Genomic DNA, 53,658 nt, shown 5'->3' with positions numbered 1-53,658 from the left:
GGCCAGCAGCTGCTTGCCGTACCCGTGACCCCGGTGAGAGGGGCGGACGTAGAGGTCTTCGAGGTATATCCCGTGCTTGCCCAGCCAGGTGGAGTAGGTGACGAACCAGAGCGCGAACCCCGCCGCCTGCTCTCCGTCGGTGGCGATGTGGCAGAACGCGGCGGGGGCGGGGCCGAAGAGCGCGTCGTGGAGCTGCTCCGCGGTGGTCTCGACCTCGTCGAGCGCCCGCTCGTACTCCGCCAGCTCACGGATCATGTCGATGATCGCCGGAACGTCATCCGGTGTCGCGGGACGAATCATGGTGGGAAGTCTAGGCTCGCGGGGTAGGTGCTCCGGCGCGGCGGAGCGCCCGCCCGCCGCGGGAAGGCCCTGCGTAAGGCCCTGCGGAAGGGGTCGGCGGGAAGGGGCCGGTGGGCCCGGCGGGGGCCGGAGTGGCCGGGTGGGCGGGGGCTCCCGTAAGTTGTCGGCTGATCGGACGCGGGGCGTTCACAGGTCGTCGAGGAAGGCGGAGCAGCATGTCGGCAGAGCCCACCGGTGAGCGGTTGACGGAGCTGAGGCAGGCGTTCGCCGCCATCGACGGCGACGGCGACGGCTTCATCACGGAGAAGGAGTTCGGCGAGCACTTCCCCGACCTGCCCGCCGAGGCCATCGGGTCGCTGAACCGTGACGCCGACGCCGACGGCGACGGGCGCCTCTCCTTCGAGGAGTTCGTCCGGATCGTGTCGCGGGACTGACCTGGATCATGTCGCAGGACTGATCCGGACCGTGCCGCGGGACCGATCCGGACCGTGCCGCGGGACCGGACCCGGCAACGCTCAGGCGAGGGCGAAGCCGAGCAGGGCCACGTCGTCGCGGTTGTCCTCGCGGTCGATCAGGTTGAGCAGCGACTCCAACTGGGCGTCGAGGCCGAGACCGGCCGCCCTCGCCATCTCGGAGCGGAGCCTGGCCATGCCGGCGAAGATGTCCGCCGACCGCTTCTCGACGATGCCGTCGGTGTAGAGGAGCAGCCGGTCGCCCCGGTCCAGGCGGGCCTCGGCCGTGGAGAAGACCACGGACGGCACGGCCCCGATCAGCGGGGCCGTCGCGCCGTCGAGATAGCCGGCCTCCCCGTCCGCCCGGCAGACCAGGACGGGTGGGTGGCCCGCGCTGGAGTAGTGCAGGCGCCCGGTCGGCAGCGACAGCCGTACGCACAGGACGGTTCCGTGCATGCGGTCGTGGCGGCCGGCCGTCATCCGGTTGAGCCGGCTGAGGGTCCGGCCGGGGTCGGGATCCTCCAGGGCGTAGGCCCGCAGCGCGTTGCGCATCCGGCCCATGGTGGCGGCGGCCTTCACCCCCTTGCCGACGATGTCGCCGATCACCAGCACCACCTCGTCGTCGGAGACGCGGATGACGTCGTACCAGTCGCCGCCGACGCCGGCCTCGTCGTTGCCCGGCAGGTAGCGGCCGACGATCTCCACGCCGGTGATGTCGGGGACCTCGGGCAGCAGGGCGAGCTGCAGCGTGGTCGCGATCCGGTGCTCCAGCTCAAGCTGCTCCAGGTTCTCCAGACGCGCGACGGTGAGCTGGGCGAGCTGCCGGAGCACCGTGTCGTCGGCGCCGTCGCCGGAGGCGGTGCCGCTCGGCGGCTCGATCCGGAGGTCGCCGCCGGAGGTGAGCGCCACCTCCGCGGCCGGGGAGTCGGCCAGCAGCCGGCCGTATCTCTCGGTGAGCGCCAGCACCTCGCGCGCCGACGGCGCCTCGTTGATCGCGAGCGCGGCCTCGGTCAGCTCGCGCAGCTGGCGGTTGTGCCGCGACCGGATGGCGGCCAGCCGCAGCACGCCGCGCACCCGGGTGAGCAGCTCCCGGGCGGAGAACGGCTTCACCAGGTATTCGTCGGCCCCCGCGGTGAGCCCCGTCAGGGACTCCTCCTTGCCGGCCCGCGCCGACAGCAGCATGATCGACACACTCCGGGTGTCGGGGTCGCCGCGTAGCCTGCGCACCAGCTCCAGCCCGTCCATGCCGGGCATCATCACATCGGCGATGACCAGGTCGGGAGGCTGCTCCCGGGCGGCGTTCAGCGCGGCGGCGCCGTCGGCGACCGCCGTCACCACCCAGTGCGGGCTGAGCAGGCGGACGAGATAGTCGCGCAGGTCGGCGTTGTCGTCGGCGACGAGGATCCGCTCCAGAGCGGGATGGTCCGCGGCGGGCTCCGGCACGGCCCCGGCCGCCGGGACGGGGTCCGCGGTCTCGCCCGCCGTGCCCCGAGCTGCGGCCTGGCCCGTCGCGCCCTGGCCCGCCGTACCCCGGGCCGTGGCCTCGCCGGAGCCCGTCGCGCCCTGGCCCGCCGTGCCCCGAGCTGCGGCCTCGCCCGCGGTGCCCCGGGCCGCGGTCCCGGCCGCCGGGCCACGGACCGGCGGCTCGTCCGGGATCGGCAGCCACGGTGTCTCGCCCGGTGCCGGTCCGTACGGTGCGCTCGCCTCGACGAGCTGGTCCTGGGGCAGGTGCGCCGAGCCGTACGGCAGGGTGATCGTGAAGGTCGTTCCCTCGCCGACACGGCTGTCGGCCCCGATCCGGCCGCCGTGGAGGGTGACCAGCTCGCGCACGAGGGCCAGGCCGATGCCCGTCCCCTCGTGGCTGCGCGACGGCGACCCGCTGACCCGGTGGAAGCGTTCGAAGAGGCTGACCATCTCGTGGCCGGGTATGCCGACGCCGGTGTCGGAGACCGTGACCACGGCATGGCCCTCGCCGTCCCGGACAGCGACGGTGACGCCGCCGGTGAAGGTGTGCTTCAACGCGTTGGAGAGCAGGTTGAAGACGATCCGCTCCCACATGCGCCGGTCGAGGTGGACCGGCTCCGGCGGCGGGTCGCCCTCCACGCGGAGGGTCAGCCCGACGCTCTCCATCGACGAGCGGAACACCCCGGCCAGCTCGGCGGTCTGCGCGGCCAGGTCGGTCGGCTGGTAGCGGGCGCGGGTCCAGCCGGAGTCGACGCTGGTGAAGTCGAGCACGTCGTTGACCAGCGTGAGCAGCCGCATCGCGTTGCGGTGGGCCGCGTGGAGGGCGACCCGCTGCTCGGAGCCGAGGGAGGGGCCGTCGAGCAGCTCCTGCAGGGGGCCGAGGATCAGGGTCAGCGGGGTGCGCAGCTCGTGGCTGATGTTGGCGAAGAACGCGGACTTGGCGTTGTCGAGCTCCGTGAGCGCCCGCGTCTGGTCGCGCTCCCGCTCGTGGGCCTCGGCGGCGGACAGCGCCCGCGACACACTCGCCGCGAGCACCTCGAAGAACTCCTGGTACGGCCCGCGCAGTTGCAACATCGGGTTGACCCCGCACACGAGCACGCCCAGCAGGTCGGCTCCCGAGGTGAGGGGCAGCGCGACCACCGGGCCGCAGGAGCCGAAACGCCCGCCGGGCAGCTCCGTGACGGCGTCCCCGCCGGCCACGGAGCGCAGCAGGTCGTCGTCGGCGGCGATCCGTGCCGGAGCCGCGCCGTGTGGCCCGGCGAGCCGCAGGTCCCCGTCGTCGCCGGGGAGATACAGCAGGGCCGACGGCACGTCGTCGCGTGCCTCGGCGAGGGCGGAGACGACGGCCTGCGCCACCTCCTGCCGCGTGCCCATCCCGCTCGTCGCCGCGCCGACCTGGCTCAGCGTGCGCAGCCTGCGCTCGCCCAGCACCCGGCCGGTCGTCTCGCTGACCAGGCACAGCACCCCGCCGGAGGACCCGTCGGCCAGCCGTATCGGGCCGTAGGAGACGTCGAAGTAGGTCTGTTCGAGAAAGCCGTGCCGGATCAGCCGGAAGGGGTGGTCCGGGGCCCAGAAGGGTTCGCCCGTCTCGCGCACCCGGTCGAGCAGCGGGCGCAGGACGTCCCAGGTCTCCGCCCAGTTCTCCACGGCCGGTCGGCCAAGGGCCGCCGGGTGCTTGGCGCCGATGGTGGGGATGTAGGGGTCGTTGTAGAGGGCGATGTATTCCGGCCCCCAGAACAGGACGATCTGCATACCGGAGGAGAGTGCGATGTCGACGGCGCCTCTGAGGGGGGCCGGCCACTGATCCATCGGCCCCAGGGGAGTCGCCCCCCAGTCGTGCCCTCGGATCCGCTCGCCCATCTCTCCGCCACCGAAGGGGGGTTCCTGCCGCATCTCACTCCTGGCTTTTCAGGTAATCTGACGATACCTGGTGCACAACTGACCCTGTGGTGAGGACATGGCCATTCGGCTGGAGAAGCGGGCGGATACCGACGGCTCGTTCTTGCTCATCCCGGTCGGCGACCTCGATCGCGACGCGGCGGAGGCGCTGTCCACCGCGGTGGGGGAATGTCTCGCCCACCCGCCCGGCAGACTGGTGATCCAGATGACACACGTGCAGTTCTGCGACTCGTCGGGGATCGTCGCCCTGCTCGACGCCCACGCCGAAGCGGCGGGGCGGGGCACCGAGCTGGTCCTCGCCGACGTCAGCGAGCACCTGCGGGCGCTCTTCCGGATCTCCGCCCTCGACCAGGTCGTCCGGATTGTCGAAGAATCTCGTGGCTGAGGCGGCCCAGGAGGGCGTACGGGCGGCCCCGGAGGGCACGCAGGCGGCGGAGGAGGGCCCCCGAGCCGCCGCGGAGGGCGCGCAGGTGACCCTGGACGGCGCGCGGGCGGCCTCGGACGGCGTGCACATGACCCTGGACGGCACGCAGGTCGCACCGGATGCCGCGCGGGCGGCCGTGGACGGGGTCCGGAAGGTGTCCTTCCCGATCGTCGGCGATCTCGCCGGGCTCCGGCGGCTGGCCCGCCGGTTCCTGGAGCCGGAGGCGTTCGACGAGCTGCGGGAGATGAACTTCATCCTCGCCATCAGCGAGGCCGCCAACAACGTGCTCGACCACGCCGGCACCGCGGGCACCGTCACCCTGCTGCGCGCCGCCGACCGGATCGTGGCGGAGATCAGTGACCGGGCGGGGCTGCTCACCGACGCCGAGGCCGGCACGACCGCGCCCCCGGTCGGGTCCCGTCGCGGCTACGGGCTCTGGCTGATGCGCCAGCTGTGCGACAAGGTGGAGATCCTGCACGGTCCGGCCGGATCCACCGTCCGGCTCACCGTCCTGCGCGCCTGAGGTCCGGCTACGGCTCGGCCAGCGGATCCTGCCGCAGGCTGATGCGCCTGGCCCACCTGCCGATCTGCGCTCCGTCGAACTGCTGGACCCCGGGGAGCTGCAGCAGGGCCGTCCGCAGGGCCTCCTCCACCTCCTCGACCGGCCTGCCGCCGTGCCCGGCGCCGATCCGCACCACCACCTGGGTGGTCCGGGCGTCGAGACGCGGCTCCCTGCCCGCGGCGGTGTGCGCGGCCACCTCGCGCAGGGCGGCGTTGTCCATGGTGATACGGACGCGAGACATCCTCGGTTCCCCCCGGAGACCATAGGTTCCACGGGACCGGTCCCGATGCCCGTTTCTCGCTGGATCAGCAGTGGCATACGTCCTGGCCTGCCAGAACGTGACTCCGGTCCCGGAGGGAGTGTCCCACGGCCCCGCATGATCCGGTGGCAGGACGCGCCGGCGGAGCTCATCGGGCCGGACGCGAGGTGAAGGCGTGGGCCCCTTCCGCCCAGGTCCGGTCGAGGTCGGAGCCGTCGGGGTAGCGGCCGTCGAGCTCCAGGATCACCATCCCGTGGGCGAAGGACCACAGCGCCTGGGCCAGGTACGGCTCGCCGGCGGCCAGGAAGAAGGGGGTGCCCGCCCACTCCTCCAGGCCGGGGGCGAGCCGCTGCCGGGGGAGCGGTCCCGAGGTCGCCAGGCGGTAGAGGTTGGGATGGGCCAGGGCGGTGCGCCGGTAGGCGCGGAGCACCGCGTCGACCGGCTCCCCCCGGGGCGCCGAGCCGAGGGCCGCCTGGAGCGCCGCGTAGAGGGCCGTCCCTATCTCGGCGAACCCTCGCTCCATGAGCGCGGCCTCGACGGCGGCCTTGTCGGGCAGATGCTTGTAGAGCGACGGGGCCCGGATACCGAGCCGGTCGGCCAGGGCGCGCATGGTGAGGGCGTCGCGTCCCTCCTCCTCCAGCAGCTCTCGGGCGACCGTGACGATCTCCGCCGCCCGGGGGGTGAGGGGGGTCAGTTCCGGCTGGGTGCTCATCAGGGCATCTTCTCAGCGCGGGCCTTCAGCGCCGTGTTCATCGCCGCGAAGTTGTCGGCCACCTCCAGGGCGCCGCCGGCCAGCGGCACGAGCGCGCCGGTGAACGTCTCGCCCTGCGTCAGCCGGCTGCGTCCGGCGCCGAGGTCCTCGATGCGGAAGTAGTGCTCGCCGTCCACGATCCCCGGCACCCCGAACCGGCCGATCCAGCGCAGCTCCCGCCCGGGGGTGGCGGCCAGGACCGTGGGGCTGAAAGTGGTGATCTCGCCCTGGTCGGAGAGCTGGTTGGTGAGCACCGCGCCGACACGTGCCTGTCCCTCCGCGCTCACGATGAACGGGTTCCACTGCGGATAGGAGCCGAAGTCGGTCAGCACCTGCCACACCCGCTCCGGTGAAGCGTTGATCTCGATCTCGGTGCGGATCTTGTGGGGGGCCGCGAGCGTCCAGGCGTACAGGCCCGCGGGGACGGCGACGAGCAGGGCGACGGCGATGAGCACGATCTTCTTGAGCACTTGTTCCTCCATGGCTAACTTTGTTAGCCATGACTTTAGGCTAACACTGTTAGCCATGCAAGTGCCGGTGAGGGGAATCCGCAGCGCCCGCCTCGTCCCTCGGTCCGACGCTTGGTCCGATCGCTCGCCGGAGCGTGCGCCGTCACGGGTCCGGATGCCCGCGAGGACGACGGGATCGCCATCTAGGTTGTATTCCTAACTAGCTTGTTCTACCGTCTAGGTAGCACAGCACCGATGGAGGTCCCCCGTGTCGTTCACCCCTTTGTCGCTCGTCCTGACGGCCGTCCTGATCGGCTATCTGGCCGTCGTCAGTCCCCTGCTCGGCAAGCGCACCTACGACAGGCTGGCCCGGACCCGCGACCAGGACCCCACGGCCTACCGCCGGATGTTCACGCTCTGGAGTGCCGAGCTGTGGGCGCTGGCCGCCGTGGCGCTGCTCATCGTCGCCGTGGAGCCGGGTCTCGACGCCGCGGGCGTCGGCCTGGCGATCAAGGAGCCGCTGGACGACACCCTCGGCACGGTCGCCGGCTTCCTGGTCGCCGCCACGGCCGGGGTGCTCGTCCTCAGGGGGCTGGCCGCCAAGGGCAGGCCCGTCCCCGGTCAGCAGGCCTTCCACCACCTGCTGCCGCACACCCCGGCCGAGCGCTGGTACGCCGCCGGCCTGTCGGTGACCGCCGGCGTCACCGAGGAGATCGTCTACCGGGGCCTGCTCATCGCGGTCGGCACGCACGCGTTCGGCCTGAGCGAGGGGGTCGCGGCCTTCGGCGCGCTGGCGGTGTTCGTCCTCGGCCACCTCTACCAGGGCTGGCGCGGCATGCTCATGGTCACCCTGATCGGATTTGGCCTGACCTCGCTCTACCTGAGGACCGACAGCCTGCTCCTGCCGATCCTGCTGCACGCGCTGATCGACCTCCGCGGCCTGGTGCTCACCCCGCAGCCGCGACGCGAGCTAGTCGGGCATGCGGTCTAGGTAGGATCGCTACCATGACGAGCGATCGACGAGCGAGCTGGCTCAAAGGCGTGCTCGACCTGCTGGTGCTCGCCAGCCTGACGGCCGGCGAGAACTATGGCTACGAGATCGCCAAAGACCTCGCCGAGTCGGGCCTCGGTCAGATCAAGGGCGGCACCCTCTATCCGGTGCTCAACCGGTTGGAGGAGGCGGGGCTGGTCACCGCCGAGTTCCGGGTGACCGAGCGCGGGCCCGGCCGCCGCTACTACCGGCTCACCGACCAGGGCAGGCAGACGCTTGCCGAGCAGGGCGGGCTCTGGCTGGGCTTCGACGAGTCGGTGCGCGCCGTACTGGCCAGGGGCCGCGTCGAGGCGCTTCAGCCCGCGGGTTCACAGGGGGAGGAGCCCCGATGAGCGGCCATGCCGACGAGGCCACCGGGAGCGGCCGTCCCGGGGAGGCGGGCGGCGGCTACTTCGGCGAGCTCGCCGTGCTGCTGGCCGAGGCGGGCACACCGGCCGACCGGGTCAGGGCCACGCTCGACGACCTCGCCGGCTACCTCGCCGAGAGCGGCGGCGACCCCGAGGAGGAGTTCGGCCCAGTGGCCGAGCTGGCCCGGGAGCTGGCCGTCACCCCGGCCCCGCCCGCCGGGCCCGCCGCGGGCGCCCGCACCTGGCGCTGGACCGCCGACCTGTTCCACGACGTCAAGATGCTCAACGAGTACGGCGCGCAGGGCTGGGAGGTCGACAGGGTCGACGCGAAGGGCCTGTTCGTCAGCGCTCGCGACCCCGAGCACCCCCAGCAGTGGGAATACCGGAGAGAGCTGGTCCCGCCCGGCCGCCGGCAGAGCCTGCTCGACCTGCTCGCTCCCGACGGCTGGGAGCCGTGCGGCACGTGGGTGCGTTTCGAGTATTTCAAGCGGCCCAAGGCCGCCAGCGTGGGACCGGCCGCCGAGCTGGCCGCGCCGCCTCAGGCTCCCGGACGCAGCCTCTTCTTCAGCCCGAAGTTCTACGCCCTCGTCGCCGCCACGCTGGTGCTGGCGGCGGTGGCCCTGGTGTCGCTGCTGCGCTCCGCCGGAGAGGAGCTCGCCGGATCCGAGGGTGGCCTCGACACCGTCCTGGGTCTGCTCACCGGGGCGGCCGTGGGCGCGCTGGTCCCGATGGTCCTGTTGTGGCTGGCCGCTCGGCGGCGTGACCGGAGGCGCTGAGCCTGGCGAGGGCATCCGACGCGGCTCCCGCTTGCGGATGAACATCGAAGATGTTCGAATGAACGTGAAATGTTTGCGGAACGGCTGAGCGTGGCCGCCGCCCCTCCAGGCTCGGTACGGCCGGGGCGCCGGACCCCGCACCCGCCGCCCGCTCGCACCGGACCGACCTGGGAGAAACCGTGACCGCCCCGCACCGGACCGACCTGGAGGAATCCGTGACCACCTGGATGCTGCTGGACTACGGCGAGGTGATCTCCCTGGCGCAGCCGGCCGAGGAGGTGGCGGCGATGGCCGCCGTCGCGGGCCAGGACCCCGAGGCCTTCCGCGACCGCTACTGGCGTCACCGGGACCTCTACGACCGCGGCCAGGACCCCCACCTCTACTGGGGGAACGTCCTCGGCCGGGAGCTGGCCGCCGCCGACCCCGTCGTGGCCGAGCTCAACGCGGCCGACGTCGCGAGCTGGTCCCACCTCAACCCCGCCAGCCTCGACATGCTCGGCGAGCTCACCGGCCGCCACCGGCTCGCGCTGCTGTCCAACGCCCCCGAGCCGCTGGCGGCGGCCATCGACCACGCCCCCTGGGCCACGATGTTCGCCCACCGCTTCTACAGCTGCCGCCTGGCCCTGGCCAAGCCCGACGCCGCCATCTTCGAAAAAGTCCTCGACGGGCTCGGCGCGGCCCCCGGCGAGGTCACCTTCCTCGACGACCGGGCCGACAACATCGACGCCGCGGCGGCACTCGGGATCAACGCCGTGCTCTATCGTGCGCAGCCGTACCCGCACGGAGGATGAGGACGGCCTGCGGCCCGCGTGACGCCGGAGCGCCGGGACCGTGAGGAGGACGCGCCGGCGGGGGCGGCGCGGGCGGCCGGCGCCACCCCCGCCGGGCGGCGGGGCGCCGTGCCGCCTCGGCGGATCTCCGGGGAGGCGGGGCCCGCCGGTGCTCACCGGAAGGCCGACAGGCTCCCCTCGGAGGCCCGCCGCAGGGACTCGCTCACATCCGGGTCGATGGGGAACGCCTCGCCCAGCCGGGTCAGCTCCAGGAGGCGGGCCAGGAATCCGTGGACGCCGGCCAGCCGGAGCCAGCCGTTCTGCTCGTAGGTGCGACGCATGCTCGTCAGCAGCGCCCAGACCCCTGTGGAGTCGCAGAAACCCAGGTCCGCCGTGTCGATGATGATCCGGACGTGTCCTCGCGTCAGCAGTCCCGCGAGTGCCTCCTCAAGCTGTGGGGCCGATAATTTGTCTAGATCACCGGCGAGCGAGACCACGGAGAAATGTGGATGATCGCTCACCGTGACGGAAAGTCGAGTCATGTTGCCCCGCTGTCTACGGCTGTTGGAGACAGCGCCCTTGTGGGGAGCCGTGCAAAGACGGAAACCACTATCACCACCGTACGCCCGTGGCTCAGGACAGTTCAACGGGTCGGCGTGAACGCCGGGGTCAGGGGGACGCGGCCCGGATCAGCCGGTCCGGATCGGTGCGGGCGTCCCGGACGTCCTCGATCGGCGCGTCGTAGCTGCGCCGTGTCACCGCGGTGCGGGCCTCGCCCGCCAGGATCCGGCGGCCGCCGATCTCGCGGTGGGTCCCGTTGCGGAAGCCGGCGACGTCGGTCATGTGTCTTCCCTGTCCTCCGTCCTGGGTGTGCCGTCCGGGGGGCCCGCCTCCGCGGCGCTCCGCGTCCGGCGCTCGCGCCTTCCCCGGGCGAGCTCGGTGCCGAGGGCGTCCAGGCTCCGCTCCCAGAACCGGCGGTAGCGCTCCAGCCAGAGGTCGACCTCCCGCAAGGGGGCGGGGTCGACGGCGTACAGGCGCCGGGTGCCCTGGGCGCGGACGGTCGCGAACCCGTTGTCGCGCAGCACGCGCAGGTGCTGCGAGACCCCCGGCTGGGAGATCCCGAACTCCTCCTGCACGACGGCGCCGATCTCGCCGGCCGACAGCTCGCCGTCGGCGAGCAGCTCCAGGATCCGGCGCCGCACCGGATCGCCGAGAACGTCGAACGCGTGCATGGCGCCATTGTATGAGCGAGAACTTATATAGTTCAATCCGGGACGGCCGGAGCCCCGCGCCGGCCGGGAGGCCGGCGGGCCGCCGGGGATCCCGGGCCGGGCGGGCCGTTTGCCCCATGTCACCGGGGGCACCGGGAGACCATGGGAACCACCGATCCGGCGGTGCTCACCGTCAACGCGGGGTCGTCGAGCCTCCAGCTCCACCTCGTCCAGAACGGCCGGGTCCTGCGCACCTCGCACAGCGAGAAGAGCCCCGACCCGGCCGAGGCCGAACGGACGCTGTCGGACTTCCTCGACGCCGCGCCCGAGCACGGGCCCGTGGCGGCCGGACACCGCCTCGTGCACGGCGGCGACGCCGTACGACGCCCGGCGGTCGTCGACGACGAGGTCCTGGCCGCGGTGCGCGAGTGCGCCGACCTCGCCCCGCTGCACGTGCCGCCCGCGCTCGCGCTCGTCGAGATCTGCCGGCGGCGGCTGCCGGGGATCCCGCACGTGCTCTGCCCGGACACCGCCTTCCACGCCGACCTGCCCGAGCCGGCCGCCACCTACCCGCTGCCGCCGGAGTGGAGGAGCCGGTACGGCCTGCGGCGCTACGGCTTCCACGGGCTGTCCTACGCCTGGACCCTGGGCCGGGCGTCGCGGCTGCTGGGGCGGCCCGCCGAGACCTTGCACCTGGTGCTCACCCATCTCGGCGGGGGCTCCTCGGTGTGCGCGGTCCGGCAGGGCCGCAGCGTGGACACCTCCATGGGGTTCACGCCGCTTGAGGGCGTCCCGATGAGCAAGCGGTCGGGCAGCGTCGATCCCGGCATGCTGCTGTGGCTGCTGTCGGGCTCCCGGCTCTCCCTCGAAGAGCTGCGTGAGGGGCTGGAACACCGCTCCGGGCTGCTCGGGCTCTCGGACGGCAGGTCCGGTGACACGAGAGACCTGGTGAACGCCGGGGACCACGCCTCCGCCCTGGCCCTGGAGGTGTTCGCCCACCGGGTGGCCCGCGAGATCGCCGCCGCCGCGACGAGCCTGGGCCGGCTCGACGCGCTGGTGTTCACCGGGGAGATCGGCTGGGACCAGCCGGAGGTCCGCGAGGCCGTCTGCCGCAGGCTCGGGCTCCTCGGCGTCGAGCCGCCCGTCCGGGCCGACCTGGACGCCGACGGGGCGGTGAGCGCGCGGGGGGCCGTGGTGCCCGTGCTGGTGGTGCGGCCGCGCGAGGAGCTGCAGCTCGCCCGCGACACCCTCGGTGCGCTCGGCGACGCCCGGTAGGCGGCGCCCGCTGCGCATATCTTCCGGTAACCGGGTACGGAAATCCGTACAGGAGGTGAGATCGTGACGCGTGACCTCGTGAACGGAGCCGCCGGCGGCGTGCTCGCCACCGCGGTGATGAGCGCGGTGATGCTCGCCGGAGACCGGGCCGGCCTGATGCCGGACCAGCCGCCCAAACGGATCGCCCGCGCCTTCCTGCCCGGCCACAGGCACCGGCCCAAGCGGGGTGAGGGGGCGCTGGGCGCGATCACCCACTTCGGCTTCGGCGCGGCCTGCGGCGCCCTGTACGCCCTGACCTGCGGGCGGCGGCGCCCGCCGGTCGCCCTCGGCGTCGCCTACGGGCTGGCCATCTGGCTCGTCAGCTACCAGGGCTGGGTGCCGCGCCTGGGCATTCTGCCGCCGATCTCCGGTGACAGGCCGGGGCGCCCGGCGGTCATGGCCGCCGGCCACGCGGTCTACGGCGCCGTGCTCGCCCTCGTGGTGAACGGTCTCGGCACCGCCGGTGACGGCCGGTGACCGGAGACCGGGGATCGGCCCGGCGGCTCTCCGCCGGGGCCCGTACAGGATCGCGGGGCCCGCCGGGCGGAGGGCCGGGCCGGGGCGGGACAGGCGGGGGGAGGCCGCCCCAGCGGATGGCGCTCGTGGCGACGGCGGGACTCCTTCCTGTGACGCGGCCCGCGGGGCCGCGAGCGGTCGTGCCGCCGTGTCCTACATGATGGGCGTCGCGAGGTTTCCACCCGCCGGGTGCAGGCGTCCGCCGTGCTCGTCGTGGTGGTCGGCGTCGGCGTCGTCGAACCACACTCCGCCGTCGGCGAGGTAGCGGAAGCGGATGGGCTGCTGCGACGGGACGGTGAGGCTCACCTGGTAGGTGCCGTTGTCCTTGCGCTGCATCGGGTGGGCGTAGGGGTCCCAGTCGTTGAAGTCCCCGACCAGCGAGATCCCGCCCAGGGGCTGGTCGGCCGGCACGGTGAAGGTGAGCTTGACCTGGCCGTTCTTGGTGGGTTTACCGCGTTTGATCATCGAAGTTCTCCTGACGCACTGTCTCCATGGGTGGCCTGCCGTGATCGTGGTGACGACGAGACGCGAAGGTCACGTCTGCTCCCCGAGCGCGCGTCCTCCCGGACGGGCACGATCGGGAGGCCGGTGCCCAGTCACGGTCAAGCCGGTACGATCCACATGGATCGTTACCGCCAGTGACAAGACGACAACACGGTGTGCGAACTTTTGGGGTGGATAACGACTGACTTTGACTGGATCGTGGCGGTGCCGTGCCGTCCCCGGACGCACCGGAGGCCCGGGGAGCCCGCGCGGTCGACCCGCGCTCCGGTGAAGGATGTCCGTATGGACATACGGCCTATCTCGCCGCCGCTGCTGGTCGAGGAGCTCGCCGACCGGATCGCCTCGGCCCCTCCGGACTCGTGGGTGCGGGTGGCGCTCGACGGTGCTCCGGCGGCGCGGCCCGAGTGGCTCGGGGACGCGCTGGTGGATCCGCTCCGCCTCCGTGGTCGCGAGGTCCTCCGGGTGTCCTCCGGCGACTTCCTGCGCCCGGCCTCGCTGCGCCTGGAGTACGGCCGGACCGACCCGGACGCCTTCTACGGCGACTGGCTCGACCACGGAGCCCTGATCCGAGAGGTGCTCGGCCCGCTCGATCCCGGCCGCTCGGGGAAGGTCCTGCCCACGCTCTGGGACAGCGCCGCCGACCGGGCCACCCGCGCCTCCTACGTCACCGTGCCGCGGGGCGGGGTGCTCCTGCTGGACGGGGCCCTGCTGCTGGGCCGGGGGCTGCCGTTCGACCTGGCCGTGCACCTGTGGCTCTCACCGGGCGCGCTCGCCCGGCGGACCGCCCCGGAGTGGCGGTGGACGCTGCCCGCCTACGCGCGCTACGAGCGGGAGGTCGGGCCGGGCGGTGTCGCCGACGTCGTCGTCCGCGTCGACGATCCGCGGCATCCTGCGATCGTCAGGCGCCCGTGAGACCGGCCGGCCGGGAGCCGGTCCGGTCGGAGGCGTGTGCCGTCGCCCGGCACGCGGGCGGGCCGCGTCCCCCCGGAACGCGGCCCGCACTCACCTGCCTGCTTCCCGGCCGGCCCCCGGGCATCCGCCTCCCGGCCGGCCCCTGGGCCACCTGCCCGCCGGCTAGACCCCGGCGCGCGAGGGCATCCTGGTCTCGCCGTAGGTCTCCTCGAGCGTCTCCCCGCCCATCGCCCGGGTGTCGGTGGCGTGCGTCTCCTCGATCCGCAGCGCGATGCCCAGCGCGAAGAAGGTCGGTGCCCACTGGCCGATGAAGATCCCCCACCGGTCCGCCCGGTCCAGGCCGGCACTCTCGACTTCCCTGGAGGTCAGCCACGTCGCGAAGGACAGGCCGATCGACGCGAGGCCGGCCGTGTACATCATGCCCGACCGGACGCCCATCTTGTGAAGCATGCTGATCATTTTATCCCCCCTGATGATGGTTCGTTCCTATCGTTACCCCTTGGTGTTGTGTGTAACCGAATGTCGTAAAAAGCGGGCCGCCGTCTCACCTCGGACTGGCGGCGGGACGGGCCCGGGTACGCGGCCCGGACCCGTGGGGGCGCGGCCCCGGCCCTCCAGCCGGGTCTACGTGGCTGTGCCGCCGGCCTGTTTCAGCAGACCCTCGCGCCGGCCCTCCAACTCGTCGGCCAGGCCCTCCTGCTCGTCGGCCATGTTGATCATCGCCGACCGCTCGGCGGCGTCCGTCGGACCGATCTCGCCGACCTGTCTGCGCAGCTCGGCGGCCTCGGCGCGCAGCCTCGCTATCTCCTCTTCGACCTGGTGGAGTTCGTCTTGAATGCTCATCCGGTGTCCATACCCCGGCAGTGGGCCCCGACTCCAGAAGCGCCGGTCCCCGGCCGCTCCGCCCCGCCGCTACTCCGCCCGGTGTAGGCCGACGGCCTTCCGGCGGAGGATGGCCGGCCGGCGTCCGTGCCGGAGGCTTGGAGCCATGCGTGCTCATCAACGGTCCGGTTACGCCGTCGCGGCGCTGCTGCTCGCCGGCAGCGCCGTCCATCTGGCCGTCTACGCCGTCGACGGCGGCGGCTGGACGGGGCCTGTCTCGTGGCGCAAGCCGATCCTGTTCGGGTTCTCCTTCGGGGTGACGCTGGCCGCGCTGGTCTGGGTCACCGGCAGACTCCGGCCCGTCCCCCGCAGGGCCGGGGCGCTGCTCGGCGTGCTCGCCGCGGCCAGCTTCGCCGAGGTCGCGCTGATCTCCCTCCAGCGCTGGCGCGGCGTGCCCTCCCACCTGAACTTCACCACCCCGGCCGACACGGCGGTCTCCGCCGCCCTCGCCGGATTCGCGATCGTGGGCCTGATCCCGCCGATCCTCGTCATCGCCGTCCTCGCCTTCCGCGGCCTGGACGCGCCGCCGAGCATGCGCCTGGCGATCCGCGCGGGCCTGGCCGTCCTGCTGCTCAGCCTGCTGTCCGGCGCGGCGCTGATCGCCAACGGAAGGGCCATCGGGCTGCCGCCCCAGGCGACCGACCTGTCCGTCTTCGGCGCGGCGGGACAGCTCAAGGTGCCGCACGCGGTCACCCTGCACGCCCTTCAGGTGCTGCCCGTGCTCGCCGCGCTGCTGGCGCGGACCGTCTGGACGGAACAGGTCCGGACCCGGCTGGTCGCCCTGGCCACGGCCGGGTACGGCGGGCTCGTCGCGGTGAGCGTGCTCCAAGCCGCCCGGGGGCTCGCGCCGGCCGACCTCACCGTGACCTCCGGGGCTCTCCTGGCGGCGAGCGCCGCGGCGCTCGCCGTCGCGGGGGCGGCGGCGCTGGCGGGGCTGAGGCCGGGGGCGCGCCGGTCCGGGGCCGACGGCGCCTCGGCCCGGTGGGGAACGCGCCTCAGTCCGTGACGGAGACGGTGAGCCGGGCGAGCGCGCCGATCTCCAGCGCCGCCCACACGGCCCCGTCCGGCCCGACCGCGATGCCGTGCGGCTCCGACGCCGGGGTCGGCAGGTCGTAGCCGTCGATCCGGCCGTCGGCGGTGATCCGCCCGATGCGGTTGGCGCCCCACTCGGTGAACCAGCAGTCGCCGTGCCGGTCGACGGTGACGGCGTGGGGGCGCGCCCCGCGGTCGGGGAGCGGGAACTCGTCGATCCGCCCGTCCGGCCCGATCCGCCCGATCTGGCCGGCGCCGATCTCGACGAACCACATCGTGCCGCCGGCTCCGGCGGCGATGCCCACGGGGGCGGCGCCGGCGGTCGGCAGCGGGTGGACCGTGACGCCGCCGTCCATGCCGATCCGGCCGATCGCGTCCGCCTGGTTCATCGTGAACCACATCGCGCCGTCGGCTCCGGCCGCGATCGCGGACGGGAACGCCCCGGGGACCGGGAGCGGGAACTCCGTGACCGCCCCATCGGTGGTGATCCGGCCGATTCGGCCGGCGTTGGTCTCGGTGAACCACATCGCGCCGTCGGTCCCCGCCGCGATCCCGAACGGCCCGGCGTCCGGCGACGGCAGCGGGTACGAGCCGATCCGCCCGTCGGTGGTGATCCGGCCGATCCGGTGGCTCCGGTACTCGGTGAACCACAGGGCGCCGTCGGGGCCGGAGGCGATGACCGTCGGCCCGCACGAGGCCGGGTCGAGCTGGTGGGAGGTGAGCTCCCCGCCGGGGGTCATCCGGCCGATCCGGCCGTGATGGACCATCGTGAACCACAGGGCTCCGTCCGGCCCGGCGGTGATCCCGTACGGCCCGGCGTCCCGGCCGGACACCTGGAGCTCCTCGACGGAGAAGGTCGAGCTGCGTGACATGGGGTTCTCCTTCGTCTTCTGGTCTTCGTCCCGGCGCTGGAGGCCGGGGCCGCCCGGGGGGATCCCGCCGGGCCGGACGGTGGGGCCGGTGCGCGTCAGAGCAGGCGGCCGTCGCGCATCTCGATCTCGGTGCCGGTGAAGCGGCCGCGCAGCGCCCGGTCGTGGGAGACGACGACGAGGGCTCCCCGGTAGCCGGCTAGGGCCTCCTCCAGCTCCTCCACCAGGGTGAGCGAGAGATGGTTGGTCGGCTCGTCGAGCAGCAGCAGGTCGGCCTCGGTGGTCAGCAGCCTGGCCAGGGCGAGCCGCCGCCGCTGGCCGACCGACAGCGCCCCGGCCGGCGTCCGGAGGTCCTCGGGCCGGAACAGGCCCATCGACAGCAGCCGCGCGCGGTGCTCCTCGGGACAGCCCGGCCGGCCCTCGGCGAACGCGGCCAGGACGCTCCGCTCCGGGCGCGGCAGGGACGACTCCTGCGGCAGGTAGCCGATCCGCCCGCGGTGCCGTACGGTGCCGCCGTCGGGACGGAGGTCGCCGGCGAGGACGCGCAGGAAGGTGGACTTCCCCGCGCCGTTGGCGCCGTGGACCAGCAGCCGCTGCCCCGGCCCGACGTCGAAGGACTCGACGGCCAGCCGCGCTCCCACCCGTACGGCCCGCAGCTCGGCGACCGGTCCGGCGGTCGTGCCGCGCCGGAACAGGCCCGTGAAGCGCAGGGGCTCCGGCGGCTGGGGCACCGGGCTGTCCCGGAGCCGGCGCAGGCGTTCCTGGGCCTGGCGGACCCGGCCGGCGACCGAGCTCTGCACCCGGCCCCCGGCGCGGTCGTAGGCCATCTTGTTGCCGTCCTTCATGGCCCGGCCGTGCGCGACGCGGTGCGCGGTGGTCGCCGCGAAGGTCTCCACCTCCTTGATCTCCTCGCACCAGTCGGCGTAGGCCTGCTCCCAGCGCCGCCGGGCCGCGGCCTGCTCGGCCAGGAACCCGCGGTAACCGCCGCCGAACCGGGTGATCCCGCCGCCTTCGACCTCCAGGATCGAGGTGGCCACCCGGTCGAGGAAGAACCGGTCGTGCGACACCGCGACCACCGTGCCCCGGTGCGCCCGCAGCCGCTCCTCCAGCCAGGCCGTCGAGGCCCCGTCGAGGTGGTTGGTCGGCTCGTCGAGCAGCAGGATCTCGGGGGAGGCCGCCAGCAGGCAGGCCAGGCCGAGCCGGGCCTGCTCGCCGCCGGACAGGCTGCCCAGCGGGCGGTCGCGGCCGATGTGGCCGAGCCCGAGGCCGTGCAGCGCCTTGTCCACGCGGGCGTCCGCCTCGTAGCCGCCACGCGCCTCATAGGCGCTCAGCAGCTCGCCGTACTCGGCGAGCCGGTCCTCGGTGAGGTCGTCCTCCAGGGCGCGCATCCGCCGCTCCATGGCGCGCAACTCCGTGAGGGCGGCGTCGACGGCGTGCCGGACGGTCTGGCCGGCGGGCAGGGCGAGGGTCTGGCCGAGGTGCCCGACCCCGCCGTCGGCGGAGACGGTGACCTCGCCGTCGTCGGCCTTCTCGACGCCGGCGATCAGCCGCAGCAGGGTGGACTTGCCCGAACCGTTCTCCCCGACGATCCCGACGCGCTCGCCGGGCCTGACGGTGAAGGAGACGTGGTCAAGAACCGGCTGCTCGCCGTACGCCTTGGAAACTCCCCGAAGGGTGAGCTGGGTGGACAGAACGGGCCTCCGAAACATGGTGTGAACAGGTCGTCGCGGTGCTCGGTGGCAGGCCCATGACTGCTGCGCTCCCTCATCTCATTCTTAATGCTACTAAGTTGTATTAAGCTGGAGTATGCCCGATGTCCCCGAACCAACGCAACTGGAGGTGGCCATGACCTCGGCCGGGAACGTACGGCCCGGCGGGCGCACCGCGCGGGTGCGCGAGGCCGTGCGCGGAGCCACCCTCGCCGAGCTGGCGGAGAAGGGATACGAGGGGCTGACCGTGGAGGGCGTCGCCCTGCGCGCCGGCGTGCACAAGACCACGGTCTACCGGCGCTGGGGCAGCGTGGAGGGGCTCGCCGCCGATGCCCTCGACCTGGCGGGCGGGGAGCCGTGGCCGGTCCCCGACACCGGCACGATCGAAGGGGACCTGCGGGAGCTCGCCCGCCTGGTGCTGACCGGGTTCGCCGATCCCGAGACGGGGCCGGTCTCCACCGCGTTCATCACGGCCTCCGCGCGCAACCAGGTAGTGGCCGGGGCGCTGCGCGCGTTCTTCGCCGCCCGCCACGAGCAGTCGGCGGTCATCGTCACCCGGGCGGTCGAGCGCGGCGAGCTGCCCGGGGGCATCGACGCCGCCGACCTGGTCCGCACCGCCGTCGCGCCGCTGTACTACCGGCTGTTCGTCAGCGGCGAGCCGGTGGACGAGGCCGTCGCCGACCGCGCCGCCGCCGCGGCCCTGGCCGCCGCCCGCGCCGGGGTGTTCCGGCCGCCCCGGAGCCCCTGACTCCCGGCCCCCGGAGCCCGGCCCCCGGACCGCGGCGCCGCCGTACGGCCGTGCCGCCCCGCCGTGCCGCCCCGCCGTACGGCCGTGCCGCACCCGGCTCAGGCCGCGCCGAACCGGGGGATCGGCAGGTCCGCGGTGGCCAGGTGGACGATGTGCGACTCGGTGTAGACGTCGATGCTGTGCCGGCCGCCCTCCCGGCCCAGCCCGCTGGCCTTGACGCCGCCGAAGGGCGTGCGCAGGTCGCGGACGTTCTGGGAGTTGACCCAGAGCATGCCCGCCTCGACCGTCTGGGCCAGCCGGTGCGTCCGGCGCAGGTCGTTCGTCCACAGGTAGGCGGCCAGCCCGTAGCGGGTGGCGTTGGCCAGCTCCAGCGCCTCGGCCTCCGTGGAGAACGGCGTGACGCAGACGACCGGGCCGAAGATCTCCTCCTGGAAGATCCGCATGTTGGGGGTCACGTCCGCGAACACGGTCGCCGACAGGAAGTTGCCGGCCGGCAGGTCCGAGGGCCGAGACCCGCCGGCGACCAGGCGGGCGCCCTCCTCGACGCCGATCCGGACGTAGTCCGTGACCCGCTCGTAGTGCTCGGGGTGGATCAGCGCGCCCAGCTCGGTGGCCGGATCGTCGGGGGAGCCCACCCGCACCCGGGAGGCACGCTCGGCCAGCCGCTCCACGAACGCCTCGTAGACCGTGTCCTGGACCAGGACACGCGAGCTGGCCGTGCAGCGCTCGCCGTTGAGCGAGAAGACCCCGAAGACCGCGGCGTCCAGCGCCCGGTCCAGGTCCGCGTCGTCGAACACGATCAAGGGGGACTTGCCGCCCAGCTCCATCGACAGGGTCTTCAAATTGGCCGCGGCGGTGCGCATGATGGTCCGCCCGGTGCCGGTCTCCCCGGTGAAGGAGATCACCGGCACGTCGGGGTGCTCGACGAGCGCCGCGCCCGCCTCCTCGCCGATGCCGTGCACAAGGTTGAAGACCCCGGCGGGCAGCCCCGCCTCCTCCATGATCTCCGGCAGCAGGCCGGCGGAGAGTGGCGACCACTCGGCGGGCTTCAGGACGACCGGGCAGCCGGCCGCGAGCGCGGGCGCCAGCTTCCAGGTCTCCAACATGAACGGGGTGTTCCAAGGAGTGATCAGTCCGGCCACCCCGACAGGCTTGCGCAGCACATAGTTGAGCTGGGCCGAGGCGACCCGGTAGACGTCCTCGCCCAGAGTGGTGATCACGTCGGCGAAGAAGCGGAAGTTGTGGGCGGCCCGGTGGGCCTGGCCGCGCGCCTGGGTGATCGGCAGGCCGGTGTCCCGGCACTCCAGCGCGGCGATGCGGTCGTCCCGGGACTCGATCGCCGCGGCGATCCGCCGCAGGACCGCGGCCCGCTGCTCGCCGGTCATCTTCGGCCAGGGGCCGTCGGTGAACGCCTTGCGCGCCGCGGCCACCGCGGCCGCGATGTCCTCGGGGCCGCCCGCGGCGACCGTCAGATAGGGCTCGTTGGTGGCGGGCTCCAGCGCGGTGAAGGTCGCGCCCGAGACGCTCGGGACGTGACTCCCGCCGATGTAGTGCTCCAGGTTCATCAGGCCACTCCCTCGCTCCGGGCCAGCAGTTCGTTGATCCGCTCGACCCCCGCCGCGGTCGGCGGGATCAGCGGCGGGCGGACGTGACCGGAGGCGATCAGCCCGCGTCGTTCCAGGACCCACTTGGCCGGGGCGGGGTTCGTCTCCACGAACAGCAGCTCGACCAGGGGGTGCAGTGAGTAGTGCAGGTCCAGGGCGGTCCGGTGGTCGCCCTCGACGTAGGCGGTGTACATCCTCGCCACGGTCGCGGGCGCCAGGTTGGCCGCCGCGCTCACGAAGCCCACACCGCCGATCGCCAGCAGCGGCAGGCAGAGCAGCTCGATGCCCGACCACATCAGGAAGTCGCGCCCGCACTTGTGCAGGACCTGGGAGAAGTGCTCGAAGTCCTTGGTGGTCTCCTTGATGCCCACGATGTTGTCGTGGTCGCGCCGGAGCCGGGCGACCGTCTCGGGGGCGATGTCCACCGCGGTCCGTGACGGCACGTTGTAGATGACGATCGGCAGGGCGGGGAACTCCGCGGCCACCGTGGAGTACCAGCGGTGGAGCGCCTCCTGCGTCGGCCTGGCGTAGTAGGGGGTGATGACGAGCGCGGCGTCGGCGCCCAGCCGCTCGGCCTCGGCGGTCAGCCGGAGCGTCTCGTCGAGCTTGGCCGATCCGGTGCCCGGCAGGAACGGCACCCGGTCGGCCGTCTCCTCGGCCACCGCGGCCATCGCCGCGATCCGCTCCTCGACGCTCTGCGCCCCGGGCTCGCCGGTGGAGCCACCGGTGGAGACGCCGTGGGACCCCTGGGCGAGCTGCCAGCGCACCAGCGCCCGCAGCGAGTCGACATCCAGCTCTCCCCGGGCGGTGAACGGGGTCACCACCGGGGCTATGGACCCGCGTATGGTCGCCGGGTCCGAACGGAACCTCATGTGATCACTCCTTGGCGCGCGGGCTCGGCTGAGCCTCGACGGTCTGCGGCGCGCGGCCCCGGGCGGGTCGCCGTCCCGGTGCCGGCGGTCCGGCGTGCTTGTCCACGGCGTGTCTGCTCACGGCGTGTCTGTCCACGGCGGGCTCGTCCACGGCGGGCTCGTCCACGGCGGGCTCGTCCGCGGCCTGCTCGTCCATGGCGGGCTCGTCCGTGGAGGCCGTACGGGGACCGTGGGCGGGGGTCGCGCGGAGGCCGTGGGCGGCGGGTGGGCGGAGGCCGGCCGCGGGGACCGGTCTCATCGCGCGCGCTCCTGCTCCTCGTAGGTCTCGCGCCAGGTCCGGTTCATCGGGTAGAGGCCGTCGACCGAGGCCCCCTCGTCGACCCGCTGGTAGATGAAGCGCTCCTCGGCCTCCTGCCGGGCCGCGTCGCGGGCGACCTCGGCGGCCAGGCGCGGCGGGATGACGACCACGCCCTCGGCGTCGCCCACCAGGACGTCGCCCGGCATGACGAGCACGCCTCCGCAGGCCACCGGGACCTGGGAGTCCATCGGGACGTGCCTGCGCCCGAGCACGGCCGCGTGCGCCACCGCGTAGTAGGCGGGCAGGTCCAGACCGGCGAAGGACGGACTGTCGCGCAGCCCGCCGTCGGTGACGACCCCGGCCGCGCCCCGGCGCAGGGCGCGCAGCGCGAGGATGTCGCCCAGGGTGCCCGCCCCGCGCTCGCCCCGCGCCTCGATCACCAGGACCTCGCCGGGCCGGATCTCCTCGACGGTGCGCTTCTGCGCGTTCATCCCGCCGCCGATCTCGTCGAAGACGTCCTCGCGGAGGGGGAGGTAGCGCAGCGTCCGGGCCACCCCGACCATCCGGAGGTCGGGCCGCGCCGGGCGGACGCCCTCGATGAAGTGGTGGTCGATCCCGCGCTTGCGCAGCTGCGAGGAGAGCGTGGCCGTCGAGACCGACCGCAGGGCCGTCATGGTCGGCCTGTCCAGTGCGGCCGGCCCGTCCAGTACGGGCGGGGCGGGGCGGGGGATCGGGGCGGAGCCGTAGGCGGCGGCGCGGACCTCGTCGGTCACCCGGGGCTGCACGCCGAAGTCGCCGAGGTCGCGGCTGTCGGCGACGACCTGGTTGCGGAGCCGTCCGGCGCCCTCCAGTTCCACCTCCACCACGTCGCCCGGCCGCACGACCGTGGACCCGGCCGGGGTCCCGGCAAGGATGATGTCTCCGGGCTCCAGGGTCATCAGCCGCGACAGGTCGGCGATCAGCAGGTCGAAGCCGAACAGCAGCTCGTCGGCGCACGCCTCCTGGGCGAGCTCGCCGTTGACGTAGGTGCGCAGCCACAGCCCCGTGGGGTCGGCCGTCTCCAGGATCGCGGGGCCGACCGGGGTGTAGCCGTCCTGCCCCTTGGCGCGGAGGTTGGAGCCGAGGTCGGCGTGCTTGAAGTCGTAGACGCCGAAGTCGTTGGCCGCGGTGTAACCGGCCACGTGGCCGAGCGCGCGGTGACGGGGGACGCGGTGCGCGCGGGCACCGATGATGATCGCGATCTCGCCCTCGAAGGCCAGCAGCTCGCATCCGGCGGGCCGTACCACCGGCCGTCCCGACCAGGACAGGGACGAGGCCGGTTTGAGGAAGTAGGAGGGGACGGCCGGGGTGCGTCCACGCTCGGCCGCGCGGCTGCGGTAGTTGAGATGGACCGCGATGATCTTTCCCGGTGACAGGCCGAGCGGATGCTCCACGCTGGCTCCCTTCAAATCATATACGACATCCTGGACGATAGCCGATCTGGCCAAGTGGGGCTATAGACAAAGATATTTGAATTCCTACATGATTTGGAGGTGCCCGGATTCGGGGGCCCGCTGGGAACGTGAGAGGCCGAGCTGACCGAGGAGACCGAAAGATGACCGACCTGTTCATCGGAGGGGAGTGGGGTCCCGCGGAGGGGGGCGCCACCTTCACGACCCTGAATCCGGCCGACGGCTCGGTGTTCGAGGAGTGCGCCGAGGCCGGCGCCGCCGACGTCGACCGGGCGGTCGCCGCGGCCCGCTCCGCGCTCGCCGCCCCCGCCTGGGCCGGGATGGCCGCCGCCGCCCGGGCCCGGCTGCTGTGGCGGGTGGCCGACCTCGTCGAGGAGTACGCCGACGAGCTCGCCGAGCTGGAGACGCGCGACAACGGGCAGCCGCTGGCGGTGGCCCGGAGCGTCACGGTCCCCGGCACCGCGGAGCACTTCCGCTACTTCGCCGGATGGTGCACCAAGATCGAGGGATCGGTGCTGCCGGTCTCCTTCCCCGACACCCTCCACTACACGCGGCGCGAGCCGGTGGGCGTCTGCGCGCTGATCACGCCGTGGAACTTCCCGCTGATGCTGGCCGCCTGGAAGCTCGCACCGGCCCTGGCCTGCGGCAACACCGTGATCATCAAGCCCGCTGAGCAGACCCCGCTGACCACCGTCATGCTCGTGGAGCTGATGGAGCGGGTGGGTTTCCCGCCCGGCGTGGTGAACCTGCTGACCGGCGGCCCGGCCACCGGCGCCGCCCTCGCCGAGCACTCCGGCGTGGACAAGGTCTCCTTCACCGGGTCCACCGAGGTCGGCCGCAGGCTCGTGCACGCCAGCGCGGGCAACCTCAAGCGCCTCACCCTCGAACTGGGCGGCAAGACGCCGAGCATCATCGCCGCCGACGCCGACATCGACGCCGCCGTGGCGGGCAACGTGCAGGGGGCGCTGTTCAACAGCGGCCAGGTCTGCGCCGCCTACGCCCGCTTCTACGTGGACCGCAAGCGGGCCGGGGAGTTCACCGAGAAGATGGCCGCCGCGGCCGCCGCGCTGACCGTCGGGCCGGGCCTGGACCCCGCCTCGCAGCTCGGACCGCTGGTCAGCGAGGAGCACCTGACCAGGGTCGACTCCTACGTGCGCGGCGCCCAGCGGGAGGGCGCCGAGCTCGTGACCGGCGGGCGCCGGGCGGAGGGGCCGCCGGCCGGCGGGTTCTTCTACGAGCCGACCGTCTTCGCCGGGGTCACCGACGAGATGGCGATCGCCCGGGAGGAGGTGTTCGGCCCGGTCATCCCGGTGCTCGCCTATGACGACCCCGATGAGCTCGTGGATCGTGCCAACGACTCGGCGTACGGCCTGGCCGCCTCCATCTGGACCCGCGACCTGTCCACCGCCCATCGTCTGGCGGCGAAGGTCAGGGCCGGAGCCGTGTTCATCAACATGATCCATGTCCCGGACGCCGCGACCACCTGGGGCGGCTTCAAGGCCAGCGGCTGGGGCCGGGAGATGGGACCGTACGCCATCGACGCCTACACGGAGGTCAAGGGCGTCTGGGCGCACCTGGGAGGGGCGTGATGGGAGAGCTCGTCATGGCGGCCAAGATCACACATGTGCCGTCGATCTGGCTGTCGATCCAGCCGGGCAAGCACTTCGGCATCCGGAAGCCGGCCGAGGCGGCGCTGGAGGAGATCGGCAGGCGGGCCCGCGAGCGCGGGGCCGACACCTTCCTGGTGGCCGACACCCACTGGATGAACAGCATCGGCTTCCACCTCAACGGCAAGGACAGGCACCGCGCCTCCTACGTCAGCCACGAGCTGCCGCACTTCATCCACGACCTGGAGTACGACTACGCGGGCGACCCCGAGCTGGCCGAGCTCGTCCGCGAGGAGATCGTCGCGGGAGGGCAGAAGGCGCGCGTCCACACATACAAGGACCTGGGCCTGGAGTACGCCACGCTCGTGCCGATGCACTTCATGAACGGCGACTCCGCCATCCGGGTGCTGCCGATCGGCTGCAACATCTACTCCACGATCGAGGAGAACCGCCGGATCGGCGAGGCCCTGCTCCGCGCCGTACGGCGCAGCGACCGGAAGGTGGCCTTCCTCGCCAGCGGCTCCCTGTCGCACGCCTTCCCGCCCAACGAGATCGCCGAGTCGCTGCTCAACGACGTGAGCAGCGAGATCAACCGCCAGGTGGACATGGCGGTCCTGGACATGTGGACCGAGGGCAGGGCGGCCGACTTCGTCGACATGCTCCCGGACTACAACAGGCGCTGCACGGGCGAGGGGGCCATGGCCGACACCGCCATGCTCTTCGCCATGCTGGGCTGGCGGGACTACACGGGCAAGGGGGAGCAGCTCTGCCCGTACTTCGGCAGCAGCGGCACCGGCCAGGTGGTCGTCGACTTCCCGCTGCCCGCAGAGGTCTCCTGATCAGGCCGCCCGCCCTCCGGGTGGTGGCCACATGAAGTACGATAAGAAATCGTATGTGAAAAAGTAGCGTTGAGGGGTGTGCGACCGATGCACGACCGATCTGGCCTGGCCTCCCGGGTTTTCCCGCCCGGCGGTCCCGGTGCCGCTGACCGTCCCGGTGACCCGCCGCCCGTCCTCCTCCTGCACGGTTTCGCCTCCGACGGGGGCGCCGACTGGGTGGAGACGGGGGTCGTCGCCGCGCTGACCGGCGCCGGGCGGACGGTCGTCGTCCCCGACCTGCGCGGGCACGGCGACAGTCCGGCGCCGGCGGCGGCCCGCGAGTGCGGCGCCCGGGCGGCGGCCGAGGACATCGTGGCGGTGCTGGACGGGGCGGGCGTCGAGACGTTCGACGTCGTCGGCTACTCGTTGGGCGCGCGGCTGGCGTGGGAGCTCCCCGGGGCGGCCCCGGGCCGTGTGCGCAGGGCGGTGCTCGGCGGCCTCAGCCCCGCCGAGCCGTTCGCCGCGGTGGACGTCGCCGCGCTCCACCGGGCGGTCCGGGACGGCGCCGAGCCCGAGGACCCCTTCACCTCGATGATCGCGGGCCTGGTCCGCTCCAAGGGGGAGCGGGCCGCCGGGCTGGCGCTGTGCGTCGAGGGGCTGCGGGACACCCCGTTCGAGGCGGGGCCGTGGGGCGGCACGACGCCCCCGGTCTTCGTCGCCGGACAGGGCGACGTGATGACGCGCGGGATCGAGCGTATCGTCGATCTCGTCGGAGGGGCCGAGCTGGTCACCCTTCCCGGAGATCATCTCCAGGTCCTCGCCGGTGCGGGTCTCCGCGACACTATCGTGAGGGTCCTGGAACAGTGATCGTCAGCGGGGCGGCCGTCGGCGGGTCCATCAGCCGTCGGCCGAGAATGAGGGGACGCCGTTGAGCGCCGCGAAGAAGCCCGCCAGGGCCAAGGAGTCGAAGGCCGAGCTCAGCTACGGACTGCTGCGCTCGCGCATCCTCGACGGCACCTACGGGCCGGGTTACCGGCTGGTCATGGACCAGCTCGCCCGGGAGACCGGGGTCAGCACGATCCCGCTGCGCGAGGCGGTGCGGCGGCTGCAGTCCGAAGGGCTCGTGGAGGTCGTGCGCAACATCGGCGCGCGCGTGGCCGTGTTCGACTCCACGCAGGTGGAGCACTCGCTCAACGTCCTGGCCCGCCTGGAGGGCTACGCGACGGCGATCGCGGCGCCGCTCATGACGCCGGAGCAGATCGAGGCGTCCAGGGAGATCAACGCCCGCATGGTGGAGGCGCTGGAGGAGTTCGATCCGGCCTCCTTCACCGCGCTCAACCGCAAGTTCCACTTCTCGATCTACCAATACTGCCCGGACGAGCACCTGAGCGTCCTGCTGGAGTCGGAGTGGGCGCGGCTGGACCACATGCGGCGCTCGACCTTCACCTACGTCCCGGGCCGAGCCCGCCGCTCGGTGGTGGAGCACGACCACATGCTGGACCTCATCGCGGCGGGCGCGGACGCGGCGGAGATCGAGCGGGTGGCGTGCGCCCACAAGGTCGCGACCGCCGACGCGCTGCACAACGTCCACGCCGCGCCCCGGACCGCCTGAGCCCACCCGTCCCGTGCGGCGGGGGCCCGGCACACCCCCACGGTGTGCCGGGCCCCCGCCGTCTCGGATCACATCAGCAACTGGCCGCCGTCCACCTGGACCACGGTGCCGGTGATGTGCCCGGCCTGTGGTGAGGCGAGGAACAGCACCAGCGGGGTGACGTCGCCGGGGACCGCGATCTTACCGAGCGGGATGCGCGACTCCCACGCGCTCCGCGCCGCCGGGTCGTCCATCAGGCCGGCCGTCATCGGGGTGTGCACCGGCCCGGGGGCCACGCCGTTCACGCGGATGCCGTGGCCGGCGAGCTCGATGGCGCCGGTCCGGGTGAGCGCGTCCACGCCGGCCTTCGTGGCCTCGTAGTGCCCCAGGCCCGGGGTCGGCTGGCGGGCCCCGATCGAGCTGATGTTGACGATGCAGCCGCCCCGGCCCGCCTTGATCATCTGTGCCGCGGCGGCCCGGGTGACGGTGAAGGTCCCGCGCAGGTTCACCGCGACCACCCGGTCGAAGACCTCGATGGGGAGGTCGACGAGCGGGCCGCCACCGGCGACGATCCCCGCGTTGTTGACCAGGACCTCCACGGGGCCGAGCTCCCCGGCGACCCGCTCCAGCCCGGCGGCGACCGACTCCGGGTCGGTGACGTCCAGGGTGACGGCCGGCGCGCCCAGCTCCGCGGCGGCTCGCCCGGCCGCCGCGCCGTCCACGTCGGCGACCACGACCCGGTCACCGGCCTCGGCGAACGCCTGGGCGACGGCCCGGCCGATCCCGCTCGCGGCGCCCGTGACCAGGACGACGCGGCCCGCGGCGCTCATCGGGCCTCCGCCACGATGACGCGCGGGCTGCCCGGGAGCGCCCGGGTCTCGACCGGCTCCCAGCCGGCGTCCCGCAGCCAGCCGCGCACCTCGTCCTCGGGGTGGACGGTCGTGCCGTCGATCACGAGGTACTCGCCGGCGTGGAGCGCGTCGATGGCGCGCTGGCTGTCGTCGGAGTCGAGGAAGAAGTCCAGCAGCAGGAGCGTGGCGCCGGGCGCGGCGGCCTGGCGGGCCCGCCGGGCGATGAGCCGGTTCTGCTCGGCGTCGAACCGGTGCGCCACGTGCTCCAGGAGCACCAGGTCGAAGCCCGTGGGGACGTCACCCGCCAGGGGGTCGCCGTCGACGACCTCGGCCCGGTCGCCCACCCCGGCGTCGGCCAGCGTTCGCTGCGCGTGCTGGACCAGGTCACCACCGGAGAAGAACGTGCCCCGCAGGCCGGGGACCGCCCGCAGCGCCTCGGCCAGGAAGGAGCCCGACAGCCCGCCGAAGTCGAGGACGCGCCGGTGCCGGGAGAAGTCGTAGCCGTCGGCGAGCATCTTGGCGTGCAGCGCGTTGTAGGTCATCACGCCGGTCAGGAAGGTGCCCCAGCGGCCCTCGTCGAGGTCCAGGCTCGCCGGCTGCGCGGTCCGGGCGGTCTCGCCGAAGCCGAGCCAGTGCCCGTAGCTGATCGAGTCGAGGAAGGCCAGGAACGGGCGGAGGTCCACGTCGTCCCCGGAGCCGGACAGGTAGCGCGTGACGGACGGCGAGTTGGCGTACACGCCGCTCTCGCGGGTCAGCAGCTCCAGGCCCGCCATCGCGTCGGAGAGGATCCGCGCGGTGCGCTCGGGGAGCCCGGTGCGCGCCGAGATCTCGGCCACGGTCGCCGGCCCCTCGGCCAGCGCGGCGAACAGGCCGGCTTCACTGGCCGCGAAGAGCTGCTTGGCGGCCATGTAACCGGTGGCCACGTCCACGATCCTGGCGGGACCGGAGGGGTCCGGGTGAGGCGACATGAACTCACTCCCTGGGGTTCAGAAGAATATTTGGAATGCTATACGATTTCCTTCCTGGCGGCCAGGGGCCGCCGACGTCATCGGAGGTGCACGATGGAGTTCTCAGCTCAGGTGCCCAGGCGCCGGCTCGGCGCCGACGGACCGGAGGTGCCGGTCTTCGGTCTCGGCTCGTGGAACACATGGGACCGGATGGAGCCCGGCGCCGCCGCCGCGCTGATCCGCCGGGCCGTCGACCTCGGCGTCAACCTCTTCGACGTGGCCCATTACAACTTCGGCCCGCACGCCGAGAACGCCGTGACCGACCTGATCTTCGGCAGGGCCGTCCGCGAGGCCGGGGTCGCGCGGGAGGACTACGTCCTGTGCGGCAAGCTCTGGCTGTGGGACTACCCCGCCACCTCCTTCGCCGAGCAGATCGAGCTCTCGCTGACGCGGATCGGCACCGACCGGGCCGACGCCGTCGTCGCCGGTGACTTCCTCGGCGAGGTGGACATCCGGTCGGTGGTGGCCGACGTGGCGGAGCTGGTGCGGGCCGGCTGGTTCACCACCTGGGGCGTGAACAACTGGTCGGCCGCCGACCTGCGGCTCGCCCGGGAGTTCGCCCGGGCGGAGGGCATGGTGCCGCCGTCGTTCGCGCAGCTGAAGTACAGCCTCGCCCGGCGCTCGGTGCCCGAGGGCGGGCCGTACGGCCGGCTGTTCGACGAGGGGCTGGGGCTGCAGGCGTCGGACGTCTTCGAGGGGGGCATCCTCGCGGGCAAGCTCCACCCGGAGCGCAGGATCGGCGCCGACCCGGGAGGCATCCGTGACCGGATCCGAGCCTCGTTCCCCGAGGCCGAGCGCCTCGCCGAGCGGTTCGGGGCCACCCCCGCCCAGCTCGCGATCGCCTTCTGCCTGACCCACCCCGCCGCGGCGAACGTGCTGTTCGGGGTGAGCGGCCGCCGGCAGCTCGACGACAACCTCGGCGCGCTCGACCTGCTGGCCCGGCACGGCGACGAGCTGCGCCCGGCGGCGGAGGGGCTGTGGATCGACAGGGACGTGGTGCGCCCCGACGCGTCGTGGGGCACCGGCGCCCCCGGCCGGGCCTGATCCCGCCGGGGAGCACCGCCGTCGCGGGCCGTTCCACCGGGTGCGGCCCGCGCCGGCCACCCGGTACGGCCTGGCCCGGGGCCCGGCCCGGCCCGCGGGGCCGTACCCGGGGCCGAGGCCGGTCCCGGTGCGGGCGCCGGCCCCGCGGGCCGCGGGGGCGGTCAGAGCTCGTGGACCACGCGGCCGTCGACCATGGTCAGGGCGACCGGGACCTGGGGGAGGGCCTCCGCCTCGGTCTCCAGCAGGCCCGCCTCCAGCACGCACAGGTCGGCGACCTTGCCGGGCTCCAGCGAGCCCTTCCACCCCTCGGCCCCGTCCTGCCAGGCGGCGGTGATCGTGTAGGCGCGCAGGGCCTGGGTGAGGGCCAGCCGCTGGGCGGCTCCGCGCACACCGCCGTCCAGACCGCGCCGGGTCACCGCGGCGGCGATCCCGGCCCGCCAGTCCGGGGTGAGCACGGGGGCGTCGGAGCTCAGGCAGAGCGGGACGCCGGCGGCCAGCGCGTCGCGCGCCGGCCAGGCCCGCCGCAGGGCGTCCTCGCCCAAGGCGTCGCGGAGCATATCCTCGGTCGCCACCGCGATGCCCGCCTGCGTGTTCAGGCCGATCCCGGCGGCGGCCATCGCCGCCAGGGTCGCGGGGGAGATCACGTCTCCGTGGATGACGTAGTGCCTGGCGTCGCGGCCGTCCCGGGACAGGGCCGCGCCGAAGGCGTCGGTGACCGTCCTGGTGGCCCGGCTGCCGGTCGCGTGCACGCCGATCTGGTGCCCGGCGGCGTGCGCCGCGTCGATCATCGCGACGAGGTTGGCCGCGCGCTCGGCCGTCGAGCCGCCCTCGACGAGCGGGTCGCCGTGCGTGCCGTCGGTGTAGGGCTCGTCGGTCCAGGCGCTGCGCATCGGGGGGATGCCGTCGGCGAAGATCTTCACCCCCGCGACACGGAACCAGCCCGGCACGTCGGCGGGCGGGACGTACTCGCGCAGCCCGTCGAGGAGAGCCGGCAGAGAGGACGGCCCGTCGAGCTCGCCGAAGAGCATGAGCGCGGTGACCCGCGCGTTGAGCCGTCCCTCGGCCGCGAGGTCGGCGTAGTCGCGCAGCGCGGCCGAGCCGAAGCAGCCGCTGGGCCCGGTGTCCTCGCCGGGGCCGAGGCCCGGTTCGGTGTAGCTGGTGACCCCGAGCGAGGACAGCAGCTCTCCCGCGCGCAGGATCGCGCCGCGCCGCGCCTCGGAGGTCTCCAGGCGGGCGGGGGGCTCGCCGCCGTGGTGCCCGCCGGCCAGCTGGTCCATGAGGACGCCCGGCCACATCTGGCCCAGCCAGACGCCGTGGAGGTGGGAGTCGTTGATGCCGGGGAGCACCGATCTGCCGCGCAGGCGGATGACGCGGGTCCGCGGCCCGATCAGCGGCGCGACCTCTCCGGCCGTGCCGACCCTGGCGATCAGGCCGCCGGTGACGGCGATCGCCTCGGCCACCCGGTCGCCGGGATCGGCGGTGTGCACCGTGCCGCCGGTCATGACCACATCCGCCGGCGTGGAGTTGCCCTGGGATCCGTTCAGCAACATTTCACCCGCACTCTAGACACGTCATTTGGTCCCGCATAACGTACATGGAATCGGATACGATTTGCGAGTGCCTGACCGTCAGCGAGGGCACCCGGGCAACCGGAGGTGACGATGCCCCTGCATCCTGAGGCGCAGAGAATAATCGACCGCGTCGGTGTCGAGGACCAGGGCGGAGCCCCCCAGCCCGACGCGGTGGCGATGCGCGAGGGATTCCGTGAGCTCTGGACCATGCCGGACGATCTCCAGCCCGTGGGCGATGTCGTCGACACCGTCTTCCCCGGCCCCGCCGGGGACGTCCCCGTCCGGGTCTACACCCCCGAGGGCGAGGGTCCCTTCCCCGCTCTCGTCTGGTTCCACGGCGGTGGATGGACGATCGGCTGCCTCGACGAGAACGAGGTCGCCTGCCGAGCCGTCTGCGCCGGAGCGGAGGCCGTGGTCGTCTCGGTCGACTACCGGCTCGCGCCGGAGAACCCCTACCCCGCGGCGGCCGACGACTGCTACGCCGCGGTGCGCTGGGTGCACGACAGCGCCGGGTCGCTGTCGGTGGACCCGCGGCGGATCGCCGTGGGCGGGGAGAGCGCGGGCGGCAACCTCGCCGCCGTCGCCGCGCTCAAGGCCCGGGACCTCGGCGGTCCCGGGATCGCGCTGCAGGTGCTCGTCTCGCCCGTGCTCGGCCACCCCGACGACGGGCGCGCCTCCTACCGCGACTTCGCCGACGGATACTTCCTGTCCAAGGCGAGCATGGACTGGTTCTTCACCCAGTACCCCCGCGACGCCCGCGACATGGACGACCCCTACCTCCTGCCGCTGCGCGCGAGCGACCTGTCGGGCCTGCCCGGCGCGCTGATCCTCGGGGCGGAGTACGACGTGCTCCGCGACGAGGGCGAGGAGTACGCCGAGGCGCTCCGGCGCGCCGGGGTCGAGGTCGAACTCGTCCGGCTCGACGGTCTGATCCACGGCTTCTTCGGACTGCTCGCCACCGAACTGTCGGGCGCCCGCGACGCGCACGGGCGCGTCATCGCGGCCCTGCGCTCGGCCCGCGCGGACGGCCCCCGGTGAGCGGCCGGGCCCTCTCCTCCCGGAGCGGGCGGCCCGGGACGGACGGGCAGGTCCTCTCCCTGCGGGGCCTCAGCGTCAACCGCGGCGAGGTCCCCGTCGTCCACGACGTCTCGCTCGACGTCGCGCCCGGCACGGTCACCGTGGTCCTGGGCGCCAACGGCGCGGGCAAGACGACCCTGATGGACGGCATCGCCGGCCTGGCGCGGACGACCTCGGGAACGATCCAACTCGGCGGGGCCGCGATGGACCGGCTCCCGGTGTACCGGCGGGCCCAGGCCGGTCTGGGCTACGTCGAGCAGGCGCGGACGGTCTTCCGGACGCTGACGGTCGAGCAGAACCTGCTGGTCTCCCGGGCGGGCGGCGGCGACCTGAGGACGGTCTACGGGCTCTTCCCCGAGCTGGACAGGCGCCGCGGGCTCCAGGCCGGGCACCTGTCGGGCGGCGAGCAGCAGATGCTCGTGCTCGGGCGGGCCCTGATCTCCGATCCCAAGATCGTCCTCATCGACGAGATGTCCCTGGGCCTGGCGCCCGTGGTGGTCCGCCGCCTCATGCACGCGGTCAAGGACCTGGTGGGCCTGGGCATAGCGGTCCTGCTCATCGAGCAGTTCGCGAACCTGGCCCTGGAGGTCGGCGCCAACGCCTACGTCCTGCGCAAGGGACGGGTGGTCTTCGACGGCCCCTGCGACGAGCTCCGGGGCGACGGCGAGCGGCTGCACGAGTTCTACTTCGGCGCGGTGCCCGCCGGAGCCGGCGCCGAGAGGAGAGGCGAGAGCCGGTGAACGCGATCGACAAGCGCTCCTGGGGGACGGGCCTGGCCGCCGCCGTTCTGGCCTGCGTCGCGGTGCCGGGGCTGTTCTCGTCGTACTGGACCTACCTCGCCATCACCGCCGTGGTCAGCGCGGTGATCATGCAGAGCTACGGCGTGATCGTCGGGCGGGCCGGGGTCATGTCCCTGTGCCAGATGTCCTTCGCCGCGATCGGCGCCTGGGTGGTGCTCCGGCTGAACCTGGCCGACGCCCCCGGCGGCTTCCTGGTCTGGCTGGTTCTCGGCGGCCTGGCGGCCGTCCCCGTCGGGGTGGCCATCGGGCTGCCGGCCCTGCGCATCCGCGGGGTCAACCTCGCCGTGGTCACCTTCGGCTTCGCCGTGTCCACCGACATCGTGCTCAACGCCAACCAGTTCCCCGGGACCACCGAGCTGAAGACGCTCACCAGGCCGGGGCTGTTCGCCACCAACTCCGCGTACTTCGTCCTGACGGTGATCGTCTTCACCTCGCTGGCCTTCGGGCTGGCGCTGTTCAACCGGACCAGGCTGGGCATGTCCTGGCTGGAGCTGCGCTACTCGGAGCGGGCCGCCGCCGCGCACGGCATCTCGGTGGCGCGCAGCAAGCTCGCCGCGTTCGCGATCAGCGCGTTCATCGCGGGCGTCGGGGGCGGGCTGATGGCCGGCCAGCTCGGGCTCGTGGTGTCGAGCAACTTCGCCATGGGGCAGTCCCTCGCGCTCTTCGCGGTGGCCATCCTCATCGGGCCGCACAACCCCGAAGGGGCCGTCATGGGCGGCGTCTTCGGCGCGGTGATGGCCACGGTCCTGGAGAAGCTGCGGCTCCCGCAGGACCTGGGCGGCATGCTGTTCGGCCTGTTCGCGGTCTTCGCCCTGCGCAGCGGGGTGAGCCAGACCGACTTCGCCCGGGCGCGCAGGCGGGAGCGCGCCGCCCGCAAGCTGCTCGACGCCATCGGGGACGGGACGCGGGGGGCCGAGGCCGCGGCCGAGGAGACCGTATCCGTGCCGCCCGCGCCGTCCGCGCCGCCCGTGTCGCTTGCACCGCCGGTGTCGTCCGCGCCGCCGGTGTCGTCCGCGCCGTCCGTGTCGCTTGCGCCGCCGGTGTCGCCCGCGCCGCTTGCGCCGTCCGCGCCGGCCGGCGGGCCCTGTCTGGAGGTGCGGGGCCTCACCGTGCGCTACGGCGAGGTCGTGGCACTGGACGCGGTCGACCTCACCGTCCCCTCCGGCGGGGTCGTCGGGCTCATCGGCCCCAACGGCGCGGGCAAGTCCACCTTCATCGCGGCGGTCACCGGCTTCATCGGCGGCTACCGGGGCAGCGTGGAACTGGCCGGGCAGTCGATCGACCGCCTCAGCCCGAGCTCGCGGGCCGGTCGCGGGCTGCGCCGTACCTTCCAGACCACGGCCATCGCCCCCGAGCTGACCCAGTACGAGTATCTGACGATCGGGGCCGGCCGGCGGCTGTCCAGGCAGGAGGCCGACGAGCTGCTCGACTTCTTCGGCTGCCCACCGGGGGAGGTGCCGGTCTCCATCGTGGACGTCGGCACCCGCCGCCTGCTCGACGTGGCCGCCGCCGTCGCCGCCCGGCCGAAGGTGGCCCTGCTCGACGAGCCGGCCGCGGGGCAGTCCGCCGCCGAGTCGCTCAAGCTCGGCCGGCGGCTCGCCGAGGCGCCGGCCCGCTTCGGGGTCTCGATCCTCCTCGTCGAGCACGACATGGAGCTCGTCCGCGCGGCCTGCGCGGGGGTGACCGTCCTCGACTTCGGTCACGTCATCGCCTCGGGGTCCACCCAGGACGTCCTCGACGACCCGGCGGTCATGGCCGCCTACCTCGGCACGGCGGACGTCCCGCTCGTCTGATCCCCGTCCCCCCAGCCCAAGGAAGTACAGCAATGAAGCGTTCCCTCACCGACGTCGCGGCGGTGGCCGCGCTGGCCCTCTGCGCCGCCGCCTGTTCCGGCGGCGACGGCGGCCCGGCCGACGGCCCGATCAAGGTCGGTTCGATCAACGGCGTGACCGGCCTGTTCCAGACGCCGGAGGTCCCGCAGGCGGTCAAGGCCGTCTTCGAGGAGGTCAACAAGGCCGGCGGCATCAACGGCCGCAAGATCGAGCTGATCAGCAAGGACGACGCGATGAACCCGCAGCGGTCCACCGAGGCCGCCCTGGAACTGCTGGAGTCCGAGAACGTCGTCGCCCTCGTCGGCTCCTCCAGCGCGGTCGACTGCGGGCTCAACCGCGCGACCTACGGCAACAGCGGGATCGTCTCCATCCCCGCCGTCGGCGTGGACCCCGCCTGCTTCACCAGCCCGAACATCGCCCCGGTCAACCCGGGCCCGTTCAAGCTGCTGACGGCGATGCTCTACTACGCCTCCGAGACGCTCAAGCACGACAAGGTCTGCATGTACTACACCGTGCTGCCGGGCAGCGGCGGCGGCATCGACGCCGCCGTCAAGGAGTGGAGCGACATCACCGGCAAGCAGTTGACGGTCAAGGACACCTCGGTCGGCGAGGGAGACCCCACCCCCTACCTGGTGGCGGCCAAGGCCGCCGGCTGCCAGGCGATCCTCTACAACGCGACGGTCGGCCCGTGGTTCGCCCAGGCCCAGACGCAGGGCATGCAGGACGTCGACTTCATCATGGGCGCCAACAGCTACACCGACGCCAACGCAGAGGTCATCCCGGACGGGATGACCGCCTACGCCGGGACCGAGTGGCAGCCGTACACCGACGAGACGCTGCCGGGCAACGACCGCTGGGCGAAGATCGTCGACGGCAACAAGATCCAGAAGACGGCGTTCAGCCAGGGCGCCGTGATGGCGGCCGACGTGTTCGTCCAGGTGCTCAAGACGATCAAGGGTGACATCACCCGCGACTCGGTGACCGAGGCGTTCAAGAAGATGCAGCCGATCCGGTACCCGATGGTGGGCACCCCGTGGGTCTTCGGTCCCGGCGAGGCGCACAGCCCGATCCAGGGCAGCCGGTTCGTCAAGGTCGAGGGCCGCAAGTGGAAGGTCCTCCCCGAAGGCTTCATCGTCCCGGGCAAGAACTGAGCACCCAGGAGCCCCAGGAGGTGGGTGTCCGATGTTGAACTCCGTGATCGCGGGCCTGACCAGCGGCGGCGTCTACGCCCTGCTCGGCCTGTGCGTCGTGCTGACCTACCGGCTCGTCGCCGTGGTCAACTTCGCCATGGCGGCGGTCGGCGCGATGGGCGCCTTCGTGATGGTGTCGCTGACCGACGCAGGGATCGACGTGTGGCTCGCGCTGCCGGCCGGGGTCGTCTCGGGCGGGGTGCTGTCCGCGCTGCTCGGCGCGGTGCTCGTCCGCTGGTTCGGCGGCCATGACGAGCGGACCAAGGCCGCCGTCACCGTCGCCCTGTACGTGGCCCTCATGGCGATCGGCCTGCGGCTGTTCGGCAGCACGACGACCGGTGCCCGGCGCTTCCCGAGGCCGTTCGACGCGCCCGCCTTCACCGTGGGCGGCGTCGTGGTCCCGCAGTCGGTGCTGGTCTCGCTCGCCTTCGCGGTTCTGATCACCGTGGGGGTCGGGGCGCTGCTGAACAGGACGGCCGTCGGTCTGCGGCTGCAGGCCCTGTCGGAGCGCCCGGCCACCGCCCAGGTCGTCGGCATCGCGGCCCCCCGGCTGGCCGTCGCGGTCTGGGCCGCCATCGGAGCCCTCAGCGCGCTGGTGATCCTCCTGGTGGCGCCGCGCCTGGGCGGGGACTTCTCCACGCTGGGCAAGCTCATCACCACGGCCCTGGCCGTCGCGATGGTGGGAGCCTTCCGGAGCCTGCCCCTGACACTCGCCGGCGGCCTGCTCATGGGCTGCCTGGAGGGGTTCACCGCGTCGCTGGGCGCGGTCCAGCAGTACCGGGGGGTCGTCCCCTTCCTGGTGATCGTGGTGCTCCTGTGGTGGCGCAGCCGTCACGAGGTCTGGGACACCGCGCACAGCAGATAGCGAGATCGGAGAACATCACATGTCAGTCCCGACGTCTACGCGGGCGGCGGTCCTGCGGGCCCACGGGGAGCCGCTGGCCCTGGAGGAGATCCCGCTGCCTCCGGAGTGCGAGCCCGGCGCCGCGCTCGTGAAGGTCGACTGCGCGACGCTGTGCGCGACGGACGTGCACCTGTGGAGCGGCGCCATGTCGTTCCCGGGCATGCTCCCGATGGTGCTCGGCCACGAGATGGTCGGCACGGTGGTCGCCGCCGGGCCGGGCACCGTCGACGCGCTCGGCCGCCCGGTCCAGGTGGGCGCCCGGATCGGCTGGTCGGAGTCCACCTGCGGTCACTGCCACGGCTGTACGGTGGTCCGCAACCCCGTGGCCTGCGCCAACCGGGGCTACGGCTTCCTGCAGCGGTCCGACCGGTGGCCCCACTCCACCGCCGGGCTCGCCGAGTACGACTACGTCACCCCGACCGCCCAGAAGTTCCTGCTGCCCGACGACGTCAAGGACACGTGGGCGGCCGGTGCGGGCTGCGCCGTCAAGACGGTCCTGCACGCCTACGACCGGGCCGGGGGCGTCCGTCCCGGGGCGAGGGTCCTGGTCCAGGGCGCCGGGGCGCTCGGCATCGTCGCCACCGCGGTGGCCGCCGCCTCCGGCGCGGGCACCGTCATCACCGTCGGAGCGCCGGACGCCCGGCTCGGACTGGCCAAGAGGTTCGGCGCCGACCTGGTGATCGGGCTGGACGGCGACGCCGGCAGCCGGCGGGCCGCCGTGCTGGAGGCCACCGGCGGCCGGGGCGCCGACCTCGTGCTGGACCTCGCCGGCGCGCCCGGGGTGGGGGCCGAGGCCGTCGATCTGGCCGCGTGGGGAGGCACGTTCGTCGTCGTCGGCAGCACCGGCCCCCGCCCCGACCCGATCCCCCTGGGGACGGTCATGGGCAAGGAGCTGAACGTGCTCGGCTCCCTCAACGGCGACATCGGCGACTACCGCAACTCGATCGAGTTCCTCCGCGCGTTCCAGTCGCGCTTCGCCTGGGACGAGCTCTTCAGCGAGCCCGTCGGGCTCGGCGGGGCGTCGGCCGCCCTCGAATCCATGTCACGGCTCGAACAGGTCAAGGCCGTCGTCCACCCCTGGCTCCCGTAGCCGCCGTCCACATCCGTCATTCACCCACCGAGGAGTCCGATGCCCGAGCGGAAGAAGGTCGTCCCCCTGCGCAGGGTCGGCACCCACGGCCCCGACGTCTCCGTGCTGTCCCTGGGGTCCTGGCACACCTACGACCGGATGCACTTCGAGGACGCCGTGGCCATGGTCAGCCACGCCGTGGACCTGGGCGTCAACCTTTTCGACGTCGGCGTCTACGGGATCCCCGGGCAGCCGCCGGTCTTCACCGACGTGCTGTTCTCGGCGATCGTGCGGGCCGCCGGGATCGACCGGGACGACTATCTGCTGTCGTCCAAGCTGTGGCTGGAGCCGTACCCGGAGCAGTCACTGCGTGAGCAGCTCGAACGCGCCCTGTTCCGGGTCGGCACCGGCCGGGCCGACCTGGTCGTCCTGGGTGACATCCGCCGCGACGACCTCGACCTGCGGCGGCTGGCCGCCGACCTCGCCGAGCTGGAGGCCGAGGGGCTCATCGGGTGCTGGGGGGTCAACAACTGGTCGGCCACCGCGATCACGGCCATCCGCGACCACGCCCTCCAGGCCGGCTCGCCGGGGCCGCAGATCGCGCAGCTCAAGTACAGCCCGTGCCGCCGGTCGATCCCGGACGGCGAGCCGTTCGCGCGGGTGTTCGCCGAGGGGATCACCATGCAGGCCTCGGACGTCATGGAGGGCGGGATCCTGGCGGGCAGGACGGCGCCCACCCGGGAGATCGGCCGCGACCCCGGCGGCGTGCGCGGGCAGATCATGGAGGCGGCCGGCGGGATCGCCGAGGTCGCGGCCGGGCTGGGCGCCTCCCCGGCGCAGCTCTGCGTCGCCTTCACCCTGACCCATCCGTCGGTCAGCACCGTGCTGTTCGGGGCCAGCCGCATGGAGCAGCTCGTGGACAACGTCGGCGCGCTGGAGCTGCTGGAGCGGGTCGGCGCCGCGCGCCTGCGGGAGCTGCTCGACCCGTTCTGGGTCGACGGCGGAGTGGTGGACCCGGAAGGCCCGTGACCGTTCACCCGGCTCCGCGCCCGTTCCGGGGGAGCCGGTGAGCCGCTCGGGCGGGTCCGCCTCCGGACCGGGCGGATCCGCCCGGTCCGGAGGTCATCGGCGCGTGGCCGGGTCAGGTCGCTCCGTCAGGTCCGCGTACACGCGCAGCAGCAGGTCGTGCAGCAGGGCGCGCTCCCGCTCGTCGAGAGGCGCCAGCACGGTGTCGCGGACGGCGGTGGCCTCGGCGGTGAGCGAGGTCAGCGCGGCACGGCCGGCGGGGGTGACCGTCACGCGGACGCGCCTGCGGTCCGCGGGGTCGCGGGTCCGCTCGGCGTAGCCGGCCGCGGTCAGCTCGTCGATCACCTTGACCACGTCGCTGGGGTCGATGTCCAGCCGTGCGGCGAGGTCGCGCTGGACGTGCGGGCCGAAGTCCGCCAGCGCGGCCAGCACCGCCATGTGCCACAGGCGCAGGCCCCTGTCCCCGAGCTGCCCGGCGAGCCGGGTCCGCGCGGCCTTGCCCACCTTCGACAGCAGGTAGGTCGTCAGCGCGGTCAGGGTGGGCGGTGTCTCGTCCATGCCCCTATTGTAGGGTCAAACCAATGATTGGTTTTCACCCATGAATAGGGGGACGTGATGGACGCGCTTCACCCGCGCCTGCTGGTGGGCCGGTTCGCCGACTGCTTCCGGTTCTACGACGCGGTGCTGCCGGAGCTGATCGGGGCCAGGCGCACGCGGGGTGCCGAGAGCGGGCCGTACGCGAGCTGGGACGTCGGCGCCGAGGGCGTGCTCATGCTGTTCGACCGCGCGGCGATGGCCGCGGTGACCGGCACCGCCGGCCTGCCGGCCGAGGCGGCGGTCCAGGACCGGGCCATGCTGGTCAGCCGCGTCGGCGATGTGGACGCCGGCTTCGACCTGTGCCTGCGCCACGGCGGGCACGCGGTCGTGCCGCCCGCCGACCGCCCGGAATGGGGCCCTGGCATGCGGACCGCGCATCTACGGGACCCGGACGGCAACCTCCTCGAACTCCAGTCGTACTGAACCCGTACCGCCCCCCGGGCCCGCCCGCCCCGCCTCCGGGCCGGGCCGTCGGGGTCGGTGGGGTTATCGGGTGCGGCGGCGGCCGCCGCGGCGTGGGGGGAGGGGGATCTGGGCGTGGAGGGTGTCGCGGCGTTGTCCGCCGTGGTGTTCGAGGTGGGTGATGACGCGGCGGAGGGTGTCGGCGAGGTGGCGGGTCTCGTCGGGGTCGAGGGGGGCGACGACGAAGGCTTCTTCGTCGTTGAAGGCGGGGAAGAGGGTTTCCATGAGGGTGCGGCCCTGGGGGGTGAGGCGTAGGAGGGCGAGGCGGCCGTCGCCGGGGTGCTGGCTGCGTTGGGCGAGGCCGCGGGATTCGAGGGTTTTGATGATGCCGGTGAGGGTGCCTTTGGAGATGCCGGCCTCGGCGGCGGCGTGGCGGGTTTCGATCTCCTCCCAGATCCAGATGACCCAGAGGACGACGAAGGCGCTCCAGGTGAGGTCGGCGGTGCGGAGGGCGGAGTTCTCGAGGTGCTGGCGGACGGCGGTGGCGGCGCGGTAGAGGTTGGAGACGGCGGCGAGGGCTTCGCGGTGGACGGGGATCGGTCCGAGGCGTTGGTTGACCGCGTGTTCGGTCTCGGTGAGTGAGTAGTGCGCGGGCACTCATGCTCCTTCGGCGTCGAGCGGCGGCGGGCTCGCGCGGGAGCCCGCGGACTCGCGCGAGCCCGCGGGCCCGGCGGCACCGGGCTCCCGCGGGGACGGATCTTCGCCCCTGCTCATTTGTACACTTACGACCCGGGCCCCGCTCACGCCTCTACGGTCCTGGTCCGCGCCCGCCCGCGCGGTCCGGGCGTCCGGCCGCCGTCACGGGGTGGCGGGCGGGACGGTGGGACGCGTCCCCCGTCAGCCGCCGACACCCACGCGGGCGCGGGTGTGGGTGCGGTGCGGGTGCGACCACCGGTAGAGGTCGTCCTGGATGAGGCGGAGCTCCTCCAGGGCCCGGCCCGCACCGGTCTGACGCGACATGGTCAGGGCCTGGCGGGCGACTCCGGCCGAGCGCTCGCCCTCGTGCGCGTCGGCGTAGGCGTGGGCGAGACAGGCCATGTTGTAGGCCGTGAGGTAGTTCGACGGAGCCTCCGAGAGGTCCCGCTCCAGGATCTCGATCGCGTCGGCCGGATGGTGGAGCTGGATGAGGCATCCGGCGGCCAGGGCGTTGTGGACCCAGGCGGGGTAGTCGAACGTGATGGGAACGTCGTCCTTCGGACTCTCCTGGGGCGCCTCCGCCGACTCCTCCAGGCGGCGGTGACACATGTCCTCGGCCCCGGCCATGGCGTGGCCCTGCGCCTCGTGCCGACGGGCCATCGCCTCCAGCGGCGGCGGGGAGAGCACGTGCTCGCGGGCGGCGACGGCGAGGTCGATCACCTGCTCGGGGTTGCCCCGGGTGTCCTGCAGGCCGGCCCGGCGGGCGAGCGTGTAGGCCACCAGCCGTTCGTCCCCGGCCTGGTGCGCCGCCAGCAGGGCGCGGTCCGACCAGGCCAGCGCCTCGGCGAGGTTGCCGCCCTCGTAGTGCATGCGGCTGATCAGCTCGGCGTCCTGCGAGCTGAGCAGGAGCAGCGACTGGCGGATGTCCGACCTGGCCTCGCGGTGCAGCGCGTCGATCGTGGCGAAGACAGGGGACAGGGCGTTGATCGTGCGGGCCGGGCGCAGGTCCGGCCGCGAGTACGCGCGCAGGACGGTCCGGAAGTAGGCCGCGGTCTGCTCGTCGGTCCGCCGGGGGTTCTCGATCGCCCGGCCGGTGCGCTCCTCGTCCTCGGGCGAGAACGTCCCCGCCATCAGCGGGATGCCGGTCAGGTGGTGCCAGAGGGTCGTGCCCGCCGCCTCGCCGCTGAACAGCTCCGCCTCGTTCATGCCGAACGCCCGGCAGAACAGCTCCGAGTACAGTTCGTCGGGCCGCTGCTCTCCGGCCTCCCAGGCGCGGATCATCTCCGTGAGCCTCTCCTGGCTGGGCAGCCGGTCCCGGGCCGTGTCGTCGGCGACGTCGGTCAGCTGCCTGCTGAGGTCCTGCCGGCTCCACAGGCGGCCACGCCGCCAGGCGCGCATGCGGGCGGCCCAGGTCGGAATGTCGATGGCAACCATCGGTGCATCCTCTCGATGTGTGGGCAGGAACCGACATTCCGCCCATACAGGACATCCGCTCCTATTCTCCTATGGACGTTGCGTGCCGTCCTCATAAGGATGCTAAAAACTCCGGCGGCCGCCTTGACCGTGATCTGGTCTCCGGCGCGGCCGGGAGCGATCACGGGGAGCCCTGCCCGTCCGGTGCGGGCGGGCAGGGCCCTGATCTCGGTTGTCGGTGCGGAAGGGCCTCAGTTGTCGGTGCAGAAGAGATGGATGCGGCAGTTCGTCAGCCGGGCCGCCTCGGTGGCGGCCGGCTCACGCTCCTCCAGGCCCTGGAGGTCCTGAACGTCGAAGGACATGGTCTCTCACCTCCCTTCACGGGTTCCACGGCCGCGCCGGGCGCGGCACCGTCGCGGTGGAGCCGCCGCCTCCCGGGGGAGGGCGGCGGGTCCGGGAGGGGTGATCCCGGCCGGCCTCCATGACGTCGTCGAGCATCCACAGCCGCGCGCGCCGGTGACGGAGCCGGATGAGGAAGGCGACGACGCCCGCCGTACCGCCGAGGAACGTGGGGGTGACCGTGGAACCCGGGCCGGGGACCAGGAGCCTGCCGAAGCGGTGCACGGCCCTGGCCTCCAGGCAACCGGCCAGGTCCTCCGCCCACCGGTGGTAGCGGTCGTCGGCCGTGAAGTCGGCCATGTCGAGAAGGAACTCCCCCTCGCCGGGGAGGCCGTGGCACGGCACCGGACCCGTCTGCCACCGGGTGCGGTGGACCGCGACCGCGGCCCTCTCCGCCAGCAGCAGCGCGACCGGGTCACCGGTGACGCTCCAGTAACGGATGAGGAAGGAGCCGATCCCCGACGACCCGCTGCACCAGTGGGGCCGGCGCGGGCGGACCGTCTCCGGCGCGTCCGACAGGACCGGCCACCACGCGGTGTCGCCGTCGAGGTCGGCGTGCTCGTAAAGGGTGTCGGCGACCTCGCGCGCGCTCGCCGTCCACTCCGGGCGGCCCAGGGCGGCGCCCGCGTAGAGCAGCGCCGTGCCGACGCCCGCGATGCCGTGCGCGAAGCCGAGGTGGCCCGCACCGACGAGGCCGGAGTCGAACGACTCCGGGGTGGTCCACCTGGGGCGCCCGTCCCGGTAGGACCGCGCGCGGTGGAGGTTCTCGAACGCCTCCGCGGCCCGCTCGCGGAGCGCGGGCTCCCCGGACCGGAGCGCGAGGCGGAGAAGCGCCATGCCGCAGCCGGCCAGGCCGTGCGTCACGTCGGGGTTCGGGTGATCCGTCGGCAGCCGGCCCGCCGCCCACAGGGCGAACTCCCTCATCCCGTCGTCGCCGTCGGCCTCCGCCGCGTCGTAGAGCGCCCAGATAGCCCCCGACCGGCCGAAATACAGGCCGGGAGGCCAGAGGTCCTCGCCGGCGAGGCGGTCGCGGAGCCATCGGGCAGCGGCGGCGGCCGTACGGTCGAGGCCGCCCCCGCCCCCGCTCCCGCCTCCGGCGGGCGAGGTGCCGTGCCCGGTGAGCGAGGCGAGCGTCAGGACGGCGAGGATCCCCGCCGCGCCCCCGTTCACCGAACACGGGTCCGCCTCGACCCCGTCGACGACGTTCGGCCACGGCGAGGGGCTGCCGTCGCGGGTGTCGGCCGTCTCCACCAGGCGCGCGAGCCCGCCGGCGACGAGGTCGCCGGACCTCGACGGCACCCGGTCCGGCTCCTCGGCGGGGTCGGACGGACCGCCCGGCTCCGGCGCGGGGGCCGGGGCGGGCGGGCCGCCAGGTCCTCCGGCGGGGGCGGGCGGGCGGCCGGGCTCCAGCGCGTCCAGGAACTCCTCGCACCTGTCGAGTGACCAGCGCCGCTCCGGCTCGCCCATCAGCCCCGCCACGAGCGGGCGCAGCAGGGCCAGCGTGGGGTTGGCGGCGGCGACCTCGGCGACGTGGCACAGGACGCGCCGTCCGCGTGCCGGTCCCGTGACGTCGTCCTCCGCGAGCGCCGGGTCGGCGCCGACCGCGAGGAAGTATGCCGTCGCGCCGAGGGCGTAGAGATCGGCGGAGCCGTCCGGAGCGGGCCGGAACCTGCCGCTGTGGGGCGACAGCTCCGGCGCCAGGTAGCCAGGGGTCCCGCCCACCATGACGACGCTCCCCGGCGGGACCGCGTGTTCGAGGTCGACGAGGCGGATGTCGCCGCCGGGCAGGAGCATCACGTTGTCCGGTGAGAGGTCGCCCAGGACGTAGCCATGGCGGTGAACGGCCCGGACCCCCTCGACGAGGCGGCGGACGACGGGCAGGACCTCCGCCGCCCCGTTCCCGAAACCGCTCCGGCCCAGGGGCCCGGCGCGCCCCTGCGACCACCGCCGCAGTGTGATCCCGGGCACGAGCTCCTCGGCGAGGAAGACGTGTCCTCCCTGCTCGAAGAGGTCGACCACGGCCGGCACGACGCCCGTGACGGCGAGGGCCTCCAGGCAGGACCGCTCGGCCGCCACGCGGTCCCGGGCGTCCCTGCCGCTCAGGTCGGAGCAGGCGTGGGGCCGTCCCTCCTTGACGACGACCTCCGCACCGGTCTCGGTGTCCTCTGCGAGGTAGACGCCGCCCCGGTTGGCGTGCCGTACGGCCTCGCGGACGACGTAGCGGCCCTTCAGCACGACGGCGGACGGCCGCGCCGGGGGAGGAGGCGGCTCGGAAGGGGGCGGCTCGGGCGCGGCCGCCGTCAAAGGAGGGGGCGTCGCAAAAGGAAGGGCCGCTGTCAAAGGAGCGGGCGTCGCAAAAGGAGGGGGCGCCGTCAAAGGAGCGGGCGCCGCGGAAGGAGCGGGCGTCGCGAAAGGGGAGGTCGCGAAGGGCGGCGGCGAGAACCGCGGCAGCCGCTCGTCGCGGACCAGTTCGCCGCCCGGCGCGCGCAGGCGGACCTCGTAGAACCCGTCGTTGCCGAGCACCCGGTGCCCGCCGAAGGCGCCGTAGCGGTAGTGCACGATTCCCCCCGCCCGGTAGGGACGGTCGGTGAGGATCGCCGGGCCGGGGAGCCCCATGGTGGCCTCGTCGAGGAGGGCGGCCAGCCGTGCCGACCCGTCGTCGTCGAGCGGATAGGCGGTGACGAACTTCCCCGCGTGGGCGCGGGGGCAGTGCGGGGTGAGGAGGTCCCAGTAACCGCTCAGGCGTGTGGGGAACTTGAACGCGCAGCCCGCCTCGATGAGCACCGGGGCGGCGCGGGACAGCACGACGGGGGCGGAGAGCATCGTCGCCGACAGGTGCAGCTTCCATCCCTGCGGAGGCATCGGATAACCGTCCGGGGTGACCCCGCACCAGAATTCCCCGTCGTCGACCGACCAGCCGTGAGCCCCCGCCCGCCTGAGTCCGGCGATCACGATGTCGCGCAGAAGGGCTCTCTCACCCGAATGAATTTCCACGTGAGTTCCCCTTCCGGCCATGGTGCGCTGCGCCGCCTGGCGACAGGATCACCCATGACTGCCGTCAATGACAGGTAGTTTTCCGGTCTGCCAAGTCGGCGATGGTTATTTCACTCTGGTTTTCACCCATAAATATGCTTAAATTTGTTTGCGGGAATCCTGGATTCCCGTCGATCGCGGGACGCCTGCGGGTGTCCCGGTGCGGGGCCCGGCCGGAACACCCGGTGGGAGGCGTGGGGCCGTCGGGAGGGCGTTCCTCTGACGCGGACGGCTGTCGTAAAATGCTGAATTCGCCTCACGTGCTCACGGGAGTGACCGCCCAACGTGTGCGTTAGAAGGTAATTGTCCGGATTATCAGCGAGAAACGCGGAACGGCCGAGCTGTTCGACAGGCCATCGGGGAGTGAGCATGAGCACGGAGCATGCCGAAGGCGGTGTGGCGCGTGGTGGCGTCCTCACCGGAGTCGGTGGCGGGCCCGGTGGCGGTCCCACCATCCTGCGGATCCTGCTGGGTGCCCAGCTCCGGCGGCTGCGCACGGCCCGGGGCATCTCCCGGGAGGACGCCGGATACGCCATCCGCGCCTCTCACGCCAAGATCAGCAGGCTGGAGCTGGGGCGGGTCGGCTTCAAGGAGCGCGATGTCGCCGACCTGCTGACCCTGTACGGGGTGACCGCCCCCGGCGACCGGGAGCCGATGCTCGACCTGGCCCGCCAGGCCAACGCCCCGGGCTGGTGGCACAGATACGGCGACCTGCTCCCGAGCTGGTTCGAGGTCTACGTCGGGCTGGAGGAGGCCGCCTCGATCGTGCGGACCTACGAGGTCCAGTTCGTCCCCGGTCTCATGCAGAGCCCCGGCTACGCCCGGGCGGTCATCATGCTCGTGCACGGCGGCGCGTCGGCCGAGGAGGTCGACCGCCGTGTCGCCCTCCGGATGGCCCGGCAGGAGCGCCTCACCCGGCCGGACGCGCCGACGCTCTGGGCCGTGATGGACGAGGCCGTGCTGCGCCGCCCCATCGGCGGCGAGCAGGTGCTGCGCGCGCAGGTCGACCACCTGCTGGAGCTCACCGAGCTGCCCAACGTGAGGCTGCAGATCATGCCGTTCCACCGGGGCGGCCACGCGGCGGCGGGCGGGCCGTTCTCCATCCTGCGCTTCCCCGAACGCGACCTGCCCGACGTCGTCTACATGGAGCAGCTCACCAGCGCCCTCTACGTCGACAAGCTTGAGGAGACCGACCACTACATGCAGGTCATGGACCGCCTGTGCGTCCAGGCGTACTCCGTCTCCGACAGCAAGAGGTTCCTGCGCGACCTACGCGCGGAGCTGCCGGACTGAGCCGGGCCGCTGGCCCCCGGGCTGCTGGGCCCCCGGGCTGAGCCGGGCCGCCGGGCTGCTGGGCCCCGAGCCGGGCGAGGCGGGCGGGGGCGCCGGGCCGGGCGGGGGCGTCAGGCCGTTCTGCTGCCGACGCCGCCGAGCACGATCATCCGCGTGGACGGCGCGTCCATGCGGGGCCGCCACCGCGTCACGTCGACCAGGCCAGGCTCGACCAGGTCGAATCCGTCGAAGAACGGCAGGATCTCCTCGTGGCGCCGGAAGTCGATCGTGAGCGGGCCGCCCGCCATCGCCGCCCGCGCCCGCGCGACGGCCTGGGGGTCCCCCTCGGCGCTCGGCTGGGAGATGGCCAGCATGCTCCCCTCCGCCATGCGCTCGCGGAAGCGGCCGACGATCCTCGCCGGTTCCTCCGGGCCGGGGAAGAACTGGAGCACCGCCACGAACAGCACCCCGACCGGCTCGTCGAAGTCGATGAGCCGGCCGAGCTCCGGGTGGGCGATGATGTCATCGGGGTCCCGCAGGTCCGCGCGGATGGAGACCACACGGTCGTCGGTGGCCAGGAGCGCGTCGTTGTGCACCGACACGATGGGGTCGTTGTCGACGTAGACCACCCGCGCCGCCGGGTCGATCCCGCAGGCGATCTCGTGAACGTTGGGCGAGGTCGGGATGCCGGTGCCCAGATCGATGAACTGGCGGATGCCGGACCGGGCCATGAACTCGACCACCCGGCTCAGGAACAGCCGGTTCGCCCGGGCCAGCGGAGGATAGTCGGGGGCCTGGGCCACGAGCATGTCCGCGTACTCGCGGTCGGTGGCGTAGTTGTTCTTGCCGCCCAGGACGTAGTCGTATACGCGCGCCGCATGCGGAGTGGTGGTGTCGATGCCGGCGGGCACTGAATGATCATCCCTCACGGGGCCGAGTGTATCGACCGCATTTGTGATGATTGGTGGCTGTTTACACTTCTGTGGCCGACCTTGCCGTGGCCTCTGTGCCTGTGGCCGACCTTGTTACGGCCTCCGTGCGCACGGCCGGCCCCGTCGGGCTCCGTCTCCACGGCCGGTCCCACCGTGGTCTCCGGGCCCGCAGCCGGTCCCGCCGTGCTCTCCGGGCCCGTGGCCGTTCCCGCCGTGGCCCTTCGGCGGCGGGCGGCACCCCGCGGGGCCTCGACGGCGCCGTCAGTAGTCCTCAAGCCGTCAGTAGTCCTCAAGGGTGATGGCGGTGGCCGCCCGGTGGATCGGCTCGACGACCTTGGCCATCATGCGCTCCTTGCCCGGCATCCGGTTCATCAGCGAGAGCATCTTCAGCGACAGCCAGACCTGGGCCCTGCTCCCCATCACCATCCGCTTGACGTTGGCCGGCCCGAGGTTCTGGTTCTGCTCGGCGAAGTGCCGCATCCGCCGCTCGTAGCCGTCGAACCCGGCCCGGTGGTCGCCGCCGGCCGCGGCCAGCTCGCCCGCCAGGACGTAGGCGCCGACCAGGGCCAGGCTCGTGCCCTGCCCCGAGGCGGGAGAGGCGCAGTAGGCGGCGTCCCCGACCAGGACCGTCCGTCCCTTGGACCAGCGGTCCATGTGGACCTGGCTGAGCGAGTCGAAGTAGAAGTCGGGAGCCTGGTCCATGCCGTCGATCAGGCGCGGGACCTCCCAGCCCTGCCCGGCGTAGGCCTCGGCCACGAGCCGCTGCTGCCCGGCGCGGTCGCGGTGGTCGTGCTCCAGCGGCTCGGAGGCGAACAGGAACATGGCCTTGGCCCCGGCGTCCTTGGCCGTGCTGTAGGTCAGCGCGGTCCGGCGGGGGGCGACGTAGGTGAGCTCCCAGCGGTCGAGGTCCAGGTGGTTGGGGACACTGAAGATCGAGATGTAGTAGCCGAGGTCGCGGACGAACCGCTCCTCGGGGCCGAAGACCAGCGCGCGGGTGGTGGAGTGCAGCCCGTCGGCGCCCACCACCAGGTCGAAGGTGCGCCTGAGGCCGCTGTCGAAGGTGACCTCGACCTCGTCGCCGGTGTCGGTGACCGAGGCGATGGAGTCGCCGAAGAGGTATTCGACCCCGCCGTCGGTCAGGTCGGCCAGGATGCGGGTCAGGTCGCCGCGCAGGATCTCGGCGTCCTCGCCCTCGCGCCCGCCGAACGTGTCGCCGTCCATGCTCGCCACCCGCCTGCCGGTGGCGGTGACGATCGATCCGCCCCGCACATCGGTGCGCTCGCGCCGGATCTCGTCCATGACGCCCATGCGCTCGACCACCTCCAGCGCCGCACCGCGAATGTCGATCTTGTAGCCGCCCTCCCGGAGCGCGGGAGCCCGCTCCACCACCGTGGGCGTGAAGCCGTGGCGGCGCAGCCAGTAGGCCAGCGTGACGCCCGCGACGCCGGCGCCTGAGATCAGGACGTTCTTGTTCCGCATGGGGGCTCCTCGGCAGGTGTTCGGTCCCGTGTCCGAGCATGACGGTACATCAGTATGAGACATTTGTGCAACACAAGTGTTTAAGACAATTGTTCAAGCCGGTGCGCCGTCAGGCGGGGGCGTAGTCCGGGGCGACGCCCTGCTCCGCCAGCCACGCGCGCATGCCGGGCACCTCCGAGGGGTCGGAGACCACCTTGGCCGCGTACCGGGTCACCGTGACCTCCTCGCCGTCCTCGAACAGCAGCCGCGAGGGGGAGGACCAGGAGAGCGTCCACCGGGCCTGGCCGTGCTGGATCAGCGTCGCCTCCAGGGCCTGCCCCAGCACCCCCGCCAGCAGTGTGTCCGAGGGGTTCCAGCCGAGCCGCCGCAGCTCGGTCTCCAGCTCGGCGTGCCGTCCCCGGGCGAGCGCCTCGAAGGCGGCGTCGAGGTAGGGCCGGGGAGTCCCCATGACCCGCTGACCGGCGACGGACAGGTCGTGCAGCGCCTCGGCGTTGCGGACGGTGTACATCCCGTGCGCGACCAGCTCCTCCCAGGACACCGGCCGCAGCGTGGACAGCGCCTCGGGACTCCAGATGGTCCGCTCGACGGCGCCCGTGGCGACCGCCGGGTCGAGCAGGAGCGCCGTCGCCGGCCTGGGGTCGGCCGGGTGCCCCGGCTCGGGCAGCAGGGCGATCGCCGCCAGGCGCTCCCGCAGGCTGGGGTGGGAGTCGTAGGGGGAGGTCTCCTCGGGCTGCTCGCCGGCCCTGGCCGGCTCGGCCTGCCTGGCCGGGTCGTCGAGCAGCGCCCGGAAACCCGCCAGCACCTCGCCGGGGCGGTTCCCGCCCGCCCCGGCGAGGGACATGTAGCGCTCCATGAACAGGTCCCAGGCCAGCGCCGCTCTGTGGATCTTGTGCAGCGCGCCCGACATCGCCTCCCGGCCCGCGATCGCCACCGCGAACTCGTCGGCCTCCAGCTCCTGGCGGCGCGAGACGGCCTGTGAGACGCGCAGGTAGAGCTTGGCGTAGAAGGAGAACAGCCGCTGCACGAAGGGGTGCCTGCCCAGCCCCTGGACGGCCGCGACCAGCGCGACCCGGCCGCGGTAGACGGGCGCGCCGAGACGGGTGTGGGCGCCGCTGTAGTGGCCCAGCTCGTGGCCGAGCACCGCCCGCGTCTCGTCGACGGTGAGGGTCTGCAGCAGCGGCAGGCCGATGTACATGCGGCGCCTGGTCGCGCGCAGGCCGAGGAGGCGGGTGTCCTCGGAGACCGCGGCGTTCACCTCGGCGACGAGGCGGATCTCGTCGGGTGGGGAGGTCTGCACGCGCCGGGCCAGCTCCTCGACCGTCCGCCACAGCTCGGGCTCGTGCTCCCGGGCGACCGCCACGCCGGGCTGCTCGCCCTCCTTCCTGTGGCTGACCATCCACAGCGCCTGGACGAGCGCGCCGGCCGCGAGGGTCAGCAGCGCGGCGACCTTCAGCCCGGCGGCGTGGAAGTCGATGAACAGCCAGACGTCGAAGAGCACGGCGGCCGCCAGGACGAGCCCGACCAGCACGTAGAAACCGGCGAGCAGAGCGAAGGCCAGTGCGGCCCGGAGCGCGGTGGTCATGGGGGAGGGGCTCCATGATGAGGGGACAAATGCCCAAAGACCCTAATAGAGCGCCAGGTCGTCCTGCGGGCGGTCCCAGCACCGGACGGTCCCTGACGTCGCTCCGCGGACCTCCGGCGCGGCCATGTGACGCCAGGTCACCGGGGGTGCGGAGGGGACCGAGTGTCGTCCGGGACGCGCGGTCACGCCGGGATATGTTGGGGCGATGGACACCGGCTTTGGCTACTTCGCGACACATGACGCGGTCGACCCGGCCCGGCTCGCCCTGCTGATCGAGCAGCGCGGCCACTCGATGCTGCTGTTCAGCGAGCACACCCACATCCCGGCGGGCCCGCCGCCCGAACGCCCCGACGGGGGCACGCTGCCCCGCAAGTACTGGCACACCTACGACCCGTTCGTGGCGTGCACCGCCGCCGGCCTGGCCACGACGCGGCTGCGCGTGGGGACCGGGGTCTGCCTGGTCCCCCAGCACCACCCGATCAGCCTCGCGAAGTCGGTGGCGAGCGTCGACGCCCTCACCGGCGGACGGTTCGTCTTCGGCGTGGGGGCGGGCTGGCTGGAGCCGGAGATCCGCAACCACGGGGTCGACCCGGCGCGCCGGTTCGCGGTGATGAAGGAGCACGTCGAGGCGGTGCGGGAGATCTGGGCCCGTGACGAGGCCGACTACCACGGCGATTTCGTGTCGTTCGACCCGATCTGGTCATGGCCCAAGCCGGCCCAGCGGCCCGGTCCGCCGGTGCTGGTCGGCGGCACCGGCCCCCGGGTCTTCGACCGGGTGCTGTCCTACGGCGACGGCTGGCTGCCGAACTACGGGCCCGGCGTCCTGGAGCGCGTGCGGGAGCTGTTCCAGCGGGCGGAGGAGGCCGGCCGGGCGGTGCGGGTGGTGATGATGTCGGTCCCCTCCGACCCCGCGGTGCTGGAGGAGTGCGAGAAGGCCGGGGTCGCCGCCGTGCTGCCGTGGCTGCCCTCGGCGGGGCCCGGCCGCGTCGAGCGGGAGATGGACGCCTTCGAGACGGCGCTCGCGGAGATGCGGGGGGAGTGACCCCGGCGGGGATGGTCCTTACCATTGAGTCATTAACGTGTAATGCGTTCTTGTAAATACGGCGGAACGGGCCGACATTCTGAGCAACGGAGCCGATCGGGGGACAACCCCTGGAGGCAAGCTTGAAGGTCCCCCGCCGAATCCTCGCCCTCATCGCAGCGCTCACCCTCGTCTCCCTCCCGGCGACGGCCCTGGCCGACACCTCGGCGGTCCCCGGCGCCATGGCCTCGATGGGCGACTCCATCACCCGCGGCTTCAACGCCTGCGGCTTCTACCTCGACTGTCCCTCCAGGTCCTGGTCCACCGGGTCCGACTCGGCCGTCAACAGCCACTACCGGCGCCTGCGGGCCGACAGCCCCGACCTGGTCGCCCACAACGACGGCCGGTCGGGCGCCAAGGTCGCCGACATGGCGGGACAGGCCCAGCAGGCGGTCTCCCAGGGAGTCGACTACGTCACGATCCTGATCGGGGCCAACGACGCCTGCACGTCGTCGGAGGCGGGGATGACCTCGGTGGCCGATTTCGAGGCCAGGTTCCGTACGGCGCTGCAGACGCTCGCCACCGGCCTGCCCGAAGCGGCGATCTTCGTCTCCAGCATCCCCGACATCAAGCGGCTCTGGGAGGTCGGCAAGGACAGCTCCTCGGCCCGCACCGCCTGGTCCACCTTCGGTATCTGCCAGTCGATGCTGGCCAGGCCCCGCTCCACCGACCAGGCCGACGTCGACAGGCGTGACCGGGTGCGCCAGCGGGTGGCCGACTACAACGCGGCGCTGGCCAGGGTCTGTGCCGAGCAGATCACCTGCCGCTACGACGGCGGCGCCGTCTTCGGCCACCCGTTCACGCTGTCCCAGCTGAGCCGCTGGGACTACTTCCACCCCAACACCTCCGGCCAGCAGACGCTCGCCGAGGTCACCTACGCGGCCCGCGTCCTCCTGTAGGGCCACGGCGTCCCCTCGCTCAGGGCCCGGTCCCCTTGCCGGGCCGCGCCCCGCCGGACC

At 73.1% G+C, this 53,658-nt stretch carries 55 protein-coding genes (1 of these 55 only partly in view); 28 read left to right on the top strand and 27 right to left on the bottom strand.

All coding sequences use genetic code 11. The features are described 5' to 3' along the window. Positions 1–300: the 5' portion of an N-acetyltransferase family protein gene (locus tag ACWDS7_RS04550; protein ID WP_451928101.1), read on the bottom strand. 183 nt of this gene lie to the left of the window's left edge; the window shows 300 of its 483 coding nt (coding positions 1–300); it begins with the start codon at positions 298–300; its stop codon lies beyond the left edge, outside the window. A 215-nt stretch (positions 301–515) separates the two neighbouring features. On the opposite strand from ACWDS7_RS04550, the gene ACWDS7_RS04545 reads away from it, so the two are divergent. Then, complete coding sequence (locus ACWDS7_RS04545) at positions 516–734, top strand: EF-hand domain-containing protein (protein WP_451928100.1); 219 nt, start codon at positions 516–518, stop codon at positions 732–734. 81 nt (positions 735–815) lie between these two features. Here the strand turns inward: ACWDS7_RS04545 and ACWDS7_RS04540 are convergent, their stop codons facing one another. Then, the gene (locus ACWDS7_RS04540; protein ID WP_451928099.1) at positions 816–4,025 is read right to left on the bottom strand and encodes a SpoIIE family protein phosphatase; all 3,210 of its coding nucleotides are present in this window, start codon (positions 4,023–4,025) and stop codon (positions 816–818) included. Between the two features lie 148 nt (positions 4,026–4,173). On the opposite strand from ACWDS7_RS04540, the gene ACWDS7_RS04535 reads away from it, so the two are divergent. Further along, entirely contained in the window at positions 4,174–4,500 is a 327-nt protein-coding gene (locus ACWDS7_RS04535) for an STAS domain-containing protein (RefSeq protein ID WP_306865872.1), read from the top strand. Continuing rightward, complete coding sequence (locus tag ACWDS7_RS04530) at positions 4,493–5,062, top strand: ATP-binding protein (protein ID WP_451928098.1); 570 nt, start codon at positions 4,493–4,495, stop codon at positions 5,060–5,062. The genes ACWDS7_RS04535 and ACWDS7_RS04530 overlap by 8 nt, the downstream gene beginning before the upstream one ends. A 7-nt stretch (positions 5,063–5,069) precedes the next feature. On the opposite strand, the gene ACWDS7_RS04525 is transcribed toward ACWDS7_RS04530, so the two are convergent. From ACWDS7_RS04525 to ACWDS7_RS04515, 3 genes are all read right to left on the bottom strand, one after another. Continuing rightward, positions 5,070–5,342: a hypothetical protein gene (locus ACWDS7_RS04525; protein WP_451928097.1), complete on the bottom strand. Its 273-nt coding sequence runs from the start codon at positions 5,340–5,342 to the stop codon at positions 5,070–5,072. 166 nt (positions 5,343–5,508) lie between these two features. Then, positions 5,509–6,072 carry a TetR/AcrR family transcriptional regulator gene (locus tag ACWDS7_RS04520; RefSeq protein WP_306865877.1) on the bottom strand — a complete coding sequence of 188 codons (564 nt, stop codon included), beginning with the start codon at positions 6,070–6,072 and terminating at the stop codon, positions 5,509–5,511. Further along, positions 6,072–6,593 carry an SRPBCC family protein gene (locus tag ACWDS7_RS04515; protein WP_451928096.1) on the bottom strand — a complete coding sequence of 174 codons (522 nt, stop codon included), beginning with the start codon at positions 6,591–6,593 and terminating at the stop codon, positions 6,072–6,074. The genes ACWDS7_RS04520 and ACWDS7_RS04515 overlap by 1 nt, the downstream gene beginning before the upstream one ends. Before the next feature lie 235 nt (positions 6,594–6,828). On the opposite strand from ACWDS7_RS04515, the gene ACWDS7_RS04510 reads away from it, so the two are divergent. From ACWDS7_RS04510 to ACWDS7_RS04495, 4 genes are all read left to right on the top strand, one after another. After that, positions 6,829–7,551 carry a CPBP family intramembrane glutamic endopeptidase gene (locus ACWDS7_RS04510; protein WP_451928095.1) on the top strand — a complete coding sequence of 241 codons (723 nt, stop codon included), beginning with the start codon at positions 6,829–6,831 and terminating at the stop codon, positions 7,549–7,551. A gap of 14 nt (positions 7,552–7,565) precedes the next feature. Then, positions 7,566–7,943: a PadR family transcriptional regulator gene (locus tag ACWDS7_RS04505; protein ID WP_451928094.1), complete on the top strand. Its 378-nt coding sequence runs from the start codon at positions 7,566–7,568 to the stop codon at positions 7,941–7,943. Continuing rightward, the gene (locus ACWDS7_RS04500; protein WP_451928093.1) at positions 7,940–8,734 is read left to right on the top strand and encodes a hypothetical protein; all 795 of its coding nucleotides are present in this window, start codon (positions 7,940–7,942) and stop codon (positions 8,732–8,734) included. Before ACWDS7_RS04505 ends, ACWDS7_RS04500 begins: the two co-directional genes overlap by 4 nt. A 179-nt stretch (positions 8,735–8,913) precedes the next feature. Beyond that, positions 8,914–9,525, top strand: coding sequence for an HAD-IA family hydrolase (locus ACWDS7_RS04495; protein ID WP_306865888.1), 612 nt, complete (start codon positions 8,914–8,916; stop codon positions 9,523–9,525). A 152-nt stretch (positions 9,526–9,677) separates the two neighbouring features. Here the strand turns inward: ACWDS7_RS04495 and ACWDS7_RS04490 are convergent, their stop codons facing one another. From ACWDS7_RS04490 to ACWDS7_RS04480, 3 genes are all read right to left on the bottom strand, one after another. Continuing rightward, the gene (locus ACWDS7_RS04490) at positions 9,678–10,046 is read right to left on the bottom strand and encodes an STAS domain-containing protein (protein ID WP_451928092.1); all 369 of its coding nucleotides are present in this window, start codon (positions 10,044–10,046) and stop codon (positions 9,678–9,680) included. Positions 10,047–10,173: 127 nt separating this feature from the next. Next, positions 10,174–10,347 carry a hypothetical protein gene (locus tag ACWDS7_RS04485; RefSeq protein WP_451928091.1) on the bottom strand — a complete coding sequence of 58 codons (174 nt, stop codon included), beginning with the start codon at positions 10,345–10,347 and terminating at the stop codon, positions 10,174–10,176. After that, on the bottom strand, positions 10,344–10,736 hold the full coding sequence (locus tag ACWDS7_RS04480) for an ArsR/SmtB family transcription factor (RefSeq protein ID WP_451928090.1): 393 nt from the start codon (positions 10,734–10,736) through the stop codon (positions 10,344–10,346). Before ACWDS7_RS04480 ends, ACWDS7_RS04485 begins: the two co-directional genes overlap by 4 nt. A 141-nt stretch (positions 10,737–10,877) precedes the next feature. Between ACWDS7_RS04480 and ACWDS7_RS04475 the strand changes: the two genes are divergently transcribed. Beyond that, on the top strand, positions 10,878–11,990 hold the full coding sequence (locus ACWDS7_RS04475; protein ID WP_451928089.1) for an acetate/propionate family kinase: 1,113 nt from the start codon (positions 10,878–10,880) through the stop codon (positions 11,988–11,990). A gap of 63 nt (positions 11,991–12,053) precedes the next feature. Further along, positions 12,054–12,506, top strand: a complete 453-nt coding sequence (locus ACWDS7_RS04470) for a DUF6789 family protein (protein WP_306865896.1) — start codon at positions 12,054–12,056, stop codon at positions 12,504–12,506. Positions 12,507–12,698: 192 nt separating this feature from the next. Here ACWDS7_RS04470 and ACWDS7_RS04465 read toward each other — a convergent pair whose 3' ends face one another. Beyond that, positions 12,699–13,010: an isoamylase early set domain-containing protein gene (locus tag ACWDS7_RS04465; protein ID WP_306865898.1), complete on the bottom strand. Its 312-nt coding sequence runs from the start codon at positions 13,008–13,010 to the stop codon at positions 12,699–12,701. 321 nt (positions 13,011–13,331) lie between these two features. Here ACWDS7_RS04465 and ACWDS7_RS04460 point away from each other — a divergent pair, with 321 nt between their 5' ends. Continuing rightward, entirely contained in the window at positions 13,332–13,961 is a 630-nt protein-coding gene (locus tag ACWDS7_RS04460; RefSeq protein ID WP_451928088.1) for a uridine kinase, read from the top strand. A gap of 162 nt (positions 13,962–14,123) precedes the next feature. On the opposite strand, the gene ACWDS7_RS04455 is transcribed toward ACWDS7_RS04460, so the two are convergent. Together ACWDS7_RS04455 and ACWDS7_RS04450 are read right to left on the bottom strand one after the other, a co-directional pair. Beyond that, positions 14,124–14,411: a hypothetical protein gene (locus ACWDS7_RS04455; protein WP_451928087.1), complete on the bottom strand. Its 288-nt coding sequence runs from the start codon at positions 14,409–14,411 to the stop codon at positions 14,124–14,126. A 174-nt stretch (positions 14,412–14,585) separates the two neighbouring features. Beyond that, positions 14,586–14,804, bottom strand: a complete 219-nt coding sequence (locus tag ACWDS7_RS04450) for a hypothetical protein (RefSeq protein WP_306865904.1) — start codon at positions 14,802–14,804, stop codon at positions 14,586–14,588. Between the two features lie 145 nt (positions 14,805–14,949). Between ACWDS7_RS04450 and ACWDS7_RS04445 the strand changes: the two genes are divergently transcribed. Continuing rightward, positions 14,950–15,849, top strand: coding sequence for a hypothetical protein (locus ACWDS7_RS04445; RefSeq protein WP_451928086.1), 900 nt, complete (start codon positions 14,950–14,952; stop codon positions 15,847–15,849). Here the strand turns inward: ACWDS7_RS04445 and ACWDS7_RS04440 are convergent. Together ACWDS7_RS04440 and abc-f are read right to left on the bottom strand one after the other, a co-directional pair. Continuing rightward, positions 15,839–16,747: a Vgb family protein gene (locus tag ACWDS7_RS04440; RefSeq protein ID WP_451928085.1), complete on the bottom strand. Its 909-nt coding sequence runs from the start codon at positions 16,745–16,747 to the stop codon at positions 15,839–15,841. The two genes, ACWDS7_RS04445 and ACWDS7_RS04440, sit on opposite strands and share 11 nt — an antisense overlap. A 95-nt stretch (positions 16,748–16,842) precedes the next feature. Further along, positions 16,843–18,453 carry a ribosomal protection-like ABC-F family protein gene (gene abc-f, locus ACWDS7_RS04435; protein ID WP_451928084.1) on the bottom strand — a complete coding sequence of 537 codons (1,611 nt, stop codon included), beginning with the start codon at positions 18,451–18,453 and terminating at the stop codon, positions 16,843–16,845. Positions 18,454–18,589: 136 nt separating this feature from the next. On the opposite strand from abc-f, the gene ACWDS7_RS04430 reads away from it, so the two are divergent. Beyond that, entirely contained in the window at positions 18,590–19,201 is a 612-nt protein-coding gene (locus ACWDS7_RS04430; protein WP_451928083.1) for a TetR/AcrR family transcriptional regulator, read from the top strand. A gap of 98 nt (positions 19,202–19,299) precedes the next feature. On the opposite strand, the gene hpaE is transcribed toward ACWDS7_RS04430, so the two are convergent. The 4 genes from hpaE to ACWDS7_RS04410 are packed head-to-tail and all read right to left on the bottom strand — an operon-like array spanning position 19,300 to position 23,408. Further along, positions 19,300–20,766 carry a 5-carboxymethyl-2-hydroxymuconate semialdehyde dehydrogenase gene (gene hpaE, locus ACWDS7_RS04425; protein WP_451928082.1) on the bottom strand — a complete coding sequence of 489 codons (1,467 nt, stop codon included), beginning with the start codon at positions 20,764–20,766 and terminating at the stop codon, positions 19,300–19,302. Then, complete coding sequence (dapA, locus tag ACWDS7_RS04420) at positions 20,766–21,677, bottom strand: 4-hydroxy-tetrahydrodipicolinate synthase (protein ID WP_451928081.1); 912 nt, start codon at positions 21,675–21,677, stop codon at positions 20,766–20,768. The genes hpaE and dapA overlap by 1 nt, the downstream gene beginning before the upstream one ends. 4 nt (positions 21,678–21,681) lie before the next feature. Further along, entirely contained in the window at positions 21,682–21,975 is a 294-nt protein-coding gene (locus ACWDS7_RS04415; RefSeq protein ID WP_451928080.1) for a hypothetical protein, read from the bottom strand. Next, positions 21,972–23,408, bottom strand: coding sequence for a fumarylacetoacetate hydrolase family protein (locus tag ACWDS7_RS04410; protein ID WP_451928079.1), 1,437 nt, complete (start codon positions 23,406–23,408; stop codon positions 21,972–21,974). Before ACWDS7_RS04410 ends, ACWDS7_RS04415 begins: the two co-directional genes overlap by 4 nt. 161 nt (positions 23,409–23,569) lie before the next feature. Between ACWDS7_RS04410 and ACWDS7_RS04405 the strand changes: the two genes are divergently transcribed. The 4 genes from ACWDS7_RS04405 to ACWDS7_RS04390 all read left to right on the top strand — a co-directional run bounded on the left by ACWDS7_RS04405 (position 23,570) and on the right by ACWDS7_RS04390 (position 27,463). Then, positions 23,570–25,015 carry an aldehyde dehydrogenase family protein gene (locus tag ACWDS7_RS04405; RefSeq protein ID WP_451928078.1) on the top strand — a complete coding sequence of 482 codons (1,446 nt, stop codon included), beginning with the start codon at positions 23,570–23,572 and terminating at the stop codon, positions 25,013–25,015. Further along, positions 25,015–25,872 (top strand): 3,4-dihydroxyphenylacetate 2,3-dioxygenase, encoded by an 858-nt coding sequence (gene hpaD, locus ACWDS7_RS04400; protein ID WP_451928077.1) that lies wholly within the window; start codon positions 25,015–25,017, stop codon positions 25,870–25,872. The genes ACWDS7_RS04405 and hpaD overlap by 1 nt, the downstream gene beginning before the upstream one ends. 87 nt (positions 25,873–25,959) lie before the next feature. Further along, entirely contained in the window at positions 25,960–26,718 is a 759-nt protein-coding gene (locus ACWDS7_RS04395; protein ID WP_451928076.1) for an alpha/beta fold hydrolase, read from the top strand. 61 nt (positions 26,719–26,779) lie between these two features. After that, positions 26,780–27,463: a GntR family transcriptional regulator gene (locus ACWDS7_RS04390; protein ID WP_451928075.1), complete on the top strand. Its 684-nt coding sequence runs from the start codon at positions 26,780–26,782 to the stop codon at positions 27,461–27,463. 68 nt (positions 27,464–27,531) lie between these two features. On the opposite strand, the gene ACWDS7_RS04385 is transcribed toward ACWDS7_RS04390, so the two are convergent. Together ACWDS7_RS04385 and ACWDS7_RS04380 are read right to left on the bottom strand one after the other, a co-directional pair. Continuing rightward, entirely contained in the window at positions 27,532–28,272 is a 741-nt protein-coding gene (locus ACWDS7_RS04385) for an SDR family NAD(P)-dependent oxidoreductase (protein WP_451928074.1), read from the bottom strand. Further along, positions 28,269–29,261, bottom strand: a complete 993-nt coding sequence (locus ACWDS7_RS04380; RefSeq protein WP_451928073.1) for a methyltransferase — start codon at positions 29,259–29,261, stop codon at positions 28,269–28,271. Before ACWDS7_RS04380 ends, ACWDS7_RS04385 begins: the two co-directional genes overlap by 4 nt. Positions 29,262–29,354: 93 nt before the next feature. On the opposite strand from ACWDS7_RS04380, the gene ACWDS7_RS04375 reads away from it, so the two are divergent. Continuing rightward, entirely contained in the window at positions 29,355–30,344 is a 990-nt protein-coding gene (locus tag ACWDS7_RS04375; RefSeq protein ID WP_451928072.1) for an aldo/keto reductase, read from the top strand. A 161-nt stretch (positions 30,345–30,505) separates the two neighbouring features. Here the strand turns inward: ACWDS7_RS04375 and ACWDS7_RS04370 are convergent, their stop codons facing one another. Beyond that, positions 30,506–31,894, bottom strand: a complete 1,389-nt coding sequence (locus ACWDS7_RS04370; RefSeq protein ID WP_451928071.1) for an amidohydrolase — start codon at positions 31,892–31,894, stop codon at positions 30,506–30,508. A 111-nt stretch (positions 31,895–32,005) separates the two neighbouring features. Between ACWDS7_RS04370 and ACWDS7_RS04365 the strand changes: the two genes are divergently transcribed. Genes ACWDS7_RS04365 through ACWDS7_RS04335 form a run of 7 tightly spaced genes read left to right on the top strand, consistent with a single transcriptional unit; the run spans position 32,006 to position 39,816 of the window. Beyond that, positions 32,006–32,953, top strand: coding sequence for an alpha/beta hydrolase (locus ACWDS7_RS04365; protein ID WP_451928070.1), 948 nt, complete (start codon positions 32,006–32,008; stop codon positions 32,951–32,953). Next, complete coding sequence (locus ACWDS7_RS04360) at positions 32,950–33,732, top strand: ABC transporter ATP-binding protein (protein WP_451928069.1); 783 nt, start codon at positions 32,950–32,952, stop codon at positions 33,730–33,732. Before ACWDS7_RS04365 ends, ACWDS7_RS04360 begins: the two co-directional genes overlap by 4 nt. Further along, the gene (locus tag ACWDS7_RS04355; protein WP_451928068.1) at positions 33,729–35,585 is read left to right on the top strand and encodes a branched-chain amino acid ABC transporter ATP-binding protein/permease; all 1,857 of its coding nucleotides are present in this window, start codon (positions 33,729–33,731) and stop codon (positions 35,583–35,585) included. The genes ACWDS7_RS04360 and ACWDS7_RS04355 overlap by 4 nt, the downstream gene beginning before the upstream one ends. A gap of 32 nt (positions 35,586–35,617) precedes the next feature. Next, positions 35,618–36,775 (top strand): ABC transporter substrate-binding protein, encoded by a 1,158-nt coding sequence (locus ACWDS7_RS04350; protein ID WP_451928067.1) that lies wholly within the window; start codon positions 35,618–35,620, stop codon positions 36,773–36,775. Between the two features lie 31 nt (positions 36,776–36,806). After that, positions 36,807–37,679: a branched-chain amino acid ABC transporter permease gene (locus ACWDS7_RS04345; protein ID WP_451928066.1), complete on the top strand. Its 873-nt coding sequence runs from the start codon at positions 36,807–36,809 to the stop codon at positions 37,677–37,679. A gap of 19 nt (positions 37,680–37,698) precedes the next feature. After that, positions 37,699–38,808, top strand: coding sequence for a zinc-binding dehydrogenase (locus ACWDS7_RS04340; RefSeq protein WP_451928065.1), 1,110 nt, complete (start codon positions 37,699–37,701; stop codon positions 38,806–38,808). A gap of 39 nt (positions 38,809–38,847) precedes the next feature. Continuing rightward, positions 38,848–39,816, top strand: a complete 969-nt coding sequence (locus tag ACWDS7_RS04335; protein WP_451928064.1) for an aldo/keto reductase — start codon at positions 38,848–38,850, stop codon at positions 39,814–39,816. 93 nt (positions 39,817–39,909) lie between these two features. Here the strand turns inward: ACWDS7_RS04335 and ACWDS7_RS04330 are convergent, their stop codons facing one another. Further along, a complete protein-coding gene (locus tag ACWDS7_RS04330) occupies positions 39,910–40,371 on the bottom strand; it encodes a MarR family winged helix-turn-helix transcriptional regulator (RefSeq protein ID WP_451928063.1) in 462 nt (153 codons plus the stop codon). A gap of 57 nt (positions 40,372–40,428) precedes the next feature. On the opposite strand from ACWDS7_RS04330, the gene ACWDS7_RS04325 reads away from it, so the two are divergent. Then, positions 40,429–40,833 carry a VOC family protein gene (locus tag ACWDS7_RS04325; RefSeq protein ID WP_451928062.1) on the top strand — a complete coding sequence of 135 codons (405 nt, stop codon included), beginning with the start codon at positions 40,429–40,431 and terminating at the stop codon, positions 40,831–40,833. Between the two features lie 63 nt (positions 40,834–40,896). Here ACWDS7_RS04325 and ACWDS7_RS04320 read toward each other — a convergent pair whose 3' ends face one another. The 3 genes from ACWDS7_RS04320 to lanL all read right to left on the bottom strand — a co-directional run bounded on the left by ACWDS7_RS04320 (position 40,897) and on the right by lanL (position 46,314). Beyond that, a complete protein-coding gene (locus ACWDS7_RS04320; RefSeq protein WP_451928061.1) occupies positions 40,897–41,469 on the bottom strand; it encodes a MarR family winged helix-turn-helix transcriptional regulator in 573 nt (190 codons plus the stop codon). A 240-nt stretch (positions 41,470–41,709) separates the two neighbouring features. Beyond that, positions 41,710–42,942 (bottom strand): hypothetical protein, encoded by a 1,233-nt coding sequence (locus ACWDS7_RS04315; protein ID WP_451928060.1) that lies wholly within the window; start codon positions 42,940–42,942, stop codon positions 41,710–41,712. A 357-nt stretch (positions 42,943–43,299) separates the two neighbouring features. Continuing rightward, entirely contained in the window at positions 43,300–46,314 is a 3,015-nt protein-coding gene (gene lanL, locus ACWDS7_RS04310) for a class IV lanthionine synthetase LanL (protein WP_451928059.1), read from the bottom strand. 408 nt (positions 46,315–46,722) lie between these two features. Here lanL and ACWDS7_RS04305 point away from each other — a divergent pair, with 408 nt between their 5' ends. Next, positions 46,723–47,646 carry a helix-turn-helix domain-containing protein gene (locus ACWDS7_RS04305; RefSeq protein ID WP_451928058.1) on the top strand — a complete coding sequence of 308 codons (924 nt, stop codon included), beginning with the start codon at positions 46,723–46,725 and terminating at the stop codon, positions 47,644–47,646. A gap of 110 nt (positions 47,647–47,756) precedes the next feature. Here the strand turns inward: ACWDS7_RS04305 and ACWDS7_RS04300 are convergent, their stop codons facing one another. The 3 genes from ACWDS7_RS04300 to ACWDS7_RS04290 form a co-directional block, all read right to left on the bottom strand. After that, positions 47,757–48,554, bottom strand: coding sequence for an SAM-dependent methyltransferase (locus ACWDS7_RS04300; RefSeq protein WP_451928057.1), 798 nt, complete (start codon positions 48,552–48,554; stop codon positions 47,757–47,759). A gap of 282 nt (positions 48,555–48,836) precedes the next feature. Next, on the bottom strand, positions 48,837–50,036 hold the full coding sequence (locus ACWDS7_RS04295; protein WP_451928056.1) for an FAD-dependent monooxygenase: 1,200 nt from the start codon (positions 50,034–50,036) through the stop codon (positions 48,837–48,839). A 109-nt stretch (positions 50,037–50,145) separates the two neighbouring features. Continuing rightward, on the bottom strand, positions 50,146–51,618 hold the full coding sequence (locus ACWDS7_RS04290; protein ID WP_451928055.1) for a M48 family metalloprotease: 1,473 nt from the start codon (positions 51,616–51,618) through the stop codon (positions 50,146–50,148). A gap of 205 nt (positions 51,619–51,823) precedes the next feature. Between ACWDS7_RS04290 and ACWDS7_RS04285 the strand changes: the two genes are divergently transcribed. Together ACWDS7_RS04285 and ACWDS7_RS04280 are read left to right on the top strand one after the other, a co-directional pair. Beyond that, positions 51,824–52,660: an LLM class F420-dependent oxidoreductase gene (locus ACWDS7_RS04285; protein ID WP_451928054.1), complete on the top strand. Its 837-nt coding sequence runs from the start codon at positions 51,824–51,826 to the stop codon at positions 52,658–52,660. A 122-nt stretch (positions 52,661–52,782) separates the two neighbouring features. Then, positions 52,783–53,598, top strand: a complete 816-nt coding sequence (locus ACWDS7_RS04280; RefSeq protein WP_451928053.1) for an SGNH/GDSL hydrolase family protein — start codon at positions 52,783–52,785, stop codon at positions 53,596–53,598. Positions 53,599–53,658 lie beyond the last annotated feature (60 nt).

The organism is Streptosporangium sp. NPDC003464 (assembly GCF_053588315.1).
This window is presented reverse-complemented; position numbering and strand designations above follow the sequence as displayed.

Excerpts from the sequence above, each read along its gene's own strand:
- ACWDS7_RS04460 (WP_451928088.1), top strand. The coding sequence starts at position 13,332 with ATGGACATACGGCCTATCTCGCCGCCGCTGCTGGTCGAGGAGCTCGCC.
- dapA (WP_451928081.1), bottom strand. The coding sequence starts at position 21,677 with ATGAGGTTCCGTTCGGACCCGGCGACCATACGCGGGTCCATAGCCCCG.
- ACWDS7_RS04515 (WP_451928096.1), bottom strand. The coding sequence starts at position 6,593 with ATGGAGGAACAAGTGCTCAAGAAGATCGTGCTCATCGCCGTCGCCCTG.
- ACWDS7_RS04455 (WP_451928087.1), bottom strand. The coding sequence starts at position 14,411 with ATGCTTCACAAGATGGGCGTCCGGTCGGGCATGATGTACACGGCCGGC.
- ACWDS7_RS04305 (WP_451928058.1), top strand. The coding sequence starts at position 46,723 with ATGAGCACGGAGCATGCCGAAGGCGGTGTGGCGCGTGGTGGCGTCCTC.
- ACWDS7_RS04440 (WP_451928085.1), bottom strand. The coding sequence starts at position 16,747 with ATGTCACGCAGCTCGACCTTCTCCGTCGAGGAGCTCCAGGTGTCCGGC.
- ACWDS7_RS04385 (WP_451928074.1), bottom strand. The coding sequence starts at position 28,272 with ATGAGCGCCGCGGGCCGCGTCGTCCTGGTCACGGGCGCCGCGAGCGGG.
- ACWDS7_RS04325 (WP_451928062.1), top strand. The coding sequence starts at position 40,429 with ATGGACGCGCTTCACCCGCGCCTGCTGGTGGGCCGGTTCGCCGACTGC.
- ACWDS7_RS04465 (WP_306865898.1), bottom strand. The coding sequence starts at position 13,010 with ATGATCAAACGCGGTAAACCCACCAAGAACGGCCAGGTCAAGCTCACC.
- ACWDS7_RS04480 (WP_451928090.1), bottom strand. The coding sequence starts at position 10,736 with ATGCACGCGTTCGACGTTCTCGGCGATCCGGTGCGGCGCCGGATCCTG.
- ACWDS7_RS04485 (WP_451928091.1), bottom strand. The coding sequence starts at position 10,347 with ATGACCGACGTCGCCGGCTTCCGCAACGGGACCCACCGCGAGATCGGC.
- ACWDS7_RS04365 (WP_451928070.1), top strand. The coding sequence starts at position 32,006 with ATGCCCCTGCATCCTGAGGCGCAGAGAATAATCGACCGCGTCGGTGTC.
- ACWDS7_RS04500 (WP_451928093.1), top strand. The coding sequence starts at position 7,940 with ATGAGCGGCCATGCCGACGAGGCCACCGGGAGCGGCCGTCCCGGGGAG.
- ACWDS7_RS04350 (WP_451928067.1), top strand. The coding sequence starts at position 35,618 with ATGAAGCGTTCCCTCACCGACGTCGCGGCGGTGGCCGCGCTGGCCCTC.
- ACWDS7_RS04545 (WP_451928100.1), top strand. The coding sequence starts at position 516 with ATGTCGGCAGAGCCCACCGGTGAGCGGTTGACGGAGCTGAGGCAGGCG.
- hpaE (WP_451928082.1), bottom strand. The coding sequence starts at position 20,766 with ATGAACCTGGAGCACTACATCGGCGGGAGTCACGTCCCGAGCGTCTCG.
- ACWDS7_RS04395 (WP_451928076.1), top strand. The coding sequence starts at position 25,960 with ATGCACGACCGATCTGGCCTGGCCTCCCGGGTTTTCCCGCCCGGCGGT.
- ACWDS7_RS04415 (WP_451928080.1), bottom strand. The coding sequence starts at position 21,975 with ATGAGACCGGTCCCCGCGGCCGGCCTCCGCCCACCCGCCGCCCACGGC.
- ACWDS7_RS04330 (WP_451928063.1), bottom strand. The coding sequence starts at position 40,371 with ATGGACGAGACACCGCCCACCCTGACCGCGCTGACGACCTACCTGCTG.
- ACWDS7_RS04345 (WP_451928066.1), top strand. The coding sequence starts at position 36,807 with ATGTTGAACTCCGTGATCGCGGGCCTGACCAGCGGCGGCGTCTACGCC.
- ACWDS7_RS04315 (WP_451928060.1), bottom strand. The coding sequence starts at position 42,942 with ATGGTTGCCATCGACATTCCGACCTGGGCCGCCCGCATGCGCGCCTGG.
- hpaD (WP_451928077.1), top strand. The coding sequence starts at position 25,015 with ATGGGAGAGCTCGTCATGGCGGCCAAGATCACACATGTGCCGTCGATC.
- ACWDS7_RS04475 (WP_451928089.1), top strand. The coding sequence starts at position 10,878 with ATGGGAACCACCGATCCGGCGGTGCTCACCGTCAACGCGGGGTCGTCG.
- ACWDS7_RS04525 (WP_451928097.1), bottom strand. The coding sequence starts at position 5,342 with ATGTCTCGCGTCCGTATCACCATGGACAACGCCGCCCTGCGCGAGGTG.
- ACWDS7_RS04335 (WP_451928064.1), top strand. The coding sequence starts at position 38,848 with ATGCCCGAGCGGAAGAAGGTCGTCCCCCTGCGCAGGGTCGGCACCCAC.
- ACWDS7_RS04540 (WP_451928099.1), bottom strand. The coding sequence starts at position 4,025 with ATGGATCAGTGGCCGGCCCCCCTCAGAGGCGCCGTCGACATCGCACTC.
- ACWDS7_RS04505 (WP_451928094.1), top strand. The coding sequence starts at position 7,566 with ATGACGAGCGATCGACGAGCGAGCTGGCTCAAAGGCGTGCTCGACCTG.
- ACWDS7_RS04450 (WP_306865904.1), bottom strand. The coding sequence starts at position 14,804 with ATGAGCATTCAAGACGAACTCCACCAGGTCGAAGAGGAGATAGCGAGG.
- ACWDS7_RS04535 (WP_306865872.1), top strand. The coding sequence starts at position 4,174 with ATGGCCATTCGGCTGGAGAAGCGGGCGGATACCGACGGCTCGTTCTTG.
- ACWDS7_RS04375 (WP_451928072.1), top strand. The coding sequence starts at position 29,355 with ATGGAGTTCTCAGCTCAGGTGCCCAGGCGCCGGCTCGGCGCCGACGGA.
- abc-f (WP_451928084.1), bottom strand. The coding sequence starts at position 18,453 with ATGTTTCGGAGGCCCGTTCTGTCCACCCAGCTCACCCTTCGGGGAGTT.
- ACWDS7_RS04405 (WP_451928078.1), top strand. The coding sequence starts at position 23,570 with ATGACCGACCTGTTCATCGGAGGGGAGTGGGGTCCCGCGGAGGGGGGC.
- ACWDS7_RS04445 (WP_451928086.1), top strand. The coding sequence starts at position 14,950 with ATGCGTGCTCATCAACGGTCCGGTTACGCCGTCGCGGCGCTGCTGCTC.
- ACWDS7_RS04520 (WP_306865877.1), bottom strand. The coding sequence starts at position 6,072 with ATGAGCACCCAGCCGGAACTGACCCCCCTCACCCCCCGGGCGGCGGAG.
- ACWDS7_RS04380 (WP_451928073.1), bottom strand. The coding sequence starts at position 29,261 with ATGTCGCCTCACCCGGACCCCTCCGGTCCCGCCAGGATCGTGGACGTG.
- ACWDS7_RS04490 (WP_451928092.1), bottom strand. The coding sequence starts at position 10,046 with ATGACTCGACTTTCCGTCACGGTGAGCGATCATCCACATTTCTCCGTG.
- ACWDS7_RS04290 (WP_451928055.1), bottom strand. The coding sequence starts at position 51,618 with ATGACCACCGCGCTCCGGGCCGCACTGGCCTTCGCTCTGCTCGCCGGT.
- ACWDS7_RS04340 (WP_451928065.1), top strand. The coding sequence starts at position 37,699 with ATGTCAGTCCCGACGTCTACGCGGGCGGCGGTCCTGCGGGCCCACGGG.
- ACWDS7_RS04295 (WP_451928056.1), bottom strand. The coding sequence starts at position 50,036 with ATGCGGAACAAGAACGTCCTGATCTCAGGCGCCGGCGTCGCGGGCGTC.
- ACWDS7_RS04370 (WP_451928071.1), bottom strand. The coding sequence starts at position 31,894 with ATGTTGCTGAACGGATCCCAGGGCAACTCCACGCCGGCGGATGTGGTC.
- ACWDS7_RS04285 (WP_451928054.1), top strand. The coding sequence starts at position 51,824 with ATGGACACCGGCTTTGGCTACTTCGCGACACATGACGCGGTCGACCCG.
- ACWDS7_RS04430 (WP_451928083.1), top strand. The coding sequence starts at position 18,590 with ATGACCTCGGCCGGGAACGTACGGCCCGGCGGGCGCACCGCGCGGGTG.